We start from the raw sequence: 57,671 nt of genomic DNA on the forward strand, positions 1-57,671 counted from the left end.
ACGATTTCTGGCTTTTTCCTCGATGATCCGGCGTTTTATAAAGCTACTCACCCGTTCCGCCACGGCATCGAGCAAGAGCCGTTCTTCGCCTAAAAACTGATCGTCCGGATGCTCGGGCTGCGGTTGCAGATTAGCGACCGAGATACTGCCGGACGCTATACCATCGATTTGAATGGGTACGGTCAGTAAGCTGCTGGAATTTTTGAAATCGCCGCTGAAATAGCTTTGGCCGTCCCATTCCATGCGGGCAGCGGTTGCTTCGGGACAAAGCCAACCGGCAGGTAATAAGTCAACAACGCGCTGTAGCACCTCCGGCAAAGGCTTTTCTAAATCCTCGGTGGCGCGAAAAACCGCGTGCAGACATTTTTGTTCCTTGATGCGCTCGTTTAAGGCGATCTGCGTTGCATGCAGTTGGCTAATGTCTCGGGCCATGCCCAGCACGCCGATCAATTTGCCGTCGCAGGAATTAACCGGGGTTTTAATGGTTTCGTAGAGCGCCTTATGCTTGCCGTCGGCGTAGCTTATCCAGTCCTGATTGCGGATAGGCTCGCCGGCGGCGATGGCTTTAGCATCCTGTTCGCGGTATGTATCGGCTTTTTCGCGGCTGACAAAATCGTAATCGGTCTTGCCGACGATAAGCTGTTCAGGCTTGCCGTACAGGGGTTCGAAGCTCGGGTTACACAGCAGGTAAACGCCGTCGGGATCTTTCAGCCATATTTTGTCAGGCATGGCCTTTAACAGGGTGCGTAGCAAATCTTCTTTTTCGGCCAAGGTTTCCAAGGCCCTTTGCCGCTCGGAAAAATAGCAGGCCAGCGCCATGCCCACTACCGATAGCACCACCATGAAAAACCAATAGTTGATTTCGTGATTATCGCCCAAGCTGGGATCGGTCAGGCCGGAACGTCGCCAAACCAAGCCGAACATGGCCTGTGTGGCGGTAACGACCAAAATCAGCGTGGTAGCGCGGTTGCCAAGCCGAACAGCCGCCCAACTGACAAATAGAAATATCCAGTAACTTTTCGCGTAAGCGCCGAGGCTGTCGTGAAACCAGTCGAGAAACACCAACTGCCCCACCAAAAAGTTCAGCGTAATAATCATCATGGCTTCGCTGAACGCTTTAGCCCCCTGCAGCTTGCAGGCACTGTTAGTCCAGACCAAAATCAGCGGCGTAACCAATATCACGCCCAGCGTATCGCCCATCCACCAATGTAGCAGCGAGGAAAGCACAGCCTCCTCGCCGATAAATCCGCCAGCAAACAAAGTCAACGTGCCGATTGCCGCAGTCAACGAACAAGCGACAACGCCGCCTACACTTATCAGCATCAGATAATCGCGCAGCGTTTTCAGAGAACGGTCGAAGCCGCGGATGCGCTGCAGCAACCAAGCGCCGGACCAGGCGCCGAAGGTACTACCAATTGATATGCTGGTCGCGCTCAATAACGCTTTGCCTTGCCACAGATTAAGCGCCAAGGCCCCGATGAATATTGCCCAGACATAGTGGCGGCCGCCCAGCAAAATGGCCGCCAATGCCAGCCCGCTGGCAATAAAAAACACACTGGCACTGCCATTGGGCGCGAAATACAACAAAGCCAATCTGGCCGTTACGATATAAAGCCCGGCAACAGCTATCCATCTCAGCCATGCAGGCGCCATTGCTTCACGCATAAACCCTCCTCGTGCTGAGAGTATAGCGACTGCCTGGGGGATTTCTAATTTAAATAGCCCGGCTACTTATTGGCCGGGTTCTTAAACGTTGTCGCACCCGCGCCGGCGGGAGTGTTTATTTGTAAGTAGGCTTACCATCGCCAAAGGCGTTTAAAGATACTTCGAAATAGAAGAAATTACTCGGTTCGTTGGTATAAGCGCCCTGCCCGCCTTGCGACACGCCTGCGGCTCTGGCTTCGGTGAAGTCGCCAGGCGTGAAGCGCGCATAGCTCATGCTCCAATCCACATAGGCATTGAGTTTATGGCGCAGGCGAATATCAAACTCGTGTCCCAGGAAAGTCCCGCTGCGGCCCGTGGTGTCGCGCAAGCCGGCCCGGTTCCAGCCACCGGCTGCACTTTCCTCCCAGTAAGCGTTGTAGCCGGTATCGATACGCACGTCTGGATAGGGTGTGAATTCCAATCTGGCCTTCGGTGCGATGATATTGTCCCAGGAGAAATAATCATTCCGCGACCAGGGTTGGTTAAAGCCGTAGAAGGCATCGAAGCGTTGGTTGATGTTGTCGCCGGCGTTTTTATCGCCCGTGCCGTAGCCGTAATAGACACTGGCGCGGGGTTTCCAATCGTGGTCGAAGCTGTAACCTAATTCCAAAGAGTAGGCCAAGGCGTCGTGCTGGCGTAAGGTCTCCCGCGTCCCGGACAAGGAACCGAAGCGCCCGAATTGTTTGTTAATGTCGGCATCGAAATCAAAGCCGCCGCCGAAAAAACCATAAGCCCTAAGACCCGGCGCATAAATATCCATACTGGCCTTGCGATTGGCTGCCACCCGGTTGGCGGGATCACCGTCGGTTTTGCGCCCCAGGAAATAAGGCTGGATGGTGACAAACTCGGACCATTGTTTCAGGCTGAGTACGGCGCCGTAGATCCAGGTATCTTCATCTGGTTGGTCGAATTCGTATTTGTAGCGCTCCACCGGTTGCAAGGCAAAAGTATCCAAATCCCAGTCATTCTGCTTCTTGCCGAAGTGTACCCGGTAACCTTCGAAGTTGTTGGTGGTGTTACGGAACTCGTTGTTACCAATCAAACGCCTATCCAGCAATTCCAAGTGCATACGGCCGGCACGAATACTGAGGGGCCGGTTATGGCCTAAGGCATTGGCGAAATACAACTCACCATAGCCCTGGATCATCTCAAACTCGTTCACATCGGCATCGGTTTTCGGGTACAAACCGTTATAACTGCGCGCATCCTCCATTTCGACCGCAAAGCGTAACGGATCGAGGATTTCTTTGATGCCGACGTAGGCGCGGGTCCTGAGCAGCCACAGGTTATCGGCATCGGGCCGCCACTCTGAGGTGCCCGAGCGTTGCGGCCTAAAGTCGTTTTCGCGGTATTCGTAGCGGGTCCGAAAATCCAGCCCGACATCCAGCCATTTCACATCGCGAAATTGCTCGAACTGGGTTTTACTCAAATTGCGCACGTACAAAGGCGGATCGGTTGGCGCAGGTTCGACGCGATAGCCTTTGGTCGGGACATAATAATCTTCGGCGTTGACCAGGACCGGCCAAGCCAGCAACAAGCCAAGTGCACCTGCTGCCCGTACTGTATAAATTAAAGGTCGTTTCATGTGGGTAACTGTGGGTTTAGAGTAGTTAATGACCGGTACACAAAAAGATTCTGCTCATCTCGCCGTCCTTTGGCTGAGTGGCAACAAGCGAACAACTATTTAGCGGCGTTAGCCTTAGTCTAGTTGGAACCCGCTAATGCAGAATCTTTTTGCTGGCCCAGCCGAAAACGTTCGCGCTTGTCGATCTGGACGATGCGGCCGTCGTGAATCACGACTTCAACCGAGCCAAACCGAATATCCTGCACAATCGTCGCGATTTGCAATGCAATCTCCTTGTTATCGCCTTGCTTCAATGCATGGCCGTTAAGTTCAATCGCCATATAGCCTCCTGAGGTATGGTGGGTTATCGTGGTTTGATGAATCCTTGTCTTGGCAGCATTAGCGCCAATGACCGTGGGACAAATGGTAAGAAAACCACAAAGCGATTGAAAACGATATAAACAGAAATATATATCTGTTAATTGGATATATGACATGGCGAATATTTACCCTCCCATCCTGGCCGCAATAGCCAAAATTCGCCCGCTTGTTATCTAAATAAAAGATTATCAATTCAATTTATATCATTTCCGTTGGCATTTAAGTTTCTCTATCCTGTTAGCACCTACTGACTGTTTCCAGAGAAACACCATGACCCAAAGCAATATCATGCCGGGCTTTCGACCGGCACTGGCCTACACCTTGTTCTATCTCGGACTGGTGGTAGTGATTCCCTTGAGCACCCTGGTTTTTAAAAGCTTGCAGCTGAGCTGGGGCGAGTATGTGGACATTATTAGCAATAACCGAGTGGTATCGTCGTTTCGGGTCAGCTTCGGTACGTCGCTGATTGCCGCCTTGGTCGCGGGCGTATTCGGATTTGTCATCGCCTGGGTGTTGGTGCGCTATCCCTTTCCCGGCAAGCGCTTTTTAGACGCTTTAATTGACCTACCGTTTGCCTTACCGACGGCGGTAGCCGGCGTGATCCTGGCAACCATCTTTCAGCCCAGCGGCATGCTGGGTAAATGGTTGATGAGCTCATTGGGCGTGCAAGTGGCTTACAAGCCGCTGGGGATTGTGGTGGCATTGATTTTTATCGGCATTCCTTTTGTGGTGCGGACCATCGAGCCGGTATTGCAGGAATTTGATACCACAATGGAAGAAGCCGCATCCAGTCTGGGCGCTACTCGCTTACAAGTGTTTGCCCAGGTGATCTTTCCCAACATTTTTCCGGCACTGTTAACCGGCGTATCGCTGGCGTTTGCCCGCGGGGTTGGCGAGTACGGTTCGGTGATCTTTATCGCCGGCAATCTGCCTTATGTCTCGGAAATCGTCCCGTTATTGATCATCACCAAACTGGAACAATACCAATATGCCGGGGCGACGGCCATTGCACTGACGATGCTGCTGGTGTCGTTTTTATTGCTACTGATCGTTAATTTATTGCAGCTCTGGGCGCGCCGCCGCTCCGGGCAAATTTAGGAGACATCATGCACGCCAATGTTCATGTGATTAGCGACGCCAGCGGCCAAGCACACTTCAAAGCACTGCACGATCCGTTTTGGGTGCGCAGGGGCCTGGTTGGCATAGCGGTGGGTTTTATTGTGTTGTTTCTATGTGTGCCACTGGGCTTGGTGTTGTATCAGGCCTTCTCCAAAGGTTGGCAAGCGTATTGGACGGCGCTTGCGCAACCAGACGCTGTTGCCGCCATGCAACTGACCTTGCTGGTGGCGGTGATTACGGTCCCGCTGAATACCGTATTCGGTATCGCCGCGGCTTGGGCGATCACCCGCTTCGAGTTCTGGGGCAAAAGCTTATTGACCACCTTGATAGATCTGCCCTTTTCGGTTTCCCCGATTATTTCCGGCCTGATTTTTGTCCTGATGTTCGGCGCCCAAGGCTGGTTTGGGCAATGGTTTTCCGCCCATGACATCAAGATCATTTTCGCGGTGCCCGGCATCGTGCTGGCGACCATTTTTATCACCTTCCCGTTTGTGGCGCGCGAACTGATTCCACTGATGCAGGAAATGGGCAACGAGGAAGAAGAAGCGGCGCTATCGCTGGGTGCCAGCGGCTGGCAGACTTTCTTTAAAGTGACTTTACCCAATATCAAATGGGCTTTGCTTTACGGCGTGTTGTTGTGCAACGCCCGGGCTATGGGTGAATTCGGCGCGGTATCGGTGGTATCCGGGCATATTCGCGGCGTGACCAACACCCTGCCCTTGCATGTGGAAGTCAGTTACAACGATTACGACGTGATCGGCGCGTTTTCCAGCGCGTCGATTCTGGCCGGCCTGGCTATTGTCACGCTGATATTGAAAAGCTTTTTGGAATGGAAGCAGGCCAGAGCCTAAAGACGAAAATACGCCGACATTCTAAGGCGCTTAACATCCGGTATTGAGATAAAAACATGAGTATTCTGCTAAACAACATCAGCAAAAACTTCGGCAAATTTGCCGCCTTGTACGACGTCAGCCTGGAAATTCCGGAAGGCGAACTGGTAGCCCTATTGGGCCCATCAGGCTGCGGCAAAACCACCTTGTTACGGATCATCGCCGGCCTGGAAACTCCGGATTTCGGCCGGGTTCTACTCAGCGGCGAAGACAAGACCGAGCAACATGTCAGCCGGCGCGGTATCGGTTTTGTGTTTCAACATTACGCCTTGTTCCGGCATATGACGGTGTTCGACAACATCGCTTTCGGTTTGCGAGTCAAGCCGCGCAAGGAACGGCCTACCGAAGCCTTTATCAGCAAAAAAGTGCACTCTTTGTTGGAGTTGGTGCAACTGGATTGGCTGGCCGACCGCTTCCCGGATCAATTATCGGGCGGCCAACGGCAGCGGATAGCTTTAGCTAGAGCCCTGGCCGTAGAACCCAGCGTATTGTTGCTGGACGAACCGTTCGGCGCGCTGGATGCCAGCGTGCGCAAAGATCTGCGGCAATGGCTGCGTAATCTGCATCAGGAATTGCATGTCACCAGTATTTTTGTGACCCACGATCAGGAAGAAGCGATGGAAGTCGCCAGTCAGGTAGTCGTATTGAATCAAGGCCGTATCGAGCAACAAGGCGCCCCGGCCGATATTTACGATCATCCGGCCAATGCCTTCGTCTCTAAATTCATTGGCCAAACCAACGTCTTCGATCTATCGGAAACCGAAAGCAACTGGCTGCAACGCGCAGGGATTCTAGCGGAAAAACCGCAAGGCATCTTCGCGCACGTCCGCCCGCATCATATCGACATCGTCAAAGCCGAAGAAGCCTCCGGCTCGCCGGTAACCTTGAAGGACTGGCAACATCTGGGCGCGACAATACGCATCGAACTGTTCAATCCGCAACATAACGGTTCCGGTGCGACGCTGTTTGCGGAGATGCCCAACGAACGCTTCAAACAACTGAATTTAAACAAGGGCGACCGCGTGGCGGTGCATATCAAACAAGCGCATTGGTTTAATTGACAGCACCCCTCATAGTTCGGGCTATGCCAAACATAGCCCGGTACCGGGATTTGACCCGGTTCGCGATTGTTGCCCATCGCTCAAATCACCCCATGGAAAGACCGATATGAATCTAAATCAGCTTGAATTATTGCGTGTCCTGAAGGACACCCAGTTCAACCAATCCAAAGCCGCGGAAATCATGCATGTCGTGCAGTCGGCTGCCAACCGGCAATTGCAGTTACTGGAGGAGGAATTGGGCTCTCCTTTGTACGAACGCCACGGCAAAAAACTGCTGGGCCTGACCCCGCTGGGTGAGCAGGTGATGGAACAGGTGGACAGGATCAATCAGGCCAAAAAGAACATCCTGTCGATAGCCGACGACTTTCGCGAGAATCGCAACGGCGCTTTACATATTGCCACCACCCATACTCAAGCCAAGTACTTGCTGCCGGAACCGGTGCAAAAGTTCCGGGAAAAATATCCGGGCATTACCATTTATATGGTGCAATCTTCGCCGCAAGAATTGATCGAACAACTCCATCAGCATCGGGCCGATATTGCCATCTGCACCGAAAAGCTGGACGAGGACGAGAAACTGGTCGTCAAATCCTGCTACGAATGGCAGCACATTGCCGTAGTGCCGCGCCATCACCCCTTGGCGCAAGGCGATGTGACCTTGGGCCGGCTGGCCGCATTTCCGATTTTAACTTACTCGCAAGGCTATACCGGCCGTTCGACCATCGAAAAAGCCTTTAAGAACGCCGGTAAAGAGCTGGACATCACCCTGTCAGCCGCCGATTCCGACATCATCAAAACCTATGTCAGATTGGGTTTGGGCGTGGGGATTATCGCCGGCACGTCGTATGAATCGCGCAACGACAATGATTTGGTCGCCAGGGATTTGTCACACCTGATCCCCCGCTCGGTGACGAAAATTGCTTACTTGAAGCAATTATATCTACCAACTTATTTGCAATATTTCATTAACGAGCTGCTTTCCAAAGCCACCAAGGAGCATCAATATTAAAATCCGGCACGAATTTTGGTTTTGATTTCCATATTTATCATAAGAGCTGCCCTAAAAATTTTGCCTTTGCGCTACTTCACGCAAAAACAAAGACTTACAAACAACCCACCCACCGCAGCAAGCCCGTTGCAACGAGGTAAATCATATTTTTAGATTTATATATCTCAAATAGGCATTACACAAACCTAAGCTGCCCGCACCTGTATTGACAGCCTTCGTTTAAACCAAGTACTTTAAAAAAAATCGCTGACCGGACCACCGGAAGCCAGTACGCCTGAACTCATAAGCAGGCTGCTGGCTTTTTTTTGGCCCGCAGAAAACCGACAGGGAGTAATACCGCCATGACGCATTGGTATCCAGATAACTCGCAATCGATAGGCAACACCCCATTAGTCCGGCTAAACCGCATTACCGACGGTGCGCCGGTGACTTTGCTGGCCAAGATTGAAGGCCGCAATCCAGCCTATTCCGTGAAATGCCGCATCGGTGCGGCGATGATCAACGACGCCCAGCAGCGCGGCCTGCTCGCCGACGGCAAAGAATTGATAGAACCGACCAGCGGCAATACCGGTATCGCCCTGGCCTTCGTGGCCGCCGCCCGCGGTATTCCGTTGACGTTGACGATGCCGGAGACGATGAGTCTGGAACGGCGCAAATTATTGGTGGCTTACGGCGCCAAACTGGTCCTCACCGAGGGCGCCAAGGGTATGAAAGGCGCAATCACCAAAGCCGAAGAAATTGCCGCATCCGATCCGGACCGCTACGTATTGCTGCAACAGTTTAAAAATCCCGCCAATCCAACCATCCACGAACTGACCACCGGCCCGGAAATCTGGACCGACAGCGACGGCGCTATCGACATTTTGGTGTCCGGCGTCGGCACCGGCGGCACCATTACCGGGGTTTCGCGCTATATCAAATTCAATCAGCGCAAACCGATCATTTCGGTAGCAGTAGAACCCGAAGCCAGTCCGATCTTGACCCAATTCCGCGCCGGTGTACCCCTGCAGCCCGCACCGCACAAGATTCAGGGCATCGGTGCGGGATTTGTGCCGGAAGTATTGGATTTGTCTCTGGTTGACGAAATTGCCCTGGTCAGTAACGACGATGCCATAACCTATGCCCGCCGTCTGGCCCGCGAGGAAGGCATTCTCGCCGGCATTTCCTGCGGTGCGGCCGTGGCTGCGGCGGTGCGGGTGGCAAAGCGTCCGGAACACGAAGGCAAAACGATTGTGGTCATCTTGCCGGACTCCGGCGAGCGCTACTTGAGCTCGGCCTTGTTCGAAGGCCTATTCGACCCGCAAGGTGTGGCGCTATGACCTTAACTGAAAACGGCCAACGCTGGGAAATCGATGCACTGGTCGCCGAACTACGCGAACTGCGTCTGCAATCCTTGGAAAGCCGCCACCGCCGCGAACATCCACCCAAATTACCCTCGCGCAAGGTGTTGAGCCAAATCGTCGACAATTTGGGCGCGGTGCTGTTCCCAAACCGGCTGGGGATGCCCGACCTGACTGACGAAGGCATCGATTATTTTGTCGGCCACACATTGGATAGTCTGCTACGGCAATTGCAACGGCAAATCGGCCTGGAATTGCAATTTGTCGCCGAACAGCAAGGCCTGTCTCTGGACACGCATAGTCAAGCGACAGAAATCACTCGGCAGTTTGCGGCCCAGCTACCGGGCGTGCGGCAATTGATCGACAGCGACATTCAAGCCGCTTACGAAGGCGATCCCGCCGCACGTTGCGCCGACGAGGTGTTGGTGTGTTATCCCGGCATTACCGCTGTGATTCATCACCGCTTGGCGCATGTGCTCTACGAATTAGGTTTGCCGCTGGTAGCGCGCGTCATTAGCGAGGTTGCACATTCCGCCACTGGGATCGACATCCATCCTGGTGCGCAAATCGGCGAAAGCTTTTTTATCGATCACGGCACCGGCGTGGTAATCGGCGAAACCGCGGTCATTGGCCGCCGGGTGCGTTTATATCAAGCAGTCACACTGGGCGCCAAACGCTTTGACAAGGACGACAACGGCATTCTGGTCAAGGGTAACGCCCGCCACCCCATCGTCGAGGACGATGTGGTGATTTACGCCGGCGCCACTATTTTGGGCCGCATCACGATAGGCCGGGGTTCGACGATAGGCGGCAACGTTTGGCTCACCCACAGCGTGCCACCGGACAGTCTGGTCAGCCAGGGCCAGAATCGCACGGAAGTATTTGCCGGCGGCGGCGGGATTTAATCTCAACGGCAAATCGGCGCTTTTTCAAACCAACATTCATTAATCCGTCAGCAAAAACACTTTAACCAACCACCACCCACTAAAAAAGGAAAATCACCATGTCAGACATTCATCAAGCCCATACCGCGTTAGGCGACGTCGCTGCGCGCACCTTATCCAACGCCACCAAAACCGTGCCCATGATGGGTACCATCACCCCGCGCTGGCTGGTGCATTTGATGCACTGGGTACCAGTCGAAGCGGGTATTTACCGGGTCAACAAAGTTAAAAGCGAAACCAGCATCGCCGTTGATTGCTCGAGCCTGGACGAAAAAGTGCTGCCGCAAACCTACGTGGATTACGAAGAATGGGGCCGCGAATATCGCTTGAACGCCGTCAACACCGTGTTGGACGTTCACACCCGCGTGGCTGATTTGTACAGCAGCCCTTACAACCAAATCCACGAGCAGTTGCGGTTGACGATTGAAACCGTCAAAGAGCGTCAAGAAAGCGAGCTGATCAACAACGCCGAATACGGCTTGTTAAACAACGTCGCACCTGCGCAAAAAGTGCAAACCCGCAAAGGCTCGCCAACCCCGGACGACCTGGACGAGTTGATTGCCAGAGTTTGGAAAGAACCCGCCTTCTTCCTGGCCCACCCACGCGCCATCGCCGCGTTCGGCCGCGAAGCCACTCGCCGCGGCACACCACCACCTACCATTTCCATGTTCGGTTCACAATTTTTAACCTGGCGCGGCCTGCCTTTGATCCCAACCGACAAGCTGAAAATTACCAACGGTAAAACCAATATCCTGTTGTTGCGCACCGGCGAAAGCCGTCAAGGCGTGGTCGGTTTGTATCAACCCAACCTGACCGACGAACTGAGCATGGGCCTATCCGTGCGTTTCATGGGCATCAACCACAAAGCTATCGCCTCCTATCTGGTCTCCCTGTATTGCTCGCTGGCCGTGTTGACCGAGGACGCCATCGGCGTATTGGAGAACGTCGAAATAGGCAACTACTATGACTACCAATAACATTGACCTGGCTGGCCTGGCGCAGCAAGCGTTGAGCGGCGGCACCGTGCCCGCGGGCTTGCCGGATGCCGCCGAATTGACGCGCTTGGCCAATCAGTTTTTCCAGGAAGTGCCTAATGCTGGCGAAGCCATCGATACCGTGCCGGTCTCGGCGGCAACTGCCGTACCGTTCAATAACGTCAGTTCCGGTTTCGACTCCCGGCCCGGCATAGACGACACGGCTATCTCAGCCTTGGTGCAACGCAGTTTTGCCTTGCCTGGTACAGCGGATTTGCAAACGGCCCTTGCCACACCGTTTGGTAAAAGCCAACCCACCACGCCCAGCGCTTCATCGTTTTATTTTTTAAACGACGTATCGGCATTGGCACGCGCGGCGCAAATACCGGGTTTAGGTTCTGCGCATCCGCCATTTGATGTGCATGCAGTGCGGCGAGACTTTCCGATTTTGCAAGAGCGCGTAAACGGTTATCCGCTGGCCTGGCTGGATAACGCAGCGACCACGCAAAAGCCGCAGGTGGTGATTGATCGGATTTCCGAGTTTTATCAGCACGAAAACTCCAACATCCACCGCGCCGCGCATGAATTGGCGGCACGAGCTACCGATGCCTATGAAGGCGCACGACAAATCGTCGCGCGTTTTATCAATGCCTCGTCCGCCGATGAAGTGGTCTTCGTGCGTGGCGCTACTGAAGCCATCAATCTGGTAGCCAAAAGTTGGGGCAAGCAAAACATTGGCGCGGGCGACGAAATTGTCATCAGCTGGCTGGAACATCACGCCAATATCGTGCCCTGGCAGCAATTATGCGCGGAAACCGGTGCGGTACTCCGAGTGATCCCGGTCGACGATAACGGCCAAGTAATTTTGTCCGAGTATCAAAAACTGCTGAATGCCAAAACCAAGCTGGTGTCGTTTACGCAAGTTTCCAATGCATTAGGTACCGTCACGCCGGCGCAAGAAATGATCGAGTTGGCGCACCGGGCTGGCGCCAAGGTATTGCTGGACGGCGCGCAATCGGTGTCGCATTTGAAGGTTGATGTACAGTCCTTGGATTGCGATTGGTTGGCGTTTTCCGGCCACAAAATCTTCGGTCCGACCGGTATCGGCGTGCTGTACGGCAAAGCGGAAGTTCTGGAAGCTACTCAACCTTGGCAAGGCGGCGGGAATATGATCGAAGACGTCACCTTCGAGAAAACCGTCTACCAACCCGCACCCGCCAAGTTCGAAGCCGGCACCGGCAATATTGCCGATGCGGTGGGCTTGGGGGCGGCGCTGGAATATCTGAACAAGATCGGTATCGAAAACGTAGCCCGCTACGAGCATGAGTTGCTGGTTTATGCGATGCATGCCTTGCAAGCCATACCGGGTCTGCGTTTGATCGGCACCGCGCCGGAAAAGACCAGCGTGGCATCGTTCGTGTTGGATGGTCATAGCACTCAAGATATTGGTAAAGCCTTGAATGAGGCCGGTATCGCCGTGCGCTCCGGCCACCATTGCGCACAGCCCATCTTGCGCCGCTTTGGCTTGGAAAGTACCGTCAGACCCTCGTTGGCGTTTTATAACACTTACGAGGAAATCGATAGGTTAACGGCAACCCTAAAACGGTTGCAGTGCACTTCTCGGCGATTTTAGCCTAACATTTTGGGGTCAAGGCGGCATACAGTCTTGACCTCAAATACTGGCGCTGGAAAAACATTTTCAACGTGAGGAAGTGGGCTTAAGCCGCTATAAAACCATCTTGGTTCTCGGCTTATATCTGAGCTTATCGGTAACGCCAATTATCCTGGCGTTACCGAGCATTTTTCTTAACTACGGGTTTCCGTAGCCAGTTCCAGCGCCGACTGTGGTAAGGCTGCCTTGCGTTTTTTCGGCTTAAAGGTTTTCACCAACCGTTTCCAGCCCACCACCAGCGAACTGGCGCCCAATACCAAACCGAAACCCACCCAAGTCAACATCCAGGCATCCCAGATCGGCCGGTGATACAGCCAACCGAAATCCCAATGATGCAATCCCGAATACAGCCAACGAAACACCCGGCGACTGCGATCTAGCTTAGCTAGCAAGCTACCGTCTTGCGGGTCCAGATAAAACCGGGTGCCGGCTGCGTCCGCCATCTGTACCACCACTACCGGCAACGGCTTTTCCACCAAGCTTTGATGATGGCGCGGGTAATAATAGCTGTCGTAGTCTTCCAAGAGTTCCTGGCTGGCGATGGGCGTATCTTGCGACACACGCAAAATCGCCTCGGTTACCGAGATTTTATTGAATTGCTGAACCGCCCCATCCACCGCTTGCGGCAATCGCTGACCGTCGCGACCATAGGCCAATAACACCGCTTCGCCGCCCAAACGCCGCCAACCTAACTCGACGACATCCTTGCCATCGGAGTTGTTAAGCGGACCGGGCTGCCAATTGCGCATCGCATCGGGTAACACCTTGCCTAAATATCTGTTCAGCTCTTGCCTGGACGGATTGGCTTCGGAAAATAATTTGCCGGGATTGGTGTCGATAAATCCGCTCAGCGCCCAGAACAGCGCCACAGTACCGCCGATCAAACCGCTCCAGAAATGCCATTTAAACCAAAACTCCCGGTACGGTTGCGTGCGGCCTTGCGAGTAAGTTGGCTTGCCGTTAAAACCCGGCCGCCAGCGCAACCAACCGATGATCAAACCGGTGATGCACGCAATAGTCGCGCCCAAGCCCGACCATAATTGCACATCGTGGCGATATTGCCCCAAACCGATAGCCTCCAGGGGTTTGAATAAATGCAGCCAATTGCCGGCATAGTAAAACGCCCTATCGACACGGGTCGAGGCATGCAAGACTTCGCCGGTACGCGCCGAAATCAACAACTCGTCGCCGTCGTCGCTAGCTACCCGATGAAACGGCCGCAAAGCCTCCTGATTGCGCAGAATAATCGGCGCTTCCACCGTTTCCACTACTTGCAAATTATGGTTAATACCCTCGCGTTTGAACCAGTCGTCGGCGATGCGTAACGCCTGCTCCACTGAAGTTTCGCGCAAGCTGCCGTCCAGTGCGGACAACGCAAAGCGCGCGCCTTTGGTATCTTCCACCAGCCAAAACGGCTCGTCGTTACGTCTTACCAAGCGGGCCTCGGCTATACCAACAGCCGCTTCGGCCCCATTGCCAGCTTCAGTTTTAGCTTGCGCGCCATGTTCACCCATGTTGGCCGGCTTGGATTGATGTTGCGCGGCGAACAGCTTGCGTTGCTCGGCACTGCGATCCCAGGCTTCGCCAAGGCTTAACCAGCCAGCTTCCGGTGCCAAGCTCTCCGCGTGCGCCAATTGCTGGCTGCGGCTTTGCGTAGTCGGCGTCGAATAGATAATCGCGATGCCGGTAAAAAACCAGAAAAACATGAACAAAGCCAACACCACCCCCAGCCAGCGGTGGGTTTCATATAACAACCAATTCAAAGACTTTTTCATTGCCGCCCTCCTAAACGCCCTTTGTTGATGACACTATCCGTTGAAAACTACTTTGCACTTCGCCCCCCAAACCCTTCCTTAAACCCTTATTGACCTGCCTGCGCGGACTTACCCAAACCTTGCACAATCTCTAGGGCCTTTTCGACATTTTCGGCCGGTTGCAAGTCGCCGACGCTGGCGACGATCTTGCCGTCCGCAGCCACCACAAACGTGGTCCGGGCGATAGCCCCGTGATTAACTTTTACGCCGCGGCTGTCCAAGCGCCCGGTTTTTGATTCGTCCACACTCAAGCCGTAAGCGTTGGCGATTTTGCCGTCCGCATCCGAGGCTACCGGAAATTTGCTGGCGCAATAATCAGGATCGGCCGAGAACTCGTTCAACCGCTCGATACTGTCCAAGGACACGCCCACAATCGTCGCACCGGCGGCGGCGAATTTGTCGTGATTGATCGCAAAAGTTCTTGCCTGAATATTGCAGCCGCGCCCGTAAGCGGTCGGATAGAAATACACCACCACCGGTCCCTTGCCGCGCGCTTCCTTCAAGGAATAGGCAAACGGCTTGCCGGCAAACGAGGCTTGCGTCTCGAAATCGGGTGCCACATCGCCTTCTTGCAAGCCGGCCAGCGCCGAGAACGCAACTAACAGCAATAGTGCGCTACCCAGGAAAAAACGTTTCATATCAACTCCATAAAAAGGATGGGAATAAGCATCCGGCGGCACACTCATCTGCTTACAAGCCCGACAGGTATTCGACCAAGGCATTCAATTCGTCGTCGTTTAACGACTTGGCGACCTTGTTCATCACGGCTTCCGGGCTGTTTTTGCGTTCGCCCAGCTTCCAATTGGTCAATTGGCTGCGCAGATAAACCCGGCGCTGGCCACCTATCACCGGGTAAATGACGTTATCCACCACCTTGCCTTTACCGTTTTCGCCGTGGCAACTGGCGCACGCAGGTAAATCCCGGGCTGCATCGCCGTTTAAAAACAAATTTTTAGCGAGCGGGTTGTCGGCAATTCGGTCGCCGCGCATGACTTTTTGGCTGGCAAAATACGCGGCGATGTCGGCCATGTCTTGTTGAGTTAGATCGGCGGCCATCACATTCATAATTTCGTGGCTGCGGGCGCCGGATTTAAAATCGCTGAGCTGCTTAACCAGATAACCGGCGTATTGACCGGCGTGGCTGGGAATTCTGACATCGCCACTGTTGCCGTCCTCACCATGACATTCCTGGCAACGTTCGTCAGCCGACTTTTGTTTACCGGCGACCGGATTGCCGTTGCCGATGCGTTGCAAAGAAAGTTCATCGCCCTGCTCTGCAAATACGGTTTTCGCCGAAGCCAACAAGGCAAAGGTACTAACTGCCAGCCACGGACTGCGGCGGCGCCAATGAACCCTTGCTCTGCGGCGTTTGGTTTCGGGCGACACAGCACTTAGCCAACGGCAAAACCCCATGCCTAGTTCGCCTTCGGTCGCTCAGCGGCGAGCTTTTCCACGATTTCCAGTGCTTTGGCGACATTTTCTTCCGGCTTCAAACCGCCCAAGGTCGCAGCGATTTTGCCGTTCGGCGTGATCACAAACGTGGTGCGCTCGGCAAAGCCGTGGTTGATTTCCACGCCCCTACTATCGGTTTTACCCGGCGCGGCGGCTTTCACGGTAATATCGTAATTACCGGAGATTTTGCCGTCGGCATCGGATGCCACCGGAAACTTACTGGCGCAGTAATTGGGGTCGGCGGAAAAGTCGTTCAGGCGTTCTATGCTATCCAGCGAAACACCAACGATACTGGCGCCGGCAGCGGCAAATTTTTCGTGATTGACCGCAAAACTATGCGCCTGCAAATTACAACCACCGGTATAAGCGGACGGATAGAAATACACGACCACCGGGCCTTTTTTCAAAGCCTCTTCCAGCGTGTAATTAAAAGCCTTGCCGGCCAGGGAAGCTTGCGCTTGAAAATCCGGGGCCGGGTGGCCTTCCGGCAGCGCGGCCATCACCGGCAAAGCAAAGACGGCAGGCAGCAGGCTTTTCAAAATTAGGTTTTTCATAATTCTTCAATTAGAGGGGTTTGTATTTGTCGTGGCAGGCGCCGCGGCATTGTTTGGAAAAGTCATTGGCAGCGACGGCAGCTGTATCGAAATCGCCGGCCGTCAGCGCATTCTGAATATTCGCCGCCTTGTCCTGATATTCCTTGGCGTTATGCGTGGCGTCGTCAGCGTTGCCGCGCTTGGCAAAAAATCCTTCGACCAGCTTGAATTCGTCCTGTAATTGCTTGGCTTGGGTTACCGCAGTGTTGGCGTCCTTGGCGGCAATATTGTTTTGCACTTCCTGAATTTTGGTTTCCACATCATTCATTAACTCTTCGAAATCGAATTCGCTTTCGGCAATCACCGCGCTGCTACTAAGAACCAAGCCAATTCCGAAAAGATAAATCGTCTTTCGCATATCGTTAACCCTGTCGCGGCATTACCCGCCGCATTAAATAATGTTCTCGGAACATCTCTAAAATTCCCTCTTCGCCAAGCAGGACTCAAACGACCCACTGTCACCCAAGGCCCCCACAAAGGCCCGGCTGCGCGTATTACCGGGAGATAACCGGTCTGCCGTCCATTGGCCCCAGCCTCCTTGCCGGGATAAACGCTTGCCTGACTGCGTCGTCCTAACGCCCTGCTTGATAAAGAAGGAATTTCAGAGATGTCCACTTTGGTTCAAATTCGCCTTACCCCGGCCAATAGCCGGCTCGGCGAATCGCCTACCCGAAAGCGCCAAGCCTTCGGGTAAGCTGTTAAAGCCCAAGCTTAAGTAATCAATTCCTTGATCACTTTGCCGTACACCACGGTTGGACGTTCCGAACGGCCTTGATACTTGTAAATCAGTTTCAAGTGATCCAGACCCAACTGGTTCAACACTGTGGCATGCAAGTCATAGGTATCCACTTCGGTACCTTTGATAGCTTGTACGCCCAGCTCGTCGGTGCCGCCATGGGTGTAACCGGCTTTGACGCCGCCGCCCGCCATCCATTGGGTATAGCCCCAAGGGTTGTGGTCTCGGCCGTCGCCGGATTCGCTCCATGGCGTGCGGCCGAACTCGGAGGTCCACACCACCAGCGTTTCATCCAACAAACCTTTAGCTTTCAAATCTTTCAACAAGCCGGCGATCGGTTTGTCGATAATTTTTGAATGCTTGCTGTGGTTGTCTTCGATGTTTTGATGCGCGTCCCAATCGCGGCTGTCACCTTTGATGTCAGTCGGGCCGGACACGACTTGTACGAAGCGCACGCCTCGCTCGGTCAAGCGTCTGGCACGCAACAACAACTCGCCGTATGGGCGGGTGATTTCGTCGTTCAAGCCGTATAGCGCTTTAGTCGCTTCGGACTCCTTGCTGAAATCGACCGCTTCCGGTGCGGTTTCCTGCATGCGGTAAGCCAGCTCGTAAGATTCGGTGCGGGCTTGCAATTCGCTATCGGTGGGATAGTTGGCCGCATGTTGTTGATTAATCTGCTTCAACAAGTCCAGCGCATGACGTTTTTCCGCGTTAGCCAGATATTCCGGGTTGTTCAAATGCAGAATCGGCGAATTACCGGGACGGAACGGCGTACCTTGATACACCGCGGGTAAAAAGCCGGATTCCCAGTTGGTCACACCGCCGCGTGGTTCGCGTTTGTCGTTGTACAACACCACGTAAGCCGGCAGATTTGGGTTCGCGGAACCGAGAGCATATTGCACCCAGGCACCTAAGGTTGGCCGGCCGGGGTTTAAACCGCCGGTGTTCAACTTCATGATGGAAATATCATGGGTCGCACCAACAGTCACACTGGATTTAATAAATGCCAGGTCGTCGGCATGTTCCGCCAGATTAGGCAGCCAGTCAGAAAACCAGGCGCCGCTTTGACCGTGCTGTTTCCAGTCGCGTTTGGTGGCGATCAATTTGGTGATGCCGCCTTGGGTACTAGTTTTGATGCCTTGCAAAAACGACGCAGGAATACCGGTACCGGCTTGTTTGACCAACTGCGGTTTGTAGTCGTACAAATCCAGCGTGCTGGGGGCACCGGACATGTGCAGCCAGATGACGGTTTTGGCTTTAGGCGCAAAATGCGGCGCTTTCGGCGCTAAAGGATTGGCGCCGGCCAAGGCTTGCAGGGCTGGGTCGTCCGCCAGGGCAGTGGCAATGACGCCACCACCGGGCAGAAAGCCGCTGACGGCCAAGCCGCCTAAGCCATAGCCGGTTTTTATTAAAAAATCGCGACGTGATTTGTTGTTCATTATCTAAACCTCTTGAATAGTATTTTGTGTCGGCAACTGCTTCGGATTCGGTAAGGCGCCTACCGATTTGGCAAACGCCCACTTAAACCGAGTCGTATGTATCGTTAAAACCGGTAGATGAACTCGTTGGAGTTAGCTACCACGTGGACCAAATCCACGAATGCAGCGGCTCTCACAGGGTCACCCAGCGGCTTGCCCTTAACGCCGGCCGGTACGTTCACTTCAAACTTGCCATCCGCCGCCTTGGCGCGAATGATGGCTTCCTGTTCATTCAAGAAGGCCTGCAACGACTCTTTCTCATCGTCCTTCGGTTGCCGTGCAAACAAGATTTGATACAGTCTGCTGATCCGATCTTCCTCGTCTTCACCCGCTTCATTGATCACCCGACCAGCCAAGGATTTAGACCAGTCGAATATCAGTTCGCTGTTGTACAGGGTCAGGGCTTGCAACGGCGTGGTGGTAACCTCGCGTTTGCTGTGCGCTTCCTGCGGCGACGCCATGTTGAAAGAGTCCAAGATCGGATAAGGGATACTGCGCCGGGTAAAGATGTACAAACTGCGGCGGTTCTGATCGTGCACATCCTTGGAGGTTTTCCAGGCCGGATCGCCTTGGAAGTTGCCGCTGGCGGTATTGATCGCTTTCGGTAGAGGCGGATAAACGCTAGGACCACCCACTTTCTCTTCCAACTTACCGGCCGCGGCTAACAAGGAATCCCTCACTTGCTCCGCTTCCAAACGTTGGCGTGGAAACACTGCCAGCCATTGGTTTTCGGCGTCGGCTTTGGCCACGTCTTCGCGATAATCCGACGATTGGCGATAAACGCTGGACAACAGAATCTCACGGTGCAGTTTTTTCACGCTCCAGCCGTCGTTGACGAATTTGGAGGCCAGGTAATCCAGCAACTCGGGATGCGTCGGTTTTTGACCGGCTTTACCGAAATCGCTGACGGTGGTGACGATGCCTTTACCGAAATATTGGTCCCAAATCCGGTTGGTAAATACCCGAGCGGTCAGAGGATTGGTCGGGCTGGTAATCCATTTCGCCAGCGCTGACCTGCGGCCGGAGGAAAACGGCAACGGTTTGATGTCTGGTTTTTCGTCGGTAATCGCTTCCGGAAACGCGGGTTGCACTTCTTCCAATGGCTTTTCGTGATCGCCCACCGCAAATACATAGCTAGGCGGCGCATCTGGATGACCCAGTTCGGTCATCGCCGAAATGGTGTTGGAGGATGTGGTGGGTTTCAGATCGTTGAATTTTTTAAGTTCTTTATCCAGTTTTTCCAACTCAGCCCATTGCTCGGCGATTTTTGGATCGCGCGTTTTAGCATCGGTACTTTCACCTTTTTCCCGGAAATACGATTCCAAGCTACCTTCGTCGGTCACATTAGCCAAACGATGGTTAACCCAACGGTCGCGAGCATTCCATTGCTCTTTAGGTTTAAAGATCGCTTCCCGCGAGTCGGTCAAATAACGTTCCTTGTGATATTTAAGTGCCTCTTCCCTATGCGTATCGATAATGGCTTTTTTCTTGGCGCGAATCTCTTTAGTCGCCTCTTCCCATTTGGCGTACTGCTGTTCGTAGGCTTTTTCCACTTCGCCTTTCTTCGCAGGAATATTGTCTACCGGTGCGACGTTGGCAAAGAACGACTGTAGCGAGAAATAATCTTTCTGGCTGATCTTGTCGAATTTATGGTTATGGCACCGCGCGCATTCCACGGTCTGGCCCAGCACTACCTTACCCACGGTATCGGTAATATCCGTGGTGATTTGGTATTTGCGTTGCACCAAGTCGCGGGAGTTGCTGTTGTCCGGGAATTGCGCCATGAAGCCGGTGGCAACCAAGGCTTGTTCGTCGCCCGGCCACAATTCGTCGCCCGCTAATTGTTCTTGAATGAATTTGCTGTACGGTTTGTCCTGATTAAATGAATTGATCACGTAATCGCGGTAACGCCACATGTTCAAGCGGTCGTTATCGTTTTGAAAACCGGTACTGTCGGCATAACGCGCCAAATCCAGCCATTTACGCCCTTGGCGCTCGCCGTATTTAGGCGAAGCCAACAAGCGGTCCGCCAATTTTTCGTAGGCATCAGGCGATTTATCGTTAACAAACGCATCGACTTCTTCCGGGGTGGGAATGACACCCCACACATCCAGCGTAGCCCGGCGGATGAACGACGCCCGGTCGGTATCCTGTGAAGGCTTGATGCCTTTGGCTTCCAAAGGTGCCAGCACAAACGCATCAATAGGGGTTCTGACCCAATCTTTCTGCTGTACTTCAGGTACGGCAGGCGCTTTGACCGGTTGATATGACCAGAGCTTGGATTTCGGTTGTCCAGCGGGCGCGGCGGCTTCAGTCGCCGGCTTTTCCTCTGCTGCCTGGGCTGCATCGGAAAGCGCCAGCGCCAGTCCCCAGACCACCGCGCAATATAGTTTTATTTTCATTGAATTCCTCCAAAATGACAGCTTGATGGAACGAAGCCGGGGCTCAACCCAACCTCATTCGGAAATTAACCTTTATGCTTATGGCCTTTGCTGTGGTCTTGCTCTTTGGCATGCTCTTCGGGCTTAGGCGCAGGCGGGACAATTTTGGTAATCTTGCCGCCCTCTTCTTCGTAGTTTTGCGAACCTATCGCGCCTACCACCTTGAAACCCTTTTCGGCCAGCAAGTCCGCGGATTTACCGGCACGGCCGGCGTGATTGGATACAGTAACAATCGAGCGTTCTTTAGGGATAAACGGCAAAGCCTTATCCAGTTCATCGATTTGTACGTTCAGATAAACCGGAAACGTACCGATCTTGCTGATCTCGTCGGGACGGCGCACATCGATAAACAATACTTGCTCAGGCTTGGCGAGTAAGGCATCGATTTCCGCGCGATTCAATTTTGGCGTTTTATAGGTATAAGGCCGTGCGGCCGGCGCCTCGGTTTTTTTACCGGCGTCCGCGTCAGCGGCAAAAGCGAGTGGGGCCGCCAAGATCAGAGCTAAAAGAGCCGCTGTGGTCGTGTTTTTCATTGCTATGTCTTCCTGTTATTAGTTGCTAACTGCACGGTTTATCGCGCTTGAATAAGGTTCCTCATTAGGTAAAAAGCAACTAGCATGCCACTCAAAAAACATCCACCATCAAAAACGATCATTAGCTTATTAGGCATTGATTTAACACGTGATATTTATTTCAAACCCCACTCTATAACACTTGATAAATCCCTTAATATTCAAGTACAGCCCAAGCAACTGGTGGAAATTCAGCAGGGGCGCAACATGCACTGTTGCTGGGCTAGCACCACACCAACCGTTGGTTAACCCGGCCGGATTTATCCCCGGTGCGCTGTTCGGGCTGAGCTAGTCGAAGCCTGAGGTGCGTGGTCCTTCGACAATACCTTTAACGGCATAAAGGCGAGCGGTATTTAAGGTCGGGGTTAATAGAGTCACTTTGATCTATAGAAAGAAGGCGTACAGATAGGCCAAGCAGGAAGCTTGCAAGGTCCTCGATCTGCAACACTTGGAGCCCGGCAAAAACGCCGGACCAAAAAAAACGGGCTAAGGATCAATCCTTGCCCGTTAGAGGTCTCACCACGAGAGCTTGATGAAATGTTAGGTGGCCCTTAAGTCCCTATTTTTAGAACCCAACTGCCATTGAGATACTCCGTCAAATCGGCTATTTCGACCGGCTGCTAATACCGGCAGTCAGCAAGGGAATTTTATACGCCGCACCGCGACCGACGACATACAGGGTTTTCTTGTCCACGCCCGCAAACGCCAGGTTCTGCGGCTTCTTGGGAAGTAGAATCACGCCCAGGCTCTCACCTTTAGCGCTGATGATTTCTACGCCGACGTTGGAGGCAACATACAATCTGCCTTCATCATCCAGCGCAATGCCGTCGGCACCGCTGGACCACGTGCCGTCTTCGCCTTTTTTCCAACCCTCCAGTTTGGCGAAATTGCGCCGATTCTGAATCGAGCCGTCCGCAGCAAGATCGTAAGCCAGAATGTGTTCGCCTTTGGTATTGGCGACATACAAGACTTTTTCGTCCTTGCTTAATTGAATACCGTTGGGACGCTCGATGTCGGTCGCCAATTGTTTAAGCTCGCCGCCGGGTGAAATATAAAACACGCCGGGATGCGAGGGCGGCGGGTTGGGGTTTTCCTTGCTCGGCCGCGTACCGCTATCGGTAAAGTAGATACCGCCATTGCTGGCGCGCACTAAGTCGTTGGGCCGTTGAAATGCCGTGCCTTGATAATCTTCGGCCAAGGTATTTTTCTTATTGGCCGGGTAAACCACACCGACCTTGGTTTTGACGGTTTGTACCGCGACGATGTCACCATCCGGCGTTAGCGCCAGCCCGTTGGCGCCGTTGGAGTTTTCCAGAAACGTCGAAACTTTACCGTCCAAACCGATACGCACGATTTTGTTGGCTTGAGTTTCGGTGAACAGTAAACTGCCGTCGCTATAGCCGATCGGTCCCTCGGTCCCGTTAAAGCCGTCTTTGATCAGCTCGGCCACCACACCACCGGCAGCGACGCCGGGAATAGCCGGGGTAACCGGGTCGTCGGCGCTGGCCGCCGCCGCATAAATCAACGCGCTAAAACCCAGTAAATAGAAGTGTTTAGATAACATCAGTATTTCCTTTGCAAATGTTTCGATAAATCAGCTTGCCGGACGGCGGTCTAACCGCCCGGCGCGTGTAAAAATTAGAACTTGGCTCGAAAGTGCACCCCGTAGTAACGCGCATCGCCGTAAGACGCGCTCGCCGCACTGGTGCTGGAAAAGTTGCCGGCATTGGTAAAGTAGATGGTGTCAAAGATGTTTCTACCGACCAGATCCAGGTTATACCTGCCATTTTTGGTGCCCACGCCAATCCCGCCATCGGTGACGTGATAAGCATCCTGCTTACCGTAACGTGACAAGCTGGCGTTGTAGTTGGCCGCCGATTTAAAGCTATCGATCAAATACGCATGCCATTGCAACCCATAGTCGTTACCGTAACCAAAGGTCAGCGGCGCCCGGTAATCTATCCCGTAGTTGGCGGTAAAGGCCGGCGCGTTCGGGATGGTTTTGCCGGTCTGATCGCAATATCCGGTGTTATTCGCTTCCGGTGGGCAAGGCGCGTTGGCAAAGTCGGTGTAAATGGCTTTGTTATACGAGCCGTTCAGGAACACATTCAAACCTTGGGTAATATCCCAATTGGTTTCCAATTCGATACCGCGTAATTGAATACCGCCGATATTGCCCAGTTGCGTCAAGAATTGACCGGCCCGCAATGGGTCAGCCGCCACCAGCTGCGATTGATAACTTTGAATATCGGTTTGGTACAAGTTGACGTTGAATACCAGCTTGCGATCCAGCAAAGTGCTCTTGAAACCAAATTCATAGTCCATCACGTCTTCCGGTTTGACGTTTTCCGTAGCCCCAGTGTTAAAGTTGAACTGCGCCGCCCCGGATTTTTGACCGCCGGCCACTGAACCGTATACCATCAAATCTTTATTCACTTTGTAACTGGGGTTAATCAACCAGTTTTGCGAATTCTGATCGAAACCTTGCCGCGGTGCGTCCCATTCCGGCCCCAATCGATTGCTGCGGATAGCCTTGGCCGCTGCAATCTGCGCGGCATTAGAGCCTAAGGAAGCACCCAAAGCATCTAAATCCACCCCGCCCAAATTACGGCTATAACCGGTGTTTTCCCGACGTTCAAAGGTATTGCGCAAGCCTAAGGTCAAGGTCGCATCATCGGTGACATGCCAGTTAATCTGACCGTAGCCGGCATAGCTATCGGTGGCAGGCACCACGTTTTGCGTCAACATGGTATCGCGCATGGACGCCGCCAATAATTGCCGGGACGCCGGGCTGGCATTCAACAGCGCGTACTGGCTATTGCTGGCATGGAACGCGCCAGCATCAACGCCGAAAAGGCGTTGATTAAAGGTATTGGCGATAACACGCATCGCAAATACGCCGAATTGGTAATCGATGGGGCCAGGGTCTTTAGACGCCAGCCTCAGCTCCTGCGACCATTGCTCATTTTTAACCGTCCAACCGGAGATGCGCTCAACGTCGGCAGTGCTGGACTCGCCATCATGATTGGGTTCAAACAGCGCATCCCGGTAAGCGGAAATCGAGGTCAACCGATGTCCTGCCACATCCCAGTTAATTTCCGCCGATACCCCGGAACCGTCGCCGCGCGATTGACGCCTTTCGTTGTTCGCCATCGCTCTAGGATCACCAATCACGGTCACCGGTTGGCCATTGGTTCGCAGGGTATTGAACCAATCCCTGGCTAACCGGCTGCTGAAGGTAGTGGTTCGCAGGGTGCCATCGTCAAAGCGCGTAGGATCGGCGATGAGGGGTTGCACGCTCATGGTTTGAGTCGAGGCAGTTTTATCGACAATCACCCGCGCGCTCAAATCTTCGCTCGGCGTAAACAGAAACTGCAAACGCCCACCCAACGCATTGGTTTCGCCTAAATCCCCCTCACTGCGATGCACATCCAAATTTTTCACAAAGCCGTCGCGCTTATCGATAAACCCGGAAGCGCGATACGCCAACAAACCCGGCAAGATGGTACCGGTAGCGCCGAATTTGCCTTGCAGGGTATCCCTATCCCCCGCGAAGCCATCCACGTAATAACTGTTCTTGAATGAAGGCGCTTTAGTGGTAATGTTCAGCAAACCCAAGTTACTGTTTTTACCTTGCAGCGTACCTTGCGGACCACGCAACACTTCCACTTGATCCAAATCGGCAAAGTTGGCCCACGCCGCCCCCGCCCACGCCCGCCAGACGTTATCCACCATCACGCCAACACTGGGCTCCATGGATTCGTTACCGCTGTTTTTGCCCAAACCCCGCAAAGCAATGCTGGTCTGCCGGGCATTGGCCGAGGTCACACCCAAGTTAGGCGCACGCCGGGAAAAATCTTGTACCGACACCACGTTATCCCGCTCCAGCGTTTCCCGATTGATTACCGCCACCGGAATCGGTACTTCCTGCAACTTCTCTTCCTTACGCCGAGACGTTACGACCACTTCCGACAGGTTTTGCGGCTCGTCGGCTTTCTCTTCCGGCTCCGGCTCAGCGGCGGCTACGACATTGTCCGGCTCCTGACTGGTTTGCGCAGCCGGATCGGTAATACCTGGCGCCGGCGCGGCCGCCACACTTCTTTTAAGTAAATCCTGCTCACGCCGTTTTGAGGCTTCCAATTCCCGGCTCAAGCGTTCAACCTGCGCTTGTAAATCGTTCACTTTGGTATCGGCAACCGCTTTATTACCGGCCTTTTTCGCGCTTTTTTTCACCGGCGCCGTTTGGGCGGTCGCATCGCTAGCAATCAGCATTGAACCACCCGCAATAGCCATTGCCACACATACCGACAAACCGCGCCGATTGCTAATGTGCAGCGGCACTTTCACCGATTCAATGTTGTCTGCCGACAGACTCCCAATTAAATTTTCCTTCACGATCTCACCTATGCGAATGTTACAAAAACCAATTCGAGCCAACGCCAAGACGACGCCCGCAATTCGAACTTTCTGTAACGCTCAACGCAACGACCGTGCCACAGGATGATAAACATCCGCCTAGCCATCCATTAATTAGATTTAAACAATTGAATTTAATAACTAACTTTAAGACCCAATTTATCTATCTTGCTAACATCATGAGAACGCCGCCAGCTGAAAAACTGTTGAAAGGTCATCAGCCTTTGCTGACTAACTGCCCGCCAATCAACAGTTTCATTTCCAGGTTACGAGCTGGTGTCAAGCGCATTTTTTGGTCAACCTACCATCTTAAATTTTCCCGCTTAGCTGAATACCGAACCAGCGTGGATAAGGATCCGGCCCGTAGGAGTTCCAGCCAATTTCGTGATTTCTATCGTTGAAGATGTTTTTACCGATCAGGCTCAAGTCCCAGTGCTTGTCGCGGGTACCGATACCGATCGCCGCGTCCGTTCGGGCCCTATCTGCCACCCAGCCATAGGCCGACAGGTTATCAGTGTTATTGAACTCGGTTTGGTAGTTGGTATTAAAGCTGGTGTGCGCGATGTATTTGCTTTCGAAAATCGGCTTGGAATATTCGGCACCGACGTTGAAATTCCATTTGGACGCACCCGGTAGATACTGGCCGGTCATATCGACGTAATCCCCGGTCAGATAACCCAGCTCATCGGGCTTGGGTGCATTTTTGTAATCCAGATATTCGGCAACGTTATAGGCGCCGTTGAAACGAATCGACAAATCGGGAATGGTGTTGATCACGCTATCCAACTCCACGCCGTGTACCCGCACCCGACCGACGTTACCCTGCGACGCGGTATAAGCCGTCAAACCGGAACCGCCTGGCTCCATATTGACTTGGGTTTGGAACTCGTCGACCACCTGTACGGCTTGCTGGTAGTTTTTAATATCCATGACGAAGGCATCGACATTGAGCACTATCGACTTGTCCAACCAGAATGATTTCAAACCCAGTTCTAATGCGTGGGTTTCTTCAGGCTTAACCGTAAAGGGACGGCCATTGACCGGAGCGACCGAACCGGACTTTTCACCGTATTGCCAGGACAGATACGTGGTCAGGTCGTCGTTAATTTTATAGCTGGGCGACAACTGCGCGGTATACAAAACGTCTTGATAATCGTCTTCGACGGTTTGGTTCAAGCGGCCGATCTGCGAAGCCCGCAGGGTTTTGGCGTTGGCTACCATGGTTTTCTGCGCGGCAGTCAATGCGGCGTAACTGGAGCCGCCAAAATACCGGGCTGCTAAGGAATCGGCCAGCGCGGTTTGCTCGGCACTGTTCACCACAGCGTCGCCGGCCACAACAGCGGTTTGCGCTGCATTGAGCTTACCGAAGTTTGCAGTAGAGCCGTAGAAAGTGTTGGTCACTGTTTTATTGGTCCCATCGGGATTTTTGTCGATCACCCCGTCGCCATCCTGATCGACGGTAAACGACTGCGCGGTATCGGAGTTAAAGCCGCCAGTCGCCACGTCCCTTACCGTTACAGGGTTAAACGCCCCTCCAACACCGTTTCGGCCAATAATCTTAAAGTTACGGGACTTACGGTCTTCATGCGTGGCGCGTACCCCGGCGGTGAGGGTGAATTTATCGGTAAAGTGCAAATCCGACTCGCCGTATAGGGCACCGGATTGGGTACGAATCTCGGTAGACTCGAAGGTGCGGGCATCCTGCAACAGGTCTTTCAGGATAGCCTCGCCGGCGCCGCGATTGGTGCCGGCGTTTCTATATAAAGCATTGTACTGGCCGTTGGTGGCAAACCAGGCCCCGGCGTCGGCGCCCCAGCCGGCTTTCGAGTCCACGTTATCCTTGGTCCATAAACCGATCACGCCGGCCTTGTAATCCAGAAAGCCGCCCGGTTTGTTGACGATTTTAAATTCCTGCGTCCATTGATTGTATTTAACCCCGCCGCCGCCATCGACGCTGATGTCAAACGGCGTACCTTCGTCGTTGTGCGCATCAAAGCGATATTCGCGCACCCCGGTTCGGGAGCTCAACACATGATTGCCGACTTCCCAGTCGATTAAAGCTGCCGCGCCCTGGTTATTGACGGTTTGGCCTTTGTTTTGATCGAACCAGACGGTACCGCGTTGTTCGCCGCCGATATAATCGTTATAGGTAAACCCTCTATTGGCAAAGTACTGACCGGCCGCCGCTCTTGAGCCGACGGCGCTGATCGCCCCCGGACTGGTGGTATCGTTCATTGCGAATTGGTTACTGTGACTAAAATAGCCATTGAGTTTGGAGTAGGCGGATGTGCCGTTTCTATCCGTGAGACTGCCGTCGGCAAACCGAAAAGGCTGATCATGATAGAAGGTTAACCCGTTTTGTACCTGTGGCTGCTTCGGTCTCGAAGTCGGCGATAAAGCGTGCCGTTAAGTTTGAGGTTGGGGTAAACAGCAACTGCGCCCGCCCGCTCAAGCGGTCACGGTTATACAAGGTGTAATTCCGGTCGTATTCATTTTCATAAAAACCCCGCGCCTTATCGACGATAAACGAACCGCGCCAAGCCAGAAAATTATCGATCACCGTCCCGCCCAAGGCACCTTGCAATATCAAGGACTCCCGCTGCCCATAAGCGGCGGACAATTCCGCCGTTGGCGCGAATGTCGGCAATTTGGAGGTGACGTTCACTTTACCCGAGCTTGCGGCCAAGCCGCCCTCGGTACCGCGCGGCCCGCGCGTGACTTCCACAGCTTCCACATCGTAAAAACTGAAGTTAGCCAACTGCGTCAAGGCATACGGTACGCCGTCCACCGTCACCCCGACGCTGGGGTCCTGCGTTTCCGTGAAACTGCGTTTACCCAAACCGCGCACCGATAGCGAGGCGCCGCGGGTATTGTTTTGATTGAATTGCACGTTGGAAGCGCGGCGGGTGATGTCGCCCAAATCTCTGGACAATTCCCGGTTTAGCTCGGTACCGGATACCACCGACACCGATTGCGCGACTTCGTGTAGTTTTGCCAACTTGGGTTTGGCCTTTACTACCACTTCGCCCAAATCCGCTTTTTGATCGTCATCGTTCCGGGCTAACTCGGTTACCTGCGCTTCGTTCGGCGCGGCCACTGTTTCCGTGGGTGCGCCGGCAGTAGCGGCTCCGCCAGGTGCGGTGCCCGTTGCGCCTTTCTTGATAAACTCCAATTCACGCTGTTTGGCGGCGGCTAGCTGCTGACGCAAAGCCTGATTTTCCGCTTCCAAATCGCTGACCGCTTTGCTGTTGACGGTTTTGGTTTTGCTGTTTTTTTTCGGTGCGGCTTCCACATTGACTGCAGACGCTATGGACACACCGGCGATAGCCATGGCCACGCAGGTCGATAACCTACGTCGCGCACTGATTATTTGAGGAACCCCATCCTGTCGAGTAGCGCTTATTGAAAAAGCACTTGTTAATTTATCGCTCACTGTGCCGTCTAAAACCATATCCGGCTTTAACAACGATTTTGCAATAGGTATGCCAGCAATATTAAATGCGCATTGAAGGGAAACAATCCCAGAAAATATATTTATAAAATACTGTTTTATATGAACAATTAAATTGATTACTCGTGATCAACCGGAAAAATTAACAGCCAATTCACGCGCTGTTTATATCAAACACTGCTGAAACTCAAGCAACTACTGCTGACAACATGAACGGCCTTTGCTGTTAGGCTGAACGAGCATTGCTGCTGGCCTGAGTAACATCTGTTGAATTGCAAATACTTTTTGCTGATGGCCTGCACTTGGCTCAACAAGTTTGGCCAAATCCATCGACCCCCTCTGCCGTTTACCCTAAGGCTTACCGGAAAAATACCGCGCGTGAGCACTGGCGTGCTAATGACAAAGCCTTGAAATACCGGCCCTTTTAGAGTTTGTGACTATTTGCGACCAGATTTTTGGTGACCAATACGGATAAAACAACATATTGGCTTGATCATTGCTTAACACCAAAAGCAATAGCAAACACCCATTTATAAAGGAATAAAAAATGACACAAATCAGACCCTCCGCAAGCGCGCAGGGACGCAAAAAAAACCGGGCATCGCGTAAACACCAGACTTGGCAACAAGCCACATTAATTGCCTTAGGCACGGCCCTCAGCGTCTCGGCATTATCCGGACCGAGTGTTTTTCCCACTGGCACCACGCGCTACGATCCCAGCAAAGCCTATAACTCCTTTGTTTTGTTCAGCGGCGGCGACAACATCGCGCATTTGATCGATCTAAATGGAAACGCCGTACACGAATGGCCGGATGCCGCCAGCCACAGCACCTTAATCAATCCCGCCATTAACGGCGGTAAACTGGGACATGTGTTTGTGACGCAGGAAACCACCGAAGGCAAAGGCACAGACCTCGTGCCCGGCCAGGTTAGCAAGAAAATCACCAAAACCATTGCCGAGCTGGATTGGGATGGCAAAACCGTCTGGCGTTTTGGCGACAAAGCCCCCGGCGGCGCGGCGCAACAACATCATGACTGGGCCAGATTACCCAACGGCAATACGGTAGTGTTAGCTAACCTGGTACATCCGGTTAAGGGGTTTAAGCAAACGCAGGTTTTGGACGATGTGATTTATGAAGTCAATCCGGCTTGGGAAGTAGTTTGGAAATGGATTGCCTCGGAACATCTTAATGAATTTGGCTTTACGCCCGCGGAACTCAAACTGGTCCGCAACGCCGAAATCGCCGACTATCTGCATGTCAACAATCTGAAAGTCGTTGGCCCAAATCATTGGTATGCCGCCGGCGACCAGCGCTTTCATCCGGATAATTTGTTGATCGACGCGCGCAACACCAATTTCATCATCATTATTGACAGAAAGACCGGCAAAGTGGTCTGGAACCTGGGGCCGCACTACCCAGCCGCGTCCATTGAAGAACAACAAGCCCGCAAGGTGCCGCGCCCGGTCGATCAAATCAGTGCCCAGCACGATGCGCATATCATTCCGGAAGGCTTACCCGGCGCCGGGAATTTATTAGTGTTCGACAATCAAGGCATCGCCGGTTATCCGCCGGCTCCCGTGCCGCGTACCGGTGGTTCGCGCGTATTGGAGATAGATCCGATCAAGAAAGAAATTGTCTGGCAGTACACAGGCGAGAGCTCGGGCGGCCCCAGTTGGTCGTTTCGTAGCACCCATATCAGCGCTGCCCGCCGCTTGCCTAACGGGAATACTTTTATAGACGAGGGCCAGAGTGGACGCTTATTTCAAGAGACAACCGACGGCGACATAGTCTGGGAATATATCAATCCGTATTTTCGTACCGGTAAGGATGCTTTGACCGGCCGGGCCACCGCCAACAACTCGGTATATCGCGGCCAACCGGTACCTTACGATTGGGTACCGGCCGGCACACCGCATAGTGAAAATCCGGTCACTGCGCCTGATTTGAGCAAATTTCGGCTACCGGTAGCCAGTAACAAACCTTAAAACAACTTGGTAAAAACCCAGGTACGCGGTATGCAATTTTAAAACCATGGGTTTCGGGGTATCCGGTCGTGATGTTTGGTAGACGGGTTACTACCATTAAGTTTAACGGAACGGACACTCCACAACCGGATACCCCGAAACCCATGGCGCTAACAACCTATAATTTGGAGACTAAGATGTTAGGTAAACCTATTCGACCAACGTTATCGCTACCGATCTTGACGGTCGCGCTATGCTGCGCGTATAGCTCGGCGGCAGCGTTGGAACTCGACCCCAAAGCCATCAACATCAAACTGCCCGAGCAGATTAATTGGGTGGCAAACCCCAGCGGCTCGGAGAGCGCGGTATTAGTAGGCGATCCCAACAAGCCCGGCCTGTATGTGGTGCTGAACAAGTGGAAGGCTCATCACAATAGCAAGCCGCATTCGCACCCGAACGACCGCTTCATAACCGTGATTTCAGGAACTTGGTGGGTAGGCACCGGCACGGATTATGATCCGGCGCATTTGCAAGCGGTGCCGGCGGGTAGCTTCGTTACCCACTACGGCAACGAAATCCATTATGACGGTGCCAAAGACGAAGACACGATTCTGCAGATTGTCGGCATTGGCCCGGCTACGTCTACCCCGGCCCCTGCAAAATAGCAGGCAGCTCGCCATCGGCGAGCTGTCTAAGATTACTCTTCGCTTTCTTCGTAGGCGACGGCCAATTTTCTCTGACCATTGGCCAACATGCCATACAAGCCTAGTTTGTGCCGTAGGACATTGCGGCTTATATCCAGCAAGCGCGCGGTTTGCACCTGGTTTTCTTCGCAAAACTCGAACGCCGTACGAATCACGGTTTCTTCGATAATATCGAATAACTTAGGCGGCGCTTGTTCGCACAAACGTAGTAGCGAACTCTCCAGCGACGAAGTGGAAACTGTCGGTCCGGTCTGCGAAGCTCGCACACCGGATAACTTAAAGTCCTCCGGACGCAAGCGATTGCCGGGGCAGACCAACAATGCTCTATGCACGGCATTTTCCAGCTCACGAATATTGCCGGGCCAATCGTAATTTAACAAGGCCAACTCGGTGGAGGGCGATAATTTGATTTCGCCGTAGCCCAGGCGGTCGCCGTAGACTTTCAGAAAGTGCCTGGCCAAAGGCAAAATGTCGCCCGGACGCTCCCGCAACGGGGCCAGGTGAATCGCCGCCACATTAAAACGGTAATACAGATCGGCGCGAAAATGCGACGCCGCCACCGCTTCTTCCAAATTCACATTGGTAGCGGCGATGACTCGGACATCCACCGGCGACGGCGTGCGCGAACCCACCTTCACCACTTCCCTTTCCTGTAAAACCCGCAATAATTTCGCTTGCAAGCCCAGCGGTAAATCGCCGACTTCGTCGAGAAACAAACTGCCTTTATTGGCGGTTTCGAACCAACCTTCTTTGGTATTCAAGGCGCCGGTGAAAGCGCCCTTTTCGTGGCCGAACAATTCGCTTTCGATCAGGTTTTCACTGAGTGCCGCGCAATTTAAAGCCCCGAACGGTCCTTTGGCGCGCTTGCTTAGTGCATGCACATGCCTGGCGACCAATTCCTTACCGGTGCCCGTCTCGCCGATGATCAGCACTGTCGCATCGCTGGGTGCGATCCGCTCGATGTGCTCCAACAGTTTTCGTGAAACCGGATCCTCGAACACCATCGCCGTGGCCCGCACCGTGTGCGACAGCTGTCGCAATTGCAATTCGTCAAATGCCAATAATGTCATACGGTTTCCCCTTTACTGCGAGCAACGGTGCCGCCACTCAAAAATTGTTCCATGAAAGCTCTTTTCCTGAGATGTCAAAAATAGTGATTCGTCAGCGGCAGCGCAAATTAACTGCCGATACGCCAACGCCAAACAAAAATCAGCCTTACCCGTGCCCAAAGTCAGCCCACACACCGGCGCCAGCGCCGACCACAGACCAAAAAAAAGCCAGCAGTCCTTTGGGGACACACTGGCTTCCGGCGATCCGGTCAGCAGAAGTGGATGTTATCGAGACAAAATGCTCGGAAAATAACAGCGAGATACCAGGCTCTAAGCATGGTTCATGCCACTTCGTGTTTTCAGCACATCATAAAGGATTACAGGTTTTCGTGAAACCCAAATGTTGCCACAGCAACATAATCTGTTGATGTTGTGTTGATATTTCAACACATTTTCGTGCGTCTGAATTTTACTGGCCGGGCATTGCGTTTTTTCGCCCTAATCCAATGAACTTGGGCTTTTTCAACAAGCCCGGTCAACCGAAATCGCTTCTTAAACATGTCCACTATATTTCGTCCTGTTCGTATACCAGCAGAATTTGCTGGAACAGTGCTGGTAAATCAGCATTTTTTGGGGTAGCTGCCTTTGAACCGCCTACTTCCACAGTTGGTAACGTAAACGGGTACTGTTGATATGCCTGGAACACAGCGGCAGGTTGGCGTATTCCGGTACTCACTCGGCAGATTGGCCCTTATCTTGCTGAAGACCGCCTTGAAAAGGCTAAGTCAATATCAGTAAGCAGCTTAACTAACATCCGCAACTCTCAACTTTGGAGCAAAACATGGGCTTGAGTATTCCCCATCTATTAGTAGTTTTAGCGATTGTGGTCTTGGTGTTCGGCACCAAGCGCCTAAAAAATGTCGGCGCCGATCTGGGCGATGCGATCAAGGGATTTCGTAATGCTGTCAAGGAAAGTGAAGAGGCCGAAGAGGCCGAAGAGGCCAAGGCGATCACCCAACTCTATCAGGAAGAATTATCCGGCGATTTGATAGGCAAAGCTGACCACACCAAAGCCTGATACGCCGACTTGCTGTTCTCAGGCGAAGACGCTTAGACCCGCGCCCTGCTGCCATAGCAACAGCTATTGATCGCCGCCTGTTTGCATACCAACAGCTTGGAACATTTGCCCGGCAAAAATTATGCTGCTGATTCTCACGTAAGCTCATGCCCATGCAGGACACTGCGCTTGAAAAAACCGGTGGAGATTGTTTGGTATAGCACTTGCTTAGGACAAGCACTAAATTGCCTTTGCCGGATAAACGTTAGCACTAAAGCCGGCCGGACCTCGCTAACCAATCGGATCTCCCGAGAAATCCATGTGGATCGTTAATATTGCTTTACGCCGCCCCTATACCTTTATCGTGGCGGCGCTGTTGATTCTATTGTCTACCCCCTACGTGCTGCGGAAAATGCCCACCGATATTTTCCCAACCATCGATATTCCGGTGGTAGCGATGCTGTGGCAATACAATGGCATGACCGCCAAAGAAATAGCGGACCGCTTAACGACCACGGTCGAACGCTCCATGGCCTTGATCGACGGCATTGAACACAGTGAATCTTTGTCCTACAGCGGTGCGGCCGTGGTTAAAGTATTTTTCCATCCAGGCACCGACATCCGTACTGCCATCGCTCAGGTGATGTCCAGCAGCAACTCGGTTTATCGCTCACTGCCGACCAATGTCGCACCGCCGCAAGTCATTCAGTATTCGGCCGCCGACCTGCCGTTGGTGCAGTTGGGCATTTCCAGTAGCGTCGTCCCGGAAACCGATGTCAACGATCTGGTGAATAATATCGCCAGAACCGCGTTGCAATCCAAACCCGGCGTGGCGATGACCAATCCGTTCGGCGCGAAAAGCCGGCAAATTACGCTGGATGTAGACGCCCCGGCCCTGTTGGCGCGCGGCCTGTCGCCCGCCGATTTAAACGATACGCTGGCCGCGCAAAATCTGATCCTGCCCACCGGCACGGTAAAAATCGGCAGTAACGAATACGATGTCAGCCTGAATGGTGCGGTGGCCGCGATTCCGCGTCTAGCCGACCTGCCGGTGCGCACTGTGAACGGCGTCACCACACTGGTCCGCGACGTGGCGACAGTGCGCGACGGCGCGGCCCCAGTGACCACCATCGCCCGCCAAAATGGCGAGCGCGGCATTCTGACCTCAATTTTCAAAGTCGGTCGCACATCGACGCTGGAGGTAGTGGAGCACGTCCGGCAGACCATCCCGAAAATGCTGGGGATGATGCCGGAGGGTATCAATATGCGTTTGATGTTCGATCAATCGCTGTTCGTGAAAGCCGCAATCGGCAACGTGTTGCACGAGGCACTGATTGCCGCCGGCCTCACTGCGGCGATGATCCTGCTGTTTCTGGGTAACTGGCGCACCACCTGTATTATTGCGGTGTCGATACCGCTGTCGATTATGTGTTCCTTGATTGCCCTATATCTAGTCGGCGAAACCATCAATTTGATGACGATGGGCGGTTTGGCTTTAGCAGTGGGGATATTGGTGGACGACGCCACCGTGGAAATTGAAAACATCGAGCGGCAAATGCTGCTGGGCAAAAACCCGCATCAAGCCATCCTGGACGGCGCTGCGGAAATCGCGATGCCGGCGCTGGTCTCGACGTTGTGCATCTGCATCGTGTTCGTACCCATGTTTTTCTTGTCCGGCGTGGCCCGTAGCCTGTTCGTACCCATGGCCGAAGCTGTAGTATTTGCCATGCTAGCGTCTTACGTTTTATCGCGCACCCTGGTGCCGACGCTGGTGATGTATGTCATGTCCGGCCATCACGGCCATACCGATGCGCCGCCGACCAACGCGCTGACGAGAGGCTTTCAACGTCTGCATCGTGCCTTCGAGCACGGCTTCGAACAGTTTCGCGGCCATTATCTGATTCTGGCCAGCCACTTGCTGAAACACCGTTTGCGTTACAGCTCGGCGATTTTAGGCTTTTGCCTAGCATCGCTGGGTTTGGTGCCGCTATTGGGAGAAGACTTGTTTCCGGCGGTGGATGCCGGGCAGATTCGTCTGCATGTCCGGGCGCCGTCCGGTACCCGCATCGAGGAAATGCCGCAACACATCGATGCGGTGGAAAAAGTCATTCGCAGCATCATTCCCGCCGAGGAAATCGCCGATCTGCTGGACATCATCGGCGGCCCCTACAGCACCCGTAACACCTTGTTCGGCAATTCCGGCACCGTGGAAACCGCCGACACCGAGATCATGATTTCGCTGCGTCCCGGCGATCATGCCCCCAGCGCCGACTATATCAAACGCCTGCGCGCAGAACTGCCCGGACAATTTCCCGGCCTGGAATTTTTCTTCCAGCCCGCCGATCAGGTCAGCCAGACCCTGAACTTTGGCGTGCCGGCGCCTATCGACATCCAGTTCATCGGCGGCAAGCCGGACGAGGTGATGCCGCAGGTGATCGCCTTGCAAAATCGCTTGCGTCAAGTTCCCGGCATCGTCGATGCACATATTTACCAGCGCATGAACCGGCCGGCATTGGATTTGGAAATGAATCGCCAGCAATTGCAGCAACTGGGTTTATCGGCCCGCGATCTGGCGCAAAACCTGTTGCTGACTCTGAGCGGCAGCATGCAAACCGCGCCGTCGTTCTGGCTGAATCCGGCTAACGGCAACTCGGTGAATATCGGCGTGATGGGCAATCCCCTGGATTTGGATAATCTGGAAGCCTTGATGCGCACGCCGGTGGGCGGCGGTAACGGCCAACCGCAACTGCTGGGTAATCTAGTTAAATTGAAACGCACCGTGTTACCGGTCGCGGTAACACATTACAACGCCAATAACGTGTTCGATATTTACGCCAGCGTGGAAGGCCGCGATCTGGGTTCGGTAAGCAGGGAGATCGATAAACTGGTCGCCGACAGCCGCAGCCATTTGCCGCGCGGCGTCGAATTGAGCGTGCGCGGCCAGATCGAAACTTTGAAAAGTTCGTTTACCGGTTTGGGAGCCGGCTTGGCCGTAGCAATTGTGATGCTGTACCTGTTGCTGGTAGTCAATTTTCAATCTTGGCTGGACCCGCTGATCATCGTTAGTGCCCTGCCCGCCGCGCTGGCCGGCATCGCCTGGACCTTGTTCTTGACCGGCACCACCTTGAGCATTCCGGCCTTGACCGGCAGCATCATGGCCATGGGGGTGGTTACCGCCAATAGCATTTTATTGGTGTCGTTTGCCCGCACCCGCCTGGCAGAAGGTGTACCGCCGGTGACAGCCGCGCTGGAAGCGGCGGCTACCCGGCTCAGACCGGTGCTGATGACCGCGTTTGCGATGATCGTCGGCATGTTGCCGATGGCCATCGGCTGGGGCGAAGGTGCCGAACAAAACGCACCGCTGGGCCGTGCGGTGATCGGCGGCCTAGCCTTTGCCACCGTGTCTACTTTACTGTTCGTACCGTTGGTGTTTGCCGGCACCCACCGCTGGCTGGCCCACCGCCTTTCGTATCGTACAAGCTTTGTAACTCCCTGAAATCATATGAATAGCATCCCTTCATCACCCTTTGCGCGACCGTCCACCGACCATACGCACCGCACCCTGCTGGTAGTAAAACGGCTGGGTTTGGGGCTATTGTTATTGCTCCTGCTGGCCGGCGCCTGGCGTCTGGCACAGAACATCCAACAAGCAGAAACCTTGCAAGCACAAACCGCGGCCAGCCAGCAGCGTAGCGTGATCGCGGCGCATTCCCGGCCTGGCGAAACGACCCGCAAACTGGTGTTGCCTGCCAGCTTGCGCGGCAACACCGAAACCCAACTCTATGCGCGCAGCAACGGCTACTTAAGCGCCTGGCACAAAACCATAGGCGATCAGGTCAAGAAAGGCGACCTGCTGGCGGTGATCGACGTACCCGAGCTAGAACAGGAGCTGGCGCAAGCGCGCGCCGCGCTGGCCCAAGTCAAAGCCCGATTGGAACTGACTCGCACCACCCTGCAACGTTGGACGCAATTGAACGGTACCGACAGCGGCACCCAACAGGAATTCGACGAAAAACGCAGTGCTTTCCTACAAGCCAAAGCTGATTTCTCGGCTGCGCAAGCCAATGTCAAACGCCTGGAAAATATCGAAGGCTACCGGCGCATCGTCGCGCCGTTTTCCGGCGTGATTACTCGGCGGGCGGTCGATGTCGGCAGTTTGATCGTGGCCGGCAGCCAGGAGTTATTCGCGTTAACCCAAACCGACCCTTTACGACTAACGGTCTGGGTACCGCAAGTCTATGCCGACGACATCAAGGCCGGCCAGGAAGTCTCAGTAAGACTCCTCGATTCACAAAGTAAACCGGTGAGCGCCCATGTGGATCATGTAGCCGGCGCGCTGGACCCGGTCAATCGTTCCCGGCAGGTAGATATCGCCCTGCCCAACAAAGACGGAAAGTTACTGCCCGGTTCCTACGTGGAGATCTCGATCAACGTCGCCGGTAAATCCAGCCCCTTGGTGGTGCCGGCTAATGTGTTGGTGATCGATCAAGCCGGTCCGCATGTGGTAGTGGTCGATGCGGAACATCGTGTGGCGTTTCGTCCGGTAAAACTGGGCCGCGATTTTGGCCGCGAACTGGAAATTTTGGAAGGCATCTCCGCCAGCGATACCTTGGTCGCCAGCCCCTCCGATCTGTTAGTGGAAGGCGAAACGGTAAGTGTCGTGGAAGCCCAAGCAAAACCGGCGGAGAAAGCCAAGGACAAAACCCACGGGAAATCGTGAAATATTTCAGCAATCCGCGGCAGGACGGGCCATCCGGCAGGGAAATGGCTATCATCGCCACGATGCGGCGTTTAGCGCTGAAGTTGGCAATTGCATGGGCACAAATGCCACGCCTTTGTCCTCAATATTTGACCCCTGCGGCTGAAATCCCAGTCGGGCATAAAACGGCACAGAGGTCAGCGAAGCATTCACCGTGAAGGTCTCCGACGGGCATGCGGCCAACGATAAGGTGATGGCGCGCAACGCCAATGCCGTGCCGATACCTTGGTATTGGCAGTCAGGCGCCACAAACAAATGAAACAGATGCCGGGCATTGCGAACTGCAACCACACCGGCCAGCTTACCGTTTAGCAAACCGACGAGATAAAGGAAATTAGCGTCGGCGATGTAACAATCAATCGCTTGCGGGCTGATGCTCGAAAAAAACAATTCGGCACCATCGCCTGTTGGGGAAATCGTACAACGGTTGGCAACGCTGCCAATCAGTTGGCTGACGCACTCGGCATCGGACGCTACGGCGGAACGGATGATCAGAGGCGTAGCCATCAGTGTGCCTTCATTGCTCGGTAGCGGCGATGTCCGGCAAGTTGTCATACACCTGCTCGACGGTTTGGTGTTCGGTTAAGGCTTTAACGACGGCCGGCAAGGGTTCCGCATGGATGCTGGGTAAGTCTTGTTCCAAGGGATGCACAATCGGGAACGCCAATTTCTCCAGCGGCGGGCAAAATTCCGCGTTCACGCCGGGCTTGTTGCCGCGCGCATCAATCCGGTACCAACCGTGTTGCGGCAGGTAAACCGCGTTCAAACCGTGCAGGCAATAAGGGGGCTGCTCCCCGTCTAGCGTCAAGCGCTGGTAACACAGACCGGCGGGAATGGCGTTGGCGCGCAGCAGTGCCGCCAGCAAATGGCTTTTGGCGTAACAATAGCCGGTGCCATGGATTAACACCTCGGATGCTTTACAGGTCACGGGGTTCAGCCGGTAATCCCAGCTATGCTTGATTTCGTCGCGCACGAATTCGAAACAGCGTTTGGCGATTACTTCCTCATCGGCGCAACCCTCCGCCAGCTTGGCGGCTTGGTCGACGATGGCCGGATGTTGGCTATCGATATAAAGACTTCTGCTGAGGAAGGGCTTCATTTCCGGCAGCAGCTTTACCGTGCGTTCGGTTTTCGCTAATACGCCGGTCAGTAATGAAACGATTTCCGGCATCGCCAATAGCTCCGCTTCGCCGATGTGTGCGCTTGGCAACGGCAAGGTGATCGATGCGGCTTCGATCAGTGTCGCCGACATGGTGACCAAGGTTTCCCGGAGCGAGGCATCGGCATGATGGGCGCGCGGCGTGGCGTTCAATACCGCCACCGGTTTGTCTGCAAAGCCCTCGAAGGCTACCAACCAATCCAGCGCGTTTTTGATGGTGCCGGTAACGCCGTGGGCATATTCCGGGCTGGCGATCAGCAAGGCATCCGCCGAGGCCACTTCGTTGCGCAATTGCAGTGCGGCGGCCGGCGGCGCGTTTTCCAAATCCGGATTGTATAAAGGCAAGTCGCCAAGCCCAGAAAACAAATAGACTTCGATAGAGGACGGCGCCAAATGCCTCACAGTGCGCAGTACGGCGGAATTGATGGACGCCGCCCGCAAACTACCGGATAAAGCCAGTATTTTCATGGCAAAGCGAGGTGTGGAATGTCAGGGAAAAGTAATGGCAAGCAATAATAGACCGCTTGGCCCGGCTTGATAATGACGTTGATTTTCGCATGCCATACAAAGAGGCGGGGCCATTTCTAAAAATCATCGACCTGCTTGGATTACTTGCAAGCTTAGCCAAATCCAAACCGTCATAAAGCAAAACCCAAGCGTGCCCGGAATACTATTGGTTTATCGGAAAACAGCTTCGATGCATTTCGGCGTTTGCTTCCGCTCCAGGACTTAAAAAGTGAGATCCGTCATTTGCTCGCTCCTCGCCCCTCTGCACGCTTTGTACGTGAGACCGCGCGCGCTGTTCATGAATACGATAGCCCCGATGATGATCACCGACGCACTCAGGACGCGCGGCGTGAGCGGTTCGTTCGCGAACCAGTTGCCTAAAAACACCGCCACCAGCGGATTGACGTAGGCGTAGGTGGCTACCAACGGGATCGGCGCGTTTTGCAGCAACCAGGCGTAGGAGGCGAAACCGATCATCGAGCCAAACACGATCAGATACGCCAAGGCCAGCCAGGAGTTAACCGATACCTGAGCCAGGTTAAAAACACCCCATTGTTCGCTTAGCGCACTGACCAACAACAAGGCAAAGCCGCCGGTCAGCATTTCCGCGCCGGTTGTCATCAGTGCCGTCTTCGGCAAATCCGCAGTTTTGCTGTAGATTGAACCTAAGGCCCAAAGCAAACTGGCGAGCAGTAGCGCCGCCACATCAAGTTTCGACCGCTCAAAAGTGCAACGCTGCGACCTGGACGCGGCCAACTTGGTATGCACAACCTGGGACCAATCGCTGCTGTCGCAAAATTTATTGATTTGCCGGAATACCGCCGAAGGCTGGGTACAATTGTTCAATACCCATTTTTCAAGATACCGCGCGGATGAGAAAATTAGCCATTCAATTGACAGCCAGGCGCAATTAAATGACTTGCTGGACGAGCAGTTTGATATAGCGCTCAACAGTGAGCAATTGCGCTGCCTCGCCGAGCGTTTGGCATTAAACCAGGATAACTAAGCATTTGTCCGGCCGGTTTTATCGGCATTGCAGCGCCCTGTCTGAGCAGGTACTCGGCAAATTTGCCTATTTGTTCAAGCAAACTTGACGATTTATCCATCGCTCAAGATGTCTGGAACGGCTTTTGCTTGGAAATGGCGACACAACTGGCTAATACAAAGGTCACGTGCTATCAGCAAGGCAAACCGGGTGTTAAAAAAATGATTTTGGTATTCTCATACGTATGATGTAGCAGGGGAAATTTATTTCCAAACTCGGCGAGCACTTTAAGGCAAGTCTTGTCGCACGTTTATCGCACCCGTCGATGTGCGCTTACCCAAGGCCTCGGAGCCAAATTCAGTCCGGCACCAGGACTAGATGCTAGTGAATTACTCTACAGTTAACACAGCTTTTTGAAGAGCCTGACCAACCATCAATACAGTTGCAAATTGTGAGGTAGGATTAATCGACAGACCGGTTTAGTGTGCTGCTGAATACTTTCGTTTTTATGCCAACCGGTACTAGATATCTCGCAGGCATAAAAAAAGGACTAGCGAATTAACGCAAGTCCTTGATTTAAATGGTGGCGATACCGGGGATCGAACCTGGAACCTCGGGGTTATGAATCCTGAAAATTAAAATATTTCTATTATTAATCAATCACTTGCGTTTTGCCAATTTGTTGAAAATGCGCTATACAGTGCGGTATTAAGTACTAAAGGGTTTAACTTAGTTGCAAAATCGGTTGCATAAAGAGAAAAGATTTTTCCAAGATGTAACAGAGATCAAAAGGTGTGAGGTGTATTCATAAATACCATTTCAATGAACTGGCATAGCTTATAGTTGGGCTATTAGCTTCTCGATTCGATCAAACTATTTTGAAAAGGATTGTTTTTGACATAATTTGATTTTTAGTGTCACTATTAATTTTTTCCACCACTTAATGTGACATTAAATCAAAAACGCACGATATAAAATTTCTTGTCGGCTCATGTAAACTTAATCCGCCTCATTAGAATTCGTTAGGGCATTAATTGCATGGGAACCTCTGTCACTATGAAGTCAAATTATTTCGGTAAAGTAATCTACTTTTGTCACTACAGATTTTTCCGGAAAAAGTCGGTCATTGAACAGCCATAACCCAGTCCAAAAATTCTTAACCATCACCGAATAACTATCTGGGGAAATTCACTTCACGTCCTTAGTTAACCCTGCTGGCAGGAAAAAAACCATCCTTCTCTCAAACCTTAACAGCATTGAACCAAACTACCTTAAGTATTTATACTAGTCTCTCCAGTTAGTGGTTTGATATTCGGTTTTTGTAGCTTAGAAATTACTATTCTCGATCAGTAAATTCCTGCAAAAACAAACGATTCCATTTAACGATATTATCCCGATCCTGGCGAACATTTCAGAAACCGAGAGTGCTATTATTTATCGTAAGCGATCTTTTGACCGCGTCTGTATAAGCAGACCGAAAGGAGTGAAGATAGTGTCCACTTATCACAAGGTGGACACCTATGAAGGAGCACAACACGCGAATATCGCGGCCATTAATCGTGGGGCACGGGCGAAACGGCCGCTGCCTTTATGATCCGGAAGCCAAGCGGGAGTTGGTAGAAGTTTGCTTGCAACCGGGTATATCGGTTGCCAAGGTCGCGCTGGAATACGGTATCAATGCCAATCTGCTGCGCAAGTGGATGGAACATTACCGTGGAACGGGGCATACGAACTCAAGTGGTCCACTAGCGTTGCCGGCTTTTGTGCCCGTTCAATCGCTGAGCGCAGGAAAATTTACTGAGTCATCGCTCACTGCGGAGTTGCCCAACGGCGTCAAACTTGAGCTGCCGTCTGTAGCATTGAGTGATTTGCCATTGATTTTGAAGGCGTTGGCCGAACTGCCATGTTCCGTTTCGACGCCGGATTGAAGGTTTACCTGCACCGCGAGCCGGTCGACGGCCGCAAGGCCATCAATGGTTTAGCGCTGCTGGTTGAGCAGGCATTAGGCTTGAATCCGTTCGAGCCGGCCATCTACGTGTTCAGCAATCGCCGGCGGGATCGGATCAAACTGCTGTTGTGGGATCGCAGCGGATTTTGGTTAATGATCAAGCGGCTGGAGACGGATCGGTTTTGTTGGCCGAAAGAGGCCGCCGTGGTGACTTTAACGGTCGAACAACTGCACTGGCTATTAGCCGGTATTGACCTGGCGGCGATGCGGCCACATCCGGTGCGGATGTATACAAAAACCAGCTGAAACAATGGCTTAATGCGCGTAAAATAGCGGCATGACGACCACCATCACGCTGTCCGCTGACGAATACCAAGCGTTGTTGTCCGACCACCAAACCTTGCTGGCCGAACAACAACGACTGACTCAGCAATTGCGGTTAGTGACCGTTGAGCGTGATTTATTGAAAGAACGCGTCGATGCGTTTTTGCATAAGCTCTATGCCGCCAAGTCCGAAGCGCGGGCCAATCCTGCCCAACGCGATCTATTCCTGAACGAAGCCGAAGCCTTAGCCCCTAACGGTACGCCGGCGGCCGAGGAAAGCACGCCCGAAACGGTTGAGGTGGCTGGCCACAACCGCAAAAAGCGCGGCCGCAAACCACTCGACCCGCATCTGCCGCGCGAGATCGTGCGCCATGAACTGCCGGAAGCCGAACGCCTCTGCGGCCATGACGGCGCGCTCTTGGTGGAAATCGGTGCTGAAATCAGCGAGCAACTCGACATCGTGCCGCAACAGGTGCGGGTGATTCAGCATCACCGCATCAAATATGCCTGCCCCTGCTGCGACAACAGCCTTCGGGTGACGCCGGCACCGGCGCGCATCATTCCCAAAGGCTTGCTGACCGAAACCGCCTTGGCCTGGGTGGCAACCGCCAAATACCAGGATAGTCTGCCGTTGTATCGGCAAGCCGCGCTGTTAAGCCGGTTCGGCGGCGATCTGTCGCGTAACACCCTGGCGGCGAGCATGGTGCGGGTTGGCCATGCCGTGCAACCCATCATCAACTTGTTGCGCGACCATCTACTCGATGCCGATCTGATCCTGGGCGACGAAACCGTGGTTCAAGTACTCAAGGAATCCGGGCGCGCCGCGCAAAGCAAAAGTTACTTGTGGGCACAAATGACCGGCTCGGGCCCGCCGATCCGCTTGTTCAGCTACACACCGGGTCGCGGCGGCACGCATGCGCAGCCGTTGTATGAGGGCATCAAGCCCGGCGCGGTACTGATGAGCGACGGCTATGAAGTGTATAACGCCATTGCGGCGGTGCGCGGTGTCATTCACCTCGGCTGCTGGGCGCACGCACGCCGCTATTTTGTCGAAGCCGAAGCCGCCATCCCCAAAGCCGCGCGAGGTTCGGAATCACTGGCGACCCAGTTTATTGCCGCGATCAGCGAGTTGTATGCCATTGAAGCCAAGGCCAAAGACCTGAGCGTCGAACAACGTGGGCAACAACGACAACGGTTAAGTCAACCGGTATTGGCTAAGATCGAAGGCTTACTGGTAGAGCATCTGCATGCGGTTACCCCCGGCAGTTTGCTAGGCAAAGCCTTACATTACCTATCGTCGCAATGGCCCAAACTGATTCGTTTCATCGATAACGGTGCTTGGCCTATTGATAACAACCTCTGTGAAAATGCCATACGCCCCTTCGTGGTGGGCCGCCGCAACTGGCTGTTTTGTGACACAGTGGCCGGCGCCCGTGCCAGCGCCAATCTCTATTCGCTGATCGAAAGCTGCAAGGCTAATCGTATCGACCCATACACCTATCTGGTCAATCTGTTCCGAAAGCTCCCCACGGCGAAAACCGCTGAGGACTTCGAAGCACTGTTGCCTTGGAATCTCGCCGATCAAACGGCTTAATCACTTTCTAATTGCTAGGACATTATCCAATTCAGTTCAAGTACGTCGTTCGAAGATCGCTTACTATTTATCTCCTCCGGTTTGACCCCAATCAACAATACATCAATCAGATAGTCACTACCATGCAAGCCGCTGCTTGTTGTATAAGGGGCACTAGCAAATTGACCATCTGCATTGTCATATGCACCACTAATAAATTGGTTTTGGCTAGTAGCACCCGCAGTGAAAACCAAGCTATCGAATCCGGAATTGACTCCAAGGTTATCCGCTCGGACTGTCGGCTTGAAATACTGCCTCAGCCACTAAGGTGTTGCCATTTTAGGCTTGCACCCTCCCCGCTTCGCTAAGACCATTCAGATTATCGTCGTTAATATATAACCGCGACAGGTTGATTTTTGCTTCGTGGGCCAAATGCGTCAGGCTGAAACGTAAGGCTTGGCTGCCGTCGATTTCTTGAGCAACACTGCTGGTGTTCAATGATTTGCCGCTAACACCCAAATCACCACCGTAAATGTCGCCGCCGCTGAGGTTGGCAACATTTAAGGCATTAAGGTTAACCGCACTCCAGGCTTCGCTAGTATTAGCAAAGTTGGCTTTGTGACTGATGCTGATATCGCTGGCAGTCCAGGCATTGATCCAGCCATTAGGGTTGGCTTTGCTGATGATTGCATGTGCGTTGCACAGGGTTAGCCAAAAACGAGGTTTGATTCCGTCGGCCCGAGCCGATTTTATAGTCTTGCACCGTTCGGATTTTCGAATTTCGGCTTCGGTAATCAATAAGATTCTGGCGACTGTCGGCGAGTAATCCAGTCATTATGCAGGCCATTTTTCTTTGCCATAAAAAAATGGCTTTGATTTAATAACCGACTTGGAACGTTAGCTCATTCGCGATAGGATTATCAAAACGCTTTAAGCATGGAGAATACTATGCCGACACAGTCATCGCTCTCAGATCGGTTCAAACGCCCCAGCCAGTCGATTCAATCTCAATCCAATCACTCAATGTTTAATGGTCGTCATGCAACTGTCGATTGTCCTGAATGCCACCGAATCATGATGCCGCGCGTCATTACCTATTACGGACAACCAACAAAATCGATTTGTCCATTTTGTGGTGCGCAGTTTGCACGCTTTCCGGGGGGATTTCAGAAGCTGCTATCGCGCTTTCAAAGCCCTAGGTTAACAACGGCAATTCTGAAAAAACTGTTCAAAATTACCCTTGGATTTTCTTTACTTTGGCTGATTAGTGATCAGATCAGCGTATCAGGACAACTAAGTCTTATAGCATTTTTTGGTGTAGCTCTATTCGGTGTAGCCTTGTTGGCCGAGATTCTTTTTCAGGGTATCGAATTCTTAGCTGTAAAATTTTCCCATGATAGTAACCACTATTGGCTCCTGATCGTCATGTTATCCATAACAATTATGTATCTCCGTGACGATTTGATTGGATACATCGGGATATTTTTTTTAATTTTAGTTCTTCGTGGCTTAATCGTTGGAGCACTACAACTCCTGAGCCCGTCGCGTTAATGCCTAATAATTTATCCGCCCCATTGACCGGTTATAGTTACCAACTTGGTTTACCAAGTCCATCCTATTTTGCCCTGCCGCCTGAATCAGCAATTTCGAGATATCGCCACCAACTTTGTCACCGTCTTCAATAATTAATCTCTGTTTGAGCTGATCAAGTATTCCACTATTTGCACCACGAACATCAAAACCAGCAAACGCCTCAAACATTGCCGCTTTGTAGTAGGCTTGTTGGCTCGGAGTGAGTTTGTCTGATACCGCATTTACACGCTGATTCGCCCAAATTTCAGTAACTTGTTCAAATCCAGGATAAGATTGTGACGCCGCGAATTTAAGTGATTCCCACTTATCCTCGCCTTTTGAAAATGCCTCCAGAAAATGATTGCTAAATTGGTCTATGTAAGCATTGCTTGCCACCCCTGCCGATTCAATATCCTTAACTGTGTTGTAAATACTCCCCCCGAGATAGTCATATGCTGCCTCTGCGGCCGAAGGCGTGTCATTGGCCGCAGCCGCAATCGATTGTCTAAAATGCTCGGCTTTGACATTCGCCAATTGCCCAAAACCTTCTTTTGAATTTTGTTCACGCTCAGCCAGGTTACGATCGTGTTGTGCTTCAACACGGGCTTCGCCAACGGCAACTTTTCCCGTCGCTGAACTAATCTGTGCCCGTGCTCGTTGATTTAGCGATTCGGTTTCAGCCCGTGGGTCTTGGAGATTGGCCTGTTCGACGACTGATTGAACCCTACCAGTTTCCGGTGCATTGGTTTTCAGCGATTCATTCCGGCTGGCATTCCAGCTTTGATCGGCCTGCGGCGCATTAAAGGCGTCGCCCAACAGTTGATAACCCGAGATTTGCGCCTGGTGCGATTGTTGATCATCCAGCGTGCGGTAACTGGGTGACGAAAAGCCGGTCAATAACGACATCCCGGCGGCGGCATAGGCCTGATCTGCATCGCTAATCCAACCGGCCGCTTTCCATTGTGACGCCAGCCGTTGCGTATCGCCTCGCAAGCCGTATTGATCCAGCGTGCGATCAAGACGTTCCATCAAGCCAGGATCATGAGCGATTTTGTATCCCGTTTCCGCCGCGCCGAAACTGGCTTGTGTTCCGAAGCGTTGTTGGGCCGATAGGGTTTGTTGATAGGATTCGCTGGCGGATACCGCGTCGGTTGCGCTGTGTTGCAACGAGGACAACGATTGATTTTGTAGCCCCATCGACGCGACGTTTCGAGTTCCAGTTTGCGCATCCAGCGCCAGGCTTTTGGCTAAACCGGCTTGATAGCCCTGACTGTCGTTGACGGTTTGACTGATGTCGGCGGCAATGGCATCGGATTTGTCCTGACTGACTTTGAAGTCGTTCTGCAAGCGACCGGAGATCGCACCACTGAGTTGGTCGCTACCGAGTTTAGCCCCGGCATTGGCACTGCCGGCCACCAACGCCGAGAACTGATCGGCTGAAATCCCGGTATCAGCATGTTTCTTGGCAAAGGCCTCGCCGAACTGACGATTATAGGCATCGGTATAACTGGAACTGCTGGCAATCTGATTGCCCAGCGACCGACTGTCAAACGCATCGCTACTGATGCTGGCTGACTTCGATGCCGTGGACGACACGCTGTGCATGAAGCTACTGGTTGCCTGTTCGGACGCGGAAAAGGCAGATGAAACGGCAGCGCTCATGTCCTTGCCGGCGGTAAATGTGGGCAGCACCTTGTCGACACCTGTTTGCGTGACCGCCGACAACGGACTGTATTGGTGCTGCGCTTGGGCATTCAAGACCGGCGCCGGGCTGATCACATCCGGCGTGGCTATTTTTTCGTTTACATAATCGCCGCCATCCATCCGTCCCAGGAAATGGGTGGCGGTCACTGCTCCGCGATAAATCAGCATCAAGGTAATGGCCGGCGTCGAAGCGGCCAGCATGCCGCCAATCGACAGCCATTGTTGCAACTCCATGTCCAACTGGTAGATACCCATCATCGACGGCAAGTTGTAGGTGGCGGTGGTCAGTGCGGCCATTTTGCCGGCGGCCGACATCTGGATGAACAGATTGATCACCGCCAGTATCGGCATCCATAATTGGATCCACAGCAGCATCGAGAAGTAGCCGATATTCATCCGGATACCGACATTGCCCAGCATCACCACAAACGCCATGATCGGTGCAATGGCATAACTCAAGCCTTCGATAAACGCCATCATCGGACGGACGATCTTGGCAAACAGGGTTTGTTCGGCCGCCCATTGGGTATTGCGTTGCTGAATGGCTTGCTCGACCATCGCCGCTTTGTTCCAATGCAAGCCGTCTTCATGCCGACCGATCACGCCTTTCTCGAACATGGGCAGGATCGCCGACATCAGCATGTAATCGGCAGCATCGACTACGCCAGCGCCGGCCAGCGCATCGAAGGCATCCTGGATTTTCGGCACCGTATCGCCTGCCGCCGGTACGCCCAAGGTCGGTTGCAACAACCCTTCCAGCGCCGTCGCAAAATTTCCATTGGCCACTACGCTCAAATCGGCCCAGGCATCGGTACAGGTTTTGGTTTGCGGTTGGCCACCGACATAGATTTGGGTCATGTAGATGTCGGAATCGAAGCGGATGGCATTCAGGGGATCCGCATCGCGTAAGATGGCATCCACCGATTTCTGGTTTAAATCAACACCGGTCAACGTGCATTCGCGCACGTAATTAGCAAATGAGGTTTCCATATCGCTGCCGGCATTCGGCACGTTGGCTGCGCCTAAATTCACACGCGACAATAAATTCTTCCGCACCGCCGTCAACGTCTGCAAACTGTCGGCAAAGCCATTGCCGGTCATCGACGGTGTGCCAAAACCTTGTTCGAACAGCCGTGTAGTGCGATACCCCATGTTCGACATCACACTGCCTAAGACCGCCGGCCCCAACGGTACGTTGTCGACCACTACCACGCTGCCAGTATAAGCATCCTCGATCGACACCCGCACCGACGGCGCATACAACATCAGCCACAACACATACGCCAGCAACAAATCCTGATAACGAATGCCACGACCATCCCATTGCAACAAGGCTCTAAGCATGACGATGATGACACCGATCAAACCACCGACGGCAGCAGCGGCACTGTAGTCGCCAGTGCCAGAGATCATCGCAATCGCATTGAGGACAGCTTGCAAATAGGCGGAATCGCCCACGGAGAAGATTTCAAACATGGGCAACCTGCCTTTTAGACAACGAGGAAGAAAACCATAGTGGGTGGCGTAAGAATGCGATGGTTAGGGATATTAAGGACTTGGCCACGCCACCCCGGAAGCCGGCAATTGCGCCACGGTGCCGTAGTGTTTAGGCTTCACGGTGGTCATCAATTGCTGGTAAAACGCCATCAAGGTTTGCGGATTGCCATAACGACCGGCGATGGTGACGTATTCGTCCTGGATTTGCTCTCTAGCATCTTTCAGAGCATCCATCAGCAATTTGGCGTAGGCGTGGTCATTCATGTGTGCTGCGGTCTGCACGGCATTGAGCAAATCGTTGATGATCAGTTGCGCCAATTCCAAGGCAATCACCGGTGCCGCTTCTTCGGCCCACAGTTTGGCAATGCCGGCATCCTCCCTCGCCAGGTTATGGATCATGCCGCCGATGGCATCCGGTACGGTTTGCATGAAGGCTTTCTCGCTGTCGGTGATCTGGCCGCTGTTGGTCGAGAATTTGTAAATCAAGCCATTGCCGCTATTAGCCGATCCCAGTAAGAGTTCCATTACCCTTTGTTTCAAGCCGACCAGATTGACGTTCTGGACAATGGGCTTCAGACACTGATCGGCGTCATGGCCATCACTGCAGGTATACATCCTGACGGTTTGATAACTGTTGCCGGCATCGTTGCCGTACATCAAATCCTTGATCCGCAACACTGGCGGCGGCGCGCTGATGGCATTGTTCTCGCCTTTGCCGTCGGGCGCGGCTTGCGGGGTGTCGACGATCACCGTACCGGAAATACTCATCGCCGCTTCCAGCAAACTGTTGCCACCAAACCGAAACCAACCGCCGGCGTTTTGATTGACCAAGGCCCGCCAGACTAAATTGCCCTGGATGATCTTGGTCATATCGGTCGGGTCATTCTGTTTGATCTGCTGTACCGGATCGCCCAAGGTACTGGTATTGGTCCAACTGGAAAATACATCCGAAATACCTTGGGTAAACGAGGCATTGGACAGATTGGTTTTGCTTTGCAGATCGAAAGCTTTGACTGTGTCGTTGACTAGGCCCTGCGCCAAACGGCACGAGTTGCTGAACATCTGGTTCATCTCCTGGATTTTCTTTTGCAGGTCGGTCATCACCGACGCACACCAGGGACACATGGCGCCGACCGCCAACTGGAAGGCATAGCCTGCTGCATTGCCGGCCACGTTACGCATCAATTGCACGAACTGGTTGAAGTTGATGAAACTGAAACTGCCGGCAAATAAATCGATACCACCGCAACCAGCGCTGAATGAAGGCGGCACGAAGGAGACCAGATTGGTGTTGGTGATACCGTTCCGCGCCACCAGGCTGCCGCCGGTAATCACGCCGCGGCGCTGTCCCAAATGCGCAGTCGGCGCCGTAAAATTGGTCATGGTGCCGAACATGCTGTCCATTTCCTGTTGCAGGTCGGCATAGGCTGGAACGGCACTCTCAACCAACAGAATCAATACTAATACCTGACGATATTGGTAGCGATAGCGAAATCGACATGAAAACGACATCATGGTGTGCTCCCCCTTTGCGCACTGCGTTGCAATGCCTGGATCAGTGACAATGGATCTTGAGTGACCGCAGGGCTGATGCTACCGGCGGCCGGTAACAACATCGGCGTATTACGAATGCCCTGGGTGGTTTGGTATTGGGAGGCATCGATCCAACCCGCTTCCTTGGCGGCCAGCAGAATCCGACCGGTGAGTTCCTCCAACGACAAGGCGCCTTGCGCCAACGGTACGATTTGCTTGGGCGGTTTCATCAGAAACAGCGCAGGGGTTTGCTCAACCCCCAACATGGCCGCCTGACCGTTATCCCGTTTGAACTGACTGAAAAAGCCGTTCGGCATGGGCAAACCATCCAGCGACACGGGATAAATCTTGAATCCGTAAGCGTTTTCCAACATCGCCAGAATGGGCGCCTGCACATGGCAATAGGGACAATCGGACCGGAAGAAAAACAAAATGCCGGCTTGGGCGGCAATCGCCTTCAAGGCGCGTTCAGCCACCACGCCGGCCTGATGATTGGCTTCATTGGCCGCATAGGTCGCCACGGGTCGGCGCACCGTTTCATCGAGTTGCGGATCGGACATCACCACGTAGCGCGCAGCGTTGGTAAAACTCTCGGCTTTATCCATCATCACCCGCTGCAGGTAGTAAAACGCCGCCACATTCTCGGGACTCGGATCGTCGATGGCCTGGTTCAGGTAATGCTCCAGGTTTTGCTTCAACCAGGCGGATGAGAGGGGTTGAGGTTTTACTGCAGTCTGGGCTTGAGCTTTGTGATCAACTTCAGCCTGAACGACGCTGGGCTGTTTACTGTCAGGCTTGGGCTTTTCCTGATCGACTTGGGTTTCGGGTTGTGCTCTTTTTTTAACCGGCTCCGGCAGCACCTCATACCAAAACCAGCCGCGTTGTTTGTCTTCGAAATACGACGCAGCCGGCCTGTCGACAGACGCATCCCTACAAACCGCCGATGCCGGCAGTAGCAGTACGAGCAAAAAGGGATGCAGAGCGTGTTTTGGGTTCATAGCTCAATTGTCTACGACACCCAAGACCTGGTCGTCATCGAAATCGCGATAATTATGGCGATTTCGACAAAGCGGTCAAAAAAAATGCCCCTGTATGGCCGGCATCGACGAAACCGCCGAAATCTTCCTCCTTTCGCAACCGTACCACGCGCCCGAATCTCTACAATTCGGTTCGGAGTTCTGAAATGTGCTGCAAAAACCTAACAACGCCTGGAAGGCTGAACGCCATGCGCAATCGGACTTTGTGGATTAGGCACTGGCCATGACCACACACGGGAAAACCTATTCAGGGTTGTTGTTCAGAAGTCTGTATAGGTAAACACCATCGAAAATGTCGTGCCAGCACGAACCGGCAAGCCTTTGCCCTTCATGGGTTAGCGTGGGTCTTGACGGTGTTAGGTCATTGCCTAGATTTTTGGCGATACCGGCGACATTGAATATTCATCATCAAGCTCACTAGGTTTTTTGCCGCGAAAAACCTGTGGTTAAGGATAGGTTTTTTACATGAATTCGTTTAATTCAGAGCACGATGAATCGGCATTAGCCGATGAACGCGTGATTGAGTGGCTGGAAGCCCAAGTTGAGAGTTTGCATGGCCAAGCCCGTATGCTGGTCGATGATTATTGGCGACGCGTTAACCTAGAACGCAAAAAGCATCCGGCATCGCTACGCGGCAGAATGGGGGTGCGTATCCGCCGCCGGGAAAGCGCTTATTCGTTCACCATCGAGTGGTTTCTGATCGCCTCGCTATCGGTCGACGGCAAAACCAAACCGGTCACCCAGCACATCAAAAAGGGCAAAGGCTATCGCTATCCCTTGCAGCACATTCTGAAAAAAGAACCGGATTGGGAAGTCTCGCTAGTGGAGGAATTTGAAAACGAGTTTGTCGACCTACGCAAACAAATCGATTTATTGGGTAAGTTCCGCGATGCATTTCATCGCTGTCGGCAAAGTTTACGCGAAGGTCTTGACTGAAAGTTATCCACAGGGGCGTAGCCCCTTATTAAGATTAAAAAAAGATTATAAATAGATTAGCACCCGATTTTTCGAGTCGTTGAAAATCGCTGTAGGCCACGCCTAACATGGCTTACAGCGATTTCAAAAAATTGACCAAGCGTTAGTCGAATGCCGTGTGTTTTGTCAGCCGAATGCCGTGCTTTGCGTTAGCCGAATGCCGTGGGGTGTCAGTCGAATGCCGTTACCTTGTTAGCCGAATGCCGTGCCTCTGTCAGTCGAATGCCGTGTGCCCGTCAGCCGAATGCCGTGTCGGGGCGGCATCGACCGGGCTAAAAGTGCGTCAGTCGAATGCCGTGCCATTTTGGTTAATGTTGTCTGAGTTCGAGATGCCGTTTTTGCGTGGGTGTGGGTTGTTTTTTGACCTTGACGACATCCTCAGCGATTTCAAAGTGCTCAATAGCGCCGATAGTGACCAAGGCTTGCAAGGCTTTACGCATCCGCAGTTTGAAGTCGCGGGGATTTTGGGTGCTACTGCCACTGAGTTGGTAAAGCGTTTGCAGTTTCAACGGATACGGTGCGGCATGCGACGACAGGAAACCATGCAGCCATAACGCCAGTGGATGTTTCCGCAATTGCTGTCGCTGTTCGAATTCGATATGGGTGTAACCGTCTTCGAACAGTCGTAACATCGACTCGGTCAGTTCCACCACATAGCGCTGAGTGATTTCGTCGCGGTGGTAGCGCAGAAAGCCTTTTTCACCAAACGTCTGCCGACCGTGGTAGGTGATTTCGACGAAGGCGCCGCCTAAACGCGCCATGGATTCCTTCAACCATTCGTGCTGACTTTTGCCGGTCGATCGGCCTAACGCCATCAGCAGCGCGTGCGCACTGAAGGTTACGCTAAAGCCCGGCAATTGCATTCTGGACAGATGCACGATCTGCATCCAGACGTCCAGGTCGGACTGATTGAGCTGAACGCCCAGATAACGGACTTCGATGCCCTCGACAGCTGCCAGTAAGGTGCGCTTTTTGTATGCTATCCGCTCATTGCCCTGCACACCAGCAAACAACGCACTGCGCAAACAGGCATTCGGCGTGCCGCGCATACCGGCTGGCCAACTGGGAAGTGTCGCTAACGGCTCCACGCGTCGGGGCTGGGCTTTCTTGCGTTCAGTCAATGACTGGAAGCGTTCGGTCAGATTGGTCAGTGACGTGACGGTATTTTGAGTCATACCCACCTCACTTTTTCAAACTGCGGGGATCGCAGTGCGTGGATGGCGAAGTCACCGGCGGTGGATTTTGCTGGAGCATCTCGCGCTCTACGTCGGTCAGGTCCAGTTGATGATGACAGTATTTGCGCCAAGCCCGTTCCAGGGTCATGGGATCGGGAACTTCGGCGCTTTCATTTCTGACGGGTTCATCCAGGGAGGAATCCGTTATGGTTGACCCTACCGGATCATCGCGTCTGACCACATGTTCGATGGATGAGGTACACCACACCGAACCGCCCAAACGACTGGGCTGTCTAGCGTGGTCGAGGCGCCAGGCTAACTCGGCCGGTGGAACCAGCGATTCAATGACGGTTTCGCTGACCAGGTCAGACGGCGCGGATAAGGTACTACAGCCCATACAGATCAGGATGGGAATTAGTGTGCTAACAGGGGTGTTTCGAATACTCATGTCGTCTCCAGTCGATTTTTGAAGACTCAACACAGTAAGCATTATTTTTTGGGGCTCGTCATCGAAATCGCGATAATTATTGCGATTTCGAAGATGACCTCGAAAAAAAATTAGGCATGATGGGTCGCCATGAAAACTCATCAATCTTCATTTCGGATTCCTTGGCTACAACGTTGGTTTGGCGCGAGTCAACCTATACCTGTGCCTTGCCTAGCCATCCAGGAAGACGAGATTCCGCGTTACCCGCCCTTCATGAAGGGGCTGCCGGCCGCACCGGTGGCACGCATTCTCGGTACCCAAACCGAGCTGATTCAGACCATCGAACAGACCTTGGCGCTACCGGATGTGTTGTTTCAGAGCATCGTATTGCCGGTGATCGCGCGTTACGCCGCCTTCAGTCATCTGCTGCCGGCATCGGAGTCCCATCATCATCGTGGGGCTGGTGGCTTGTTTCGGCATGGGTTGGAGGTCGCGCACTGGGCGACCCTGGCCTCCAAGGACTGCCTGTTTGCTACCGATGCCACACCTAAAATCCGAAAATCCCTGGAACTGCGCTGGCGACTGGCTGTGTGTTTTGCCGGGTTGCTGCATGACATCGGCAAACCGGTATCCGACATGGCCGTGGTCGACCAACTAGGCGAACACACGTGGAATCCTTGCGATGAAAACCTGACGGATTGGGCTAACCAGCATCACATCGAGCGTTATTTTTTGCGCTGGCGTGAGAATCGGCATAAACGTCATGAACAGTTTTCGGCCCTGGTCATCGAGCGGGTTTTGACCCGCGAATCGCGTGCCTTCATTCTGGAGCCCGGCCCTGAGATCATGCAAGCGTTGTTGGAAACCATCCATGGTCTGGATCGGGGCTCCAAATGCTATGCACTGGTGATGGCCGCCGATTGCATGAGTGTGGAACGGGATTTGAAGGCCCACTACCACGGTTTGGAATCCGCGATGGGCATGCCGGTTGAACGCTACCTGTGCGATGCCATGCGCCGTTTGATTAAATCCGGTCAATGGCTGGCCAACGAAAAAGGTGCCAGGATTTGGCGATTCGAAGACGGTCTGTATATCGTCTGGCGCACCGCCGTTAAAGAAATCCTGAGCCTGCTGGACAAAGATCACATCCCCGGCATCCCGCGCGATGAAGATACCCTAGCGGATATTTTGATCGAACGCGGGCTCGCGATTCCAAAATCTCTACCCAACGGCGGACGGTTTCGTTATTGGCACATGCAAACCGAGAGTCTGAATGGCAGCTTGTTCATGTTGCGCTTGGCCTCGATCGAACTGGTTTACAGCGGTGAACCGCCGGTCGCTGTGGTCGGTGCCGAAGTGAAGGATGAGACCGAGTCGCCTGCTGCTGATCAAATCCCGTCAGTTTCTCAGTCTACGAGCGAATCTAACGTCAAGGTCGGCAAGCGGCGAAAAGTGAAGGCGCATGATAACCCGGTCAAAATAAACGCGGACGAGCCCAAAAGTGAACACGTCGCTAAACCGATCTTACCCGCCGATTTAGCGGCAATTTTGGCTATGGATGCGCTGGCAGACAGTGGCAGTGGGTTGAGCGATCATGAAGATGACGTCGTTAAGGATACGATTGGACAACACCTAAACGACACCGCCTCAAATGCATCAAGCAGCGACTCGAAAAGCGTGATTGAAGTCGAGTCAGACGCCCTTGCACCGAACACTACTCAGCAAGATCAAAGTGACGTGGCCCGACACTGGTTTGCCTCGCAAGGTCAAGCAGGACACTGGCTGATTCAACTGGCCGCTATTGTCACAGCTGAACACTGGCGCTGGGGCACGGATATTTTGGAGGTGCAGCAACAGTGCTTGCTGAGTTTTCCCAAAACGCCGGATGCACTCAAGCTGGAAGCCAATCAGTTTATTCGCGCCCTGGAGGAAAAAGGCTGGTTGGTGACCGATGTGCTTTCGCCTATGCGTAAGGTTAGAGAGATCCAGCAGATCCGTGGCGTACTTCTCGCCAGTGAACCAAGCGGCATGTTCAAACAGCTTTTGGCCAACACCACCATACCCGATGTCTATCGGTCTCAACCGATTGAATCAGAATTGTCAGTTCAG

46 protein-coding genes (2 of these 46 running past the window's edge) are annotated in these 57,671 nt (G+C 53.2%); 21 read left to right on the forward strand and 25 right to left on the reverse strand.

Features of this window, described 5'->3' with window-relative positions:
- From ACH5Y9_RS09485 to ACH5Y9_RS09495, 3 genes are all read right to left on the reverse strand, one after another.
- Positions 1-1,665, reverse strand: partial view of a PAS domain S-box protein gene (locus ACH5Y9_RS09485; RefSeq protein ID WP_445369419.1) — the start only. It extends 3,423 nt beyond the left edge of the window; 1,665 of the gene's 5,088 nt are visible here — the first part of the coding sequence; its start codon is at positions 1,663-1,665; its stop codon lies off the left edge, out of view.
- A gap of 115 nt (positions 1,666-1,780) precedes the next feature.
- Complete coding sequence (locus ACH5Y9_RS09490) at positions 1,781-3,289, reverse strand: alginate export family protein (protein WP_445369420.1); 1,509 nt, start codon at positions 3,287-3,289, stop codon at positions 1,781-1,783.
- Positions 3,290-3,408: 119 nt separating this feature from the next.
- The gene (locus ACH5Y9_RS09495; RefSeq protein WP_171695615.1) at positions 3,409-3,609 is read right to left on the reverse strand and encodes a YezD family protein; all 201 of its coding nucleotides are present in this window, start codon (positions 3,607-3,609) and stop codon (positions 3,409-3,411) included.
- 310 nt (positions 3,610-3,919) lie between these two features.
- Between ACH5Y9_RS09495 and cysT the strand changes: the two genes are divergently transcribed.
- The 8 genes from cysT (at position 3,920) to ACH5Y9_RS09535 (ending at position 12,619) form a co-directional block, all read left to right on the forward strand.
- Positions 3,920-4,747, forward strand: a complete 828-nt coding sequence (gene cysT, locus ACH5Y9_RS09500) for a sulfate ABC transporter permease subunit CysT (RefSeq protein ID WP_445369421.1) — start codon at positions 3,920-3,922, stop codon at positions 4,745-4,747.
- Positions 4,748-4,755: 8 nt separating this feature from the next.
- On the forward strand, positions 4,756-5,619 hold the full coding sequence (gene cysW, locus ACH5Y9_RS09505) for a sulfate ABC transporter permease subunit CysW (RefSeq protein ID WP_445369422.1): 864 nt from the start codon (positions 4,756-4,758) through the stop codon (positions 5,617-5,619).
- A gap of 56 nt (positions 5,620-5,675) precedes the next feature.
- Positions 5,676-6,719 (forward strand): sulfate/molybdate ABC transporter ATP-binding protein, encoded by a 1,044-nt coding sequence (locus tag ACH5Y9_RS09510; RefSeq protein ID WP_445369423.1) that lies wholly within the window; start codon positions 5,676-5,678, stop codon positions 6,717-6,719.
- 106 nt (positions 6,720-6,825) lie between these two features.
- Positions 6,826-7,728, forward strand: coding sequence for a LysR substrate-binding domain-containing protein (locus ACH5Y9_RS09515; protein WP_445369424.1), 903 nt, complete (start codon positions 6,826-6,828; stop codon positions 7,726-7,728).
- A gap of 341 nt (positions 7,729-8,069) precedes the next feature.
- Entirely contained in the window at positions 8,070-9,047 is a 978-nt protein-coding gene (gene cysK / locus ACH5Y9_RS09520) for a cysteine synthase A (RefSeq protein WP_445369425.1), read from the forward strand.
- Complete coding sequence (gene epsC, locus ACH5Y9_RS09525) at positions 9,044-9,973, forward strand: serine O-acetyltransferase EpsC (protein WP_445369426.1); 930 nt, start codon at positions 9,044-9,046, stop codon at positions 9,971-9,973. Before cysK ends, epsC begins: the two co-directional genes overlap by 4 nt.
- A gap of 98 nt (positions 9,974-10,071) precedes the next feature.
- A complete protein-coding gene (locus tag ACH5Y9_RS09530; protein ID WP_020481377.1) occupies positions 10,072-10,989 on the forward strand; it encodes a family 2A encapsulin nanocompartment shell protein in 918 nt (305 codons plus the stop codon).
- On the forward strand, positions 10,976-12,619 hold the full coding sequence (locus ACH5Y9_RS09535) for a family 2A encapsulin nanocompartment cargo protein cysteine desulfurase (RefSeq protein ID WP_445369427.1): 1,644 nt from the start codon (positions 10,976-10,978) through the stop codon (positions 12,617-12,619). The genes ACH5Y9_RS09530 and ACH5Y9_RS09535 overlap by 14 nt, the downstream gene beginning before the upstream one ends.
- A gap of 173 nt (positions 12,620-12,792) precedes the next feature.
- Here ACH5Y9_RS09535 and ACH5Y9_RS09540 read toward each other — a convergent pair whose 3' ends face one another.
- The 8 genes from ACH5Y9_RS09540 to ACH5Y9_RS09575 all read right to left on the reverse strand — a co-directional run bounded on the left by ACH5Y9_RS09540 (position 12,793) and on the right by ACH5Y9_RS09575 (position 21,705).
- Positions 12,793-14,433 carry a PepSY domain-containing protein gene (locus ACH5Y9_RS09540; RefSeq protein WP_445369428.1) on the reverse strand — a complete coding sequence of 547 codons (1,641 nt, stop codon included), beginning with the start codon at positions 14,431-14,433 and terminating at the stop codon, positions 12,793-12,795.
- Between the two features lie 86 nt (positions 14,434-14,519).
- Positions 14,520-15,110: a peroxiredoxin gene (locus tag ACH5Y9_RS09545; protein ID WP_445369429.1), complete on the reverse strand. Its 591-nt coding sequence runs from the start codon at positions 15,108-15,110 to the stop codon at positions 14,520-14,522.
- A gap of 52 nt (positions 15,111-15,162) precedes the next feature.
- A complete protein-coding gene (locus ACH5Y9_RS09550; protein ID WP_445369430.1) occupies positions 15,163-15,885 on the reverse strand; it encodes a c-type cytochrome in 723 nt (240 codons plus the stop codon).
- 2 nt (positions 15,886-15,887) lie between these two features.
- Positions 15,888-16,478: a peroxiredoxin gene (locus ACH5Y9_RS09555; protein ID WP_445369431.1), complete on the reverse strand. Its 591-nt coding sequence runs from the start codon at positions 16,476-16,478 to the stop codon at positions 15,888-15,890.
- A gap of 10 nt (positions 16,479-16,488) precedes the next feature.
- The gene (locus ACH5Y9_RS09560; protein ID WP_033156401.1) at positions 16,489-16,875 is read right to left on the reverse strand and encodes a hypothetical protein; all 387 of its coding nucleotides are present in this window, start codon (positions 16,873-16,875) and stop codon (positions 16,489-16,491) included.
- A 353-nt stretch (positions 16,876-17,228) separates the two neighbouring features.
- Entirely contained in the window at positions 17,229-18,692 is a 1,464-nt protein-coding gene (locus ACH5Y9_RS09565) for a DUF1501 domain-containing protein (protein ID WP_445369432.1), read from the reverse strand.
- A 104-nt stretch (positions 18,693-18,796) separates the two neighbouring features.
- Entirely contained in the window at positions 18,797-21,133 is a 2,337-nt protein-coding gene (locus ACH5Y9_RS09570) for a DUF1549 and DUF1553 domain-containing protein (RefSeq protein ID WP_445369433.1), read from the reverse strand.
- A gap of 65 nt (positions 21,134-21,198) precedes the next feature.
- The gene (locus ACH5Y9_RS09575) at positions 21,199-21,705 is read right to left on the reverse strand and encodes a rhodanese-like domain-containing protein (protein WP_445369434.1); all 507 of its coding nucleotides are present in this window, start codon (positions 21,703-21,705) and stop codon (positions 21,199-21,201) included.
- A gap of 84 nt (positions 21,706-21,789) precedes the next feature.
- Here ACH5Y9_RS09575 and ACH5Y9_RS09580 point away from each other — a divergent pair, with 84 nt between their 5' ends.
- Positions 21,790-21,993 carry a hypothetical protein gene (locus ACH5Y9_RS09580; protein ID WP_445369435.1) on the forward strand — a complete coding sequence of 68 codons (204 nt, stop codon included), beginning with the start codon at positions 21,790-21,792 and terminating at the stop codon, positions 21,991-21,993.
- A gap of 355 nt (positions 21,994-22,348) precedes the next feature.
- Here ACH5Y9_RS09580 and ACH5Y9_RS09585 read toward each other — a convergent pair whose 3' ends face one another.
- The 4 genes from ACH5Y9_RS09585 to ACH5Y9_RS09600 all read right to left on the reverse strand — a co-directional run bounded on the left by ACH5Y9_RS09585 (position 22,349) and on the right by ACH5Y9_RS09600 (position 29,491).
- Positions 22,349-23,308: an SMP-30/gluconolactonase/LRE family protein gene (locus ACH5Y9_RS09585; protein ID WP_445369436.1), complete on the reverse strand. Its 960-nt coding sequence runs from the start codon at positions 23,306-23,308 to the stop codon at positions 22,349-22,351.
- Positions 23,309-23,382: 74 nt separating this feature from the next.
- Positions 23,383-26,139, reverse strand: a complete 2,757-nt coding sequence (locus ACH5Y9_RS09590; protein WP_445369437.1) for a TonB-dependent receptor domain-containing protein — start codon at positions 26,137-26,139, stop codon at positions 23,383-23,385.
- A 330-nt stretch (positions 26,140-26,469) separates the two neighbouring features.
- Positions 26,470-28,395 carry a TonB-dependent receptor domain-containing protein gene (locus ACH5Y9_RS09595; protein ID WP_445369438.1) on the reverse strand — a complete coding sequence of 642 codons (1,926 nt, stop codon included), beginning with the start codon at positions 28,393-28,395 and terminating at the stop codon, positions 26,470-26,472.
- A gap of 100 nt (positions 28,396-28,495) precedes the next feature.
- Positions 28,496-29,491 (reverse strand): TonB-dependent receptor plug domain-containing protein, encoded by a 996-nt coding sequence (locus tag ACH5Y9_RS09600; RefSeq protein ID WP_445369439.1) that lies wholly within the window; start codon positions 29,489-29,491, stop codon positions 28,496-28,498.
- A gap of 667 nt (positions 29,492-30,158) precedes the next feature.
- Here ACH5Y9_RS09600 and ACH5Y9_RS09605 point away from each other — a divergent pair.
- Entirely contained in the window at positions 30,159-31,598 is a 1,440-nt protein-coding gene (locus ACH5Y9_RS09605; protein ID WP_445369440.1) for an aryl-sulfate sulfotransferase, read from the forward strand.
- Positions 31,599-31,774: 176 nt separating this feature from the next.
- Positions 31,775-32,242, forward strand: coding sequence for a cupin domain-containing protein (locus tag ACH5Y9_RS09610; RefSeq protein WP_445369441.1), 468 nt, complete (start codon positions 31,775-31,777; stop codon positions 32,240-32,242).
- Between the two features lie 32 nt (positions 32,243-32,274).
- Here the strand turns inward: ACH5Y9_RS09610 and ACH5Y9_RS09615 are convergent, their stop codons facing one another.
- The gene (locus ACH5Y9_RS09615) at positions 32,275-33,351 is read right to left on the reverse strand and encodes a sigma-54 interaction domain-containing protein (protein WP_171695630.1); all 1,077 of its coding nucleotides are present in this window, start codon (positions 33,349-33,351) and stop codon (positions 32,275-32,277) included.
- An 820-nt stretch (positions 33,352-34,171) separates the two neighbouring features.
- On the opposite strand from ACH5Y9_RS09615, the gene tatA reads away from it, so the two are divergent.
- From tatA to ACH5Y9_RS09630, 3 genes are all read left to right on the forward strand, one after another.
- A complete protein-coding gene (gene tatA / locus ACH5Y9_RS09620) occupies positions 34,172-34,408 on the forward strand; it encodes a twin-arginine translocase TatA/TatE family subunit (protein WP_445369442.1) in 237 nt (78 codons plus the stop codon).
- Between the two features lie 298 nt (positions 34,409-34,706).
- The gene (locus ACH5Y9_RS09625; RefSeq protein WP_445369443.1) at positions 34,707-37,883 is read left to right on the forward strand and encodes an efflux RND transporter permease subunit; all 3,177 of its coding nucleotides are present in this window, start codon (positions 34,707-34,709) and stop codon (positions 37,881-37,883) included.
- A 6-nt stretch (positions 37,884-37,889) separates the two neighbouring features.
- Positions 37,890-39,107: an efflux RND transporter periplasmic adaptor subunit gene (locus ACH5Y9_RS09630; RefSeq protein WP_445369444.1), complete on the forward strand. Its 1,218-nt coding sequence runs from the start codon at positions 37,890-37,892 to the stop codon at positions 39,105-39,107.
- 51 nt (positions 39,108-39,158) lie between these two features.
- On the opposite strand, the gene ACH5Y9_RS09635 is transcribed toward ACH5Y9_RS09630, so the two are convergent.
- From ACH5Y9_RS09635 to ACH5Y9_RS09645, 3 genes are all read right to left on the reverse strand, one after another.
- On the reverse strand, positions 39,159-39,653 hold the full coding sequence (locus ACH5Y9_RS09635; RefSeq protein WP_445369445.1) for a GNAT family N-acetyltransferase: 495 nt from the start codon (positions 39,651-39,653) through the stop codon (positions 39,159-39,161).
- Positions 39,654-39,663: 10 nt separating this feature from the next.
- Positions 39,664-40,773, reverse strand: coding sequence for an NAD(P)H-dependent oxidoreductase (locus ACH5Y9_RS09640; protein ID WP_445369446.1), 1,110 nt, complete (start codon positions 40,771-40,773; stop codon positions 39,664-39,666).
- 261 nt (positions 40,774-41,034) lie between these two features.
- Positions 41,035-41,517 (reverse strand): EamA family transporter, encoded by a 483-nt coding sequence (locus ACH5Y9_RS09645; protein WP_445369447.1) that lies wholly within the window; start codon positions 41,515-41,517, stop codon positions 41,035-41,037.
- Between ACH5Y9_RS09645 and ACH5Y9_RS09650 the strand changes: the two genes are divergently transcribed.
- From ACH5Y9_RS09650 to tnpC, 4 genes are all read left to right on the forward strand, one after another.
- Positions 41,495-41,818, forward strand: a complete 324-nt coding sequence (locus ACH5Y9_RS09650; RefSeq protein ID WP_445369880.1) for an arylamine N-acetyltransferase — start codon at positions 41,495-41,497, stop codon at positions 41,816-41,818. The two genes, ACH5Y9_RS09645 and ACH5Y9_RS09650, sit on opposite strands and share 23 nt — an antisense overlap.
- A 1,499-nt stretch (positions 41,819-43,317) precedes the next feature.
- Positions 43,318-43,725: an IS66-like element accessory protein TnpA gene (gene tnpA / locus ACH5Y9_RS09655; RefSeq protein WP_445369448.1), complete on the forward strand. Its 408-nt coding sequence runs from the start codon at positions 43,318-43,320 to the stop codon at positions 43,723-43,725.
- Complete coding sequence (gene tnpB, locus ACH5Y9_RS09660) at positions 43,701-44,051, forward strand: IS66 family insertion sequence element accessory protein TnpB (protein ID WP_445369449.1); 351 nt, start codon at positions 43,701-43,703, stop codon at positions 44,049-44,051. Before tnpA ends, tnpB begins: the two co-directional genes overlap by 25 nt.
- Positions 44,052-44,082: 31 nt before the next feature.
- A complete protein-coding gene (gene tnpC, locus ACH5Y9_RS09665; protein WP_445369450.1) occupies positions 44,083-45,663 on the forward strand; it encodes an IS66 family transposase in 1,581 nt (526 codons plus the stop codon).
- 318 nt (positions 45,664-45,981) lie between these two features.
- On the opposite strand, the gene ACH5Y9_RS09670 is transcribed toward tnpC, so the two are convergent.
- Positions 45,982-46,440, reverse strand: coding sequence for a hypothetical protein (locus ACH5Y9_RS09670; protein ID WP_445369451.1), 459 nt, complete (start codon positions 46,438-46,440; stop codon positions 45,982-45,984).
- A gap of 150 nt (positions 46,441-46,590) precedes the next feature.
- Here ACH5Y9_RS09670 and ACH5Y9_RS09675 point away from each other — a divergent pair, with 150 nt between their 5' ends.
- Positions 46,591-47,193, forward strand: coding sequence for a hypothetical protein (locus ACH5Y9_RS09675; RefSeq protein ID WP_445369452.1), 603 nt, complete (start codon positions 46,591-46,593; stop codon positions 47,191-47,193).
- Between the two features lie 3 nt (positions 47,194-47,196).
- On the opposite strand, the gene ACH5Y9_RS09680 is transcribed toward ACH5Y9_RS09675, so the two are convergent.
- From ACH5Y9_RS09680 to traF, 3 genes are all read right to left on the reverse strand, one after another.
- Positions 47,197-50,394: a conjugal transfer protein TraG N-terminal domain-containing protein gene (locus ACH5Y9_RS09680; RefSeq protein ID WP_445369453.1), complete on the reverse strand. Its 3,198-nt coding sequence runs from the start codon at positions 50,392-50,394 to the stop codon at positions 47,197-47,199.
- A gap of 72 nt (positions 50,395-50,466) precedes the next feature.
- The gene (locus ACH5Y9_RS09685) at positions 50,467-51,930 is read right to left on the reverse strand and encodes a conjugal transfer protein TraH (RefSeq protein ID WP_445369454.1); all 1,464 of its coding nucleotides are present in this window, start codon (positions 51,928-51,930) and stop codon (positions 50,467-50,469) included.
- Positions 51,927-52,946 carry a conjugal transfer protein TraF gene (traF, locus tag ACH5Y9_RS09690; protein ID WP_445369455.1) on the reverse strand — a complete coding sequence of 340 codons (1,020 nt, stop codon included), beginning with the start codon at positions 52,944-52,946 and terminating at the stop codon, positions 51,927-51,929. Before traF ends, ACH5Y9_RS09685 begins: the two co-directional genes overlap by 4 nt.
- A 504-nt stretch (positions 52,947-53,450) precedes the next feature.
- On the opposite strand from traF, the gene mobI reads away from it, so the two are divergent.
- A complete protein-coding gene (mobI, locus tag ACH5Y9_RS09695; protein WP_445369456.1) occupies positions 53,451-53,921 on the forward strand; it encodes a conjugative transfer protein MobI(A/C) in 471 nt (156 codons plus the stop codon).
- Positions 53,922-54,268: 347 nt separating this feature from the next.
- On the opposite strand, the gene trfA is transcribed toward mobI, so the two are convergent.
- Together trfA and ACH5Y9_RS09705 are read right to left on the reverse strand one after the other, a co-directional pair.
- Positions 54,269-55,135 carry a plasmid replication initiator TrfA gene (trfA, locus tag ACH5Y9_RS09700; protein WP_445369457.1) on the reverse strand — a complete coding sequence of 289 codons (867 nt, stop codon included), beginning with the start codon at positions 55,133-55,135 and terminating at the stop codon, positions 54,269-54,271.
- Positions 55,136-55,142: 7 nt separating this feature from the next.
- Positions 55,143-55,583, reverse strand: a complete 441-nt coding sequence (locus ACH5Y9_RS09705; protein ID WP_445369458.1) for a hypothetical protein — start codon at positions 55,581-55,583, stop codon at positions 55,143-55,145.
- 129 nt (positions 55,584-55,712) lie between these two features.
- On the opposite strand from ACH5Y9_RS09705, the gene mobH reads away from it, so the two are divergent.
- Positions 55,713-57,671 carry the 5' portion of a MobH family relaxase gene (gene mobH / locus ACH5Y9_RS09710; RefSeq protein WP_445369459.1) on the forward strand. Its footprint extends 447 nt past the window's final position, so 1,959 of the gene's 2,406 nt are visible here — the first part of the coding sequence; the start codon lies at positions 55,713-55,715; the stop codon falls past the right edge of the window.

This window comes from Methylomonas sp. BW4-1, from assembly GCF_052474385.1.

Bases quoted from the DNA above. Each gene is read 5' to 3' on its own strand.
- tnpC (WP_445369450.1), top strand. From the start codon at position 44,083: ATGACGACCACCATCACGCTGTCCGCTGACGAATACCAAGCGTTGTTG.
- ACH5Y9_RS09625 (WP_445369443.1), top strand. From the start codon at position 34,707: ATGTGGATCGTTAATATTGCTTTACGCCGCCCCTATACCTTTATCGTG.
- ACH5Y9_RS09565 (WP_445369432.1), bottom strand. From the start codon at position 18,692: ATGAACAACAAATCACGTCGCGATTTTTTAATAAAAACCGGCTATGGC.
- ACH5Y9_RS09555 (WP_445369431.1), bottom strand. From the start codon at position 16,478: ATGAAAAACCTAATTTTGAAAAGCCTGCTGCCTGCCGTCTTTGCTTTG.
- tatA (WP_445369442.1), top strand. From the start codon at position 34,172: ATGGGCTTGAGTATTCCCCATCTATTAGTAGTTTTAGCGATTGTGGTC.
- tnpA (WP_445369448.1), top strand. From the start codon at position 43,318: ATGAAGGAGCACAACACGCGAATATCGCGGCCATTAATCGTGGGGCAC.
- ACH5Y9_RS09680 (WP_445369453.1), bottom strand. From the start codon at position 50,394: ATGTTTGAAATCTTCTCCGTGGGCGATTCCGCCTATTTGCAAGCTGTC.
- ACH5Y9_RS09675 (WP_445369452.1), top strand. From the start codon at position 46,591: ATGCCGACACAGTCATCGCTCTCAGATCGGTTCAAACGCCCCAGCCAG.
- ACH5Y9_RS09535 (WP_445369427.1), top strand. From the start codon at position 10,976: ATGACTACCAATAACATTGACCTGGCTGGCCTGGCGCAGCAAGCGTTG.
- ACH5Y9_RS09605 (WP_445369440.1), top strand. From the start codon at position 30,159: ATGACACAAATCAGACCCTCCGCAAGCGCGCAGGGACGCAAAAAAAAC.
- ACH5Y9_RS09685 (WP_445369454.1), bottom strand. From the start codon at position 51,930: ATGATGTCGTTTTCATGTCGATTTCGCTATCGCTACCAATATCGTCAG.
- ACH5Y9_RS09515 (WP_445369424.1), top strand. From the start codon at position 6,826: ATGAATCTAAATCAGCTTGAATTATTGCGTGTCCTGAAGGACACCCAG.
- ACH5Y9_RS09545 (WP_445369429.1), bottom strand. From the start codon at position 15,110: ATGAAACGTTTTTTCCTGGGTAGCGCACTATTGCTGTTAGTTGCGTTC.
- cysT (WP_445369421.1), top strand. From the start codon at position 3,920: ATGACCCAAAGCAATATCATGCCGGGCTTTCGACCGGCACTGGCCTAC.
- cysW (WP_445369422.1), top strand. From the start codon at position 4,756: ATGCACGCCAATGTTCATGTGATTAGCGACGCCAGCGGCCAAGCACAC.
- ACH5Y9_RS09550 (WP_445369430.1), bottom strand. From the start codon at position 15,885: ATGGGGTTTTGCCGTTGGCTAAGTGCTGTGTCGCCCGAAACCAAACGC.
- ACH5Y9_RS09610 (WP_445369441.1), top strand. From the start codon at position 31,775: ATGTTAGGTAAACCTATTCGACCAACGTTATCGCTACCGATCTTGACG.
- cysK (WP_445369425.1), top strand. From the start codon at position 8,070: ATGACGCATTGGTATCCAGATAACTCGCAATCGATAGGCAACACCCCA.
- ACH5Y9_RS09705 (WP_445369458.1), bottom strand. From the start codon at position 55,583: ATGAGTATTCGAAACACCCCTGTTAGCACACTAATTCCCATCCTGATC.
- ACH5Y9_RS09615 (WP_171695630.1), bottom strand. From the start codon at position 33,351: ATGACATTATTGGCATTTGACGAATTGCAATTGCGACAGCTGTCGCAC.
- ACH5Y9_RS09585 (WP_445369436.1), bottom strand. From the start codon at position 23,308: ATGTTATCTAAACACTTCTATTTACTGGGTTTTAGCGCGTTGATTTAT.
- mobI (WP_445369456.1), top strand. From the start codon at position 53,451: ATGAATTCGTTTAATTCAGAGCACGATGAATCGGCATTAGCCGATGAA.
- ACH5Y9_RS09560 (WP_033156401.1), bottom strand. From the start codon at position 16,875: ATGCGAAAGACGATTTATCTTTTCGGAATTGGCTTGGTTCTTAGTAGC.
- ACH5Y9_RS09540 (WP_445369428.1), bottom strand. From the start codon at position 14,433: ATGAAAAAGTCTTTGAATTGGTTGTTATATGAAACCCACCGCTGGCTG.
- ACH5Y9_RS09635 (WP_445369445.1), bottom strand. From the start codon at position 39,653: ATGGCTACGCCTCTGATCATCCGTTCCGCCGTAGCGTCCGATGCCGAG.
- trfA (WP_445369457.1), bottom strand. From the start codon at position 55,135: ATGACTCAAAATACCGTCACGTCACTGACCAATCTGACCGAACGCTTC.
- ACH5Y9_RS09495 (WP_171695615.1), bottom strand. From the start codon at position 3,609: ATGGCGATTGAACTTAACGGCCATGCATTGAAGCAAGGCGATAACAAG.
- traF (WP_445369455.1), bottom strand. From the start codon at position 52,946: ATGAACCCAAAACACGCTCTGCATCCCTTTTTGCTCGTACTGCTACTG.
- ACH5Y9_RS09630 (WP_445369444.1), top strand. From the start codon at position 37,890: ATGAATAGCATCCCTTCATCACCCTTTGCGCGACCGTCCACCGACCAT.
- ACH5Y9_RS09510 (WP_445369423.1), top strand. From the start codon at position 5,676: ATGAGTATTCTGCTAAACAACATCAGCAAAAACTTCGGCAAATTTGCC.
- ACH5Y9_RS09530 (WP_020481377.1), top strand. From the start codon at position 10,072: ATGTCAGACATTCATCAAGCCCATACCGCGTTAGGCGACGTCGCTGCG.
- epsC (WP_445369426.1), top strand. From the start codon at position 9,044: ATGACCTTAACTGAAAACGGCCAACGCTGGGAAATCGATGCACTGGTC.
- ACH5Y9_RS09570 (WP_445369433.1), bottom strand. From the start codon at position 21,133: ATGAAAATAAAACTATATTGCGCGGTGGTCTGGGGACTGGCGCTGGCG.
- ACH5Y9_RS09595 (WP_445369438.1), bottom strand. From the start codon at position 28,395: ATGAACGATACCACCAGTCCGGGGGCGATCAGCGCCGTCGGCTCAAGA.
- tnpB (WP_445369449.1), top strand. From the start codon at position 43,701: ATGTTCCGTTTCGACGCCGGATTGAAGGTTTACCTGCACCGCGAGCCG.
- ACH5Y9_RS09490 (WP_445369420.1), bottom strand. From the start codon at position 3,289: ATGAAACGACCTTTAATTTATACAGTACGGGCAGCAGGTGCACTTGGC.
- ACH5Y9_RS09640 (WP_445369446.1), bottom strand. From the start codon at position 40,773: ATGAAAATACTGGCTTTATCCGGTAGTTTGCGGGCGGCGTCCATCAAT.
- ACH5Y9_RS09580 (WP_445369435.1), top strand. From the start codon at position 21,790: ATGCCACTCAAAAAACATCCACCATCAAAAACGATCATTAGCTTATTA.
- ACH5Y9_RS09575 (WP_445369434.1), bottom strand. From the start codon at position 21,705: ATGAAAAACACGACCACAGCGGCTCTTTTAGCTCTGATCTTGGCGGCC.
- ACH5Y9_RS09600 (WP_445369439.1), bottom strand. From the start codon at position 29,491: ATGGCTATCGCCGGTGTGTCCATAGCGTCTGCAGTCAATGTGGAAGCC.